Below are 57,671 nucleotides of genomic sequence, written 5' to 3'. Positions count from 1 at the left end.
CTTCACTAACTACAAACACTTGGATGTCGTTTTTAAAACCAATTTTTCTAATAAGAGCTTCGGTTTCTCTAGAAGCGGTTCCATTTCCAATGGCAATGGCTTCAATTTGATACGCTTCAGAAAGCGAACTTATTTTCTTCATCGCACCAATAGCATCGTTTTTTGGTGGGTGCGGATAAATGGTTTCGTTGTGTTTTAAATTCCCTTGGGCATCTAAACAAACCACTTTACAACCGGTTCTAAATCCAGGGTCGATGGCCAACACACGCTTTTCACCTAAAGGCGATCCTAATAACAATTGTTTTAAATTTTTCGCAAAAACATAAATAGCAGCTGCATCGGCTTTTTCCTTCGCATTTTGTAGCGCTTCATTTGATAATGATGGTAGTAGCAATCGCTTGTACGCATCTTGAATGGCTAGTTTTATTTCTTTACTACAAGCATTGTTAGAGCGAAGAATGCGATCTTCAATTTTAGCCAAGGCCTTTTCATCATCAATAGAAATTTTCGATCTAATAAAACCTTCTTTTTCAGCTCTTAAAATGGCTAATAATCTATGGGAAGGGATGCGTCCAAGAGATTCTTCCCATTCAAAATAGTCTCTAAATTTTTGCGCTTCTTCGCTGTCCTTTTTAGACTTTACCACTTTCGTGGAAATCATAGCAAAACGTTCTAACTGACGTCGAATATTGTTTCTAACATCGGTGCGTTCATTAACCCATTCAGAAATGATATGTCTAGCACCCTCTAAAGCATCTTCCACGGAAGTAACAACTCCTTTTATGTACTTATAGGCTATGGATTCTACATCTGAAGCATTTTGACTCATGATGATTTTAGCCAAAGGTTCTAAACCGTTTTTTCTAGCCGTTTCTGCTTTGGTTTTTCTGCTTTTTTTGAAGGGTAAATACAAATCCTCAAGGGTGGTTAAGTCTTGCGTAGCTTCAATTTTCTTCTTTAATTCATCAGTTAAAACTTCCTGTTCTTCTAAAGCTTTAAGAATGCTGATCTTGCGTTTTTCTAAAGCTTCAAATTGTTCTTTGTACTTAACAATTTCTCCAATTTGAACTTCGTCTAGGTTTCCTGTACGCTCTTTTCGGTAACGTGAAATAAAAGGAACGGTACAAGCTTCGTTTAATAATTCTATAGTATTTTTTACGGAAACATCCGGAAGTTGGGTTTGAGAAAGGATATAGGAAATCATCGACATGATTAATAGGTTCTAAAAGTTGAGCTACAAATATAGAAAGATAATCGAGCTATTAAATGGGATATTTTAAGTGAATAACATAAAAAAGAAACCCCTTCTCAATGAAAAGGGGTTTAGTGTTCTTTATAAAGTTTCTTTCAACCATTTAAAGAATTCTGTTTGCCAAACAATGGCGTTTTGCGGCTGAAGAATCCAGTGGTTTTCATCTGGGAAATAAAGTAATTTACTTTTAATATCTAATAGTTGTGCTGCTTGAAAAGCACTTAAACCTTGCTCAATTGGCACTCGGTAATCTTTTCCTCCTTGTATGATTAAAATAGGTGTATCCCATTTAGAAACCATATTTATCGGGTTGAATTCGTTATAAGCTTTTTGTGCAACGGTGTTATTAGTATCCCAATAGTTTCCTCCCCAATCGTTATTTACAAAGAATAATTCTTCGGTGGTTCCATACATGGTTCTCGTATCAAAAACCCCATCGTGAGAGATGAAAGTTTTAAAACGTTTTTCATGAATACCAGCTAAATAGAACACCGAATAACCACCAAAACTAGCACCAATAGCACCAAGTCTGTCGTTATCTACATAAGGTTCTTTAGCTAGTTCATCAATAGCACTTAGGTAATCGTCCATAACTTGTCCGCCCCAATCTTTGCTAATTTCTGCATTCCATTCCACACCGTGACCAGGCATTCCTCTTCGGTTTGGTGCAACGATGATATAATCTTGAGAAGCCATTAACGAGAAGTTCCAACGGAAAGAATAGAACTGCGATAGTGGCGATTGTGGTCCTCCTTGTGCATATAATAAGGTTGGATATTTTTTAGAAGCGTCAAAGTTTGGAGGTAAAATAACCCAAACTAACATTTGCTTATTGTCTGTAGTTGTTACATAGCGTTTTTCGATTTTTGGCATATCGATTTGGCTATAGAATTCTGTATTAACTTGGGTGATTTGTTGGAAGTCTTTTTTCTTTAAATCAAAACTATAAACTTCGTTCGCATGATTCATATCTGAGCGAGTAACCAATAGTTTTTTGTCTAATTCTGCAACAATGCTAGTAACATCAAAAGGTCCTTCAGACAGTTGCTTTACTATAGGAGCAATACGCTTTCTACCAGGATAATTCACTTCAAACAACTGAATGGTTCCATCTACAGGAGCAGTAAAGTAAATACCTTTTCCGTCCTTTTTCCATGTAAAACTTCTTACGGTACCATCCCATTGTGCTGTAAGATTTTGCTCAACACCGTTTTCTAAAACTACAATATCGTTTTTATCACTTTCGTTACCATCAGTTTTCATTTGGGTCCAAGCTAAAGCGCCTTGGCTAGAAAATGCCGGATTCATATCATAACCCTTATTGTTTTCGGTAATGTTAGTCGTGGTTTTTGTAGCTAAATCGTATTTGTAAATATCGGTGTTGGTGCTTGTAGCGTAAGCCTTTCCTTTTAGTTTTTTACTCACGTAGTAAATGCTTTTGCTGTCTGGCGACCAGATATAGTCTTCATCACCTCCAAAAGGACGTTGCGGACTGTAATACGGCTCGTTAGGCATAACATCTATAGCTTCAGAGTCGTCAGCGTTTACCTCTTTGTAAAATACGTGGCTATACCTTCCGTCGTTCCAAACATCCCAATGTCTGTTGTCTAAATCGGTAAAGATATAAGCATCTGACTTTTCTAAAGATTTATAAACATCTTTACTGTGAATGGCTTCAATAGCAACCGCTTTATCAAATAATTTATATTTTCCGTCAGGTGAAATGTTTTTATCTGCAACTTCAATAGCTTCTTTTGCTATTTCTTGAGCTTTACCACCCGTAACCGCTATTTTGTAATATTTAGAGTCAAATCCGTTTTCTTCCATATTAGGAGTGCTTACACGGTAGTACATTTGCTCTCCTTGACTATCTAGACCAATCACGCTAATGCGTTTAACTTGCCAAAGAAGTTCTGGAGTCATTTTTTGTTGCCCTTGGGCTACTAGGACGCTTAAGAAAAGTCCTAAAAATAATGCAATTTTTTTCATGGATTTTAATTTAAATGAAAGCTTGTTTTATAGTTTTCTGATTACAGAAAATCATTAACTCACAAATATAATCATATAAATTATTTTAGTCTTGAGAAGCTTTAAAAAAAGGGATTTCTTAACGTTTTGGAATTGGGAAAGGTTAATGAAATAAAAAACCCAAGCGCTAACTTGGGTTTAATTGGTGTTTTGTTTGAAAGAAACTTATTCAACTGCTTCAAAAGTAGCTAATGGAGCCATTTTAGCTTTGTTAAGTGTCATGGTATTTCCGTGTAACGAAAAATTATCTGCTGTGTTAAGCATTTCCATGAACTCTTTTTCAAGATCCATGTTTGCCTCTTCACAAGACTTTAAAGTTGTAGCAACTTCTGAAAGTTTTAATTGGCTTCCGTGTGCTACTTCAAAAGATCCATTAAAATTGTTACATCCAGAAAAACCAAAAACTTTATTTTCATCTGTAGCAAATGAGATAAAAACTTCAGAGTCTGAGATGTCTTTTCCCATCAGTTTTACTAAGCGCCATTTGGTGTCTGTAAACTCATAAGTACTATGGTCTTGTTTTTTTAGAACATAATGTTCTGCTAACTCACCTGTGTTCTTTTCTCCATTTTTGTCTAATAGGGTTAAGGTGTTTTCTCCTACAAAGTACATGGTTCCTTCTTCGTCTGATAATTGTATTTTACTACCATTATCCATCCATTTAAATTTCCCTTCACTGTCAAACTGTACGCCTTTTTCTCCTAAATAAACTGCTTTTGCACTATATGTTAAGTCGCTATTTAAGGTGATAGTGCTTTCAATACCTTCACAGTCGGCACACGGAAGTGTTCCTGTGTAAGTACCGTCCCAGTCTAGAGAGTTTTGGCTGTTATGCATATCTGCAACTTCTTCTTGTTGTGTTGCATCTGTTTCTGATTGTTTTTTGTTAGAGTTGCAACTCGTAATGAATAACATTGCGATTGCAGAAAGTCCTAATATTTTAATCTTCATATATTTTATTTTAGTGGTTTGATTCTTTTTTTGCGTCTTCAATCATTTTCTCATTTGGTAGAATAGCGATATTCACACGTCTGTTTTTTGCGCGTCCTTCCGCAGTAGTATTGTCATACTTTGGTTGTGATTCTCCAAACCAATTCGTGGTAAATCTTCCGCTATTTAAACCCGCTGAAATTAAGTAGTTAGTTACTGCATAGGCTCTGTTTTTAGAAAGCGTCATATTATAGGCTTCTGGTCCAGAGCTGTCTGTATGACCAACAACCAAAATGTTTGTGTCAGGATACTCTTTAAATACGTTTACTAATTTGTTTAGGGTTTGTTGTGAAGCAGCATTGATGTTATATTTTTCTGTGTCAAAATATACACCACTATTCTCATCGAAAGTAACAACAATTCCGTTGTCTACTCTTTCTACTTCCGCACCAGGAATTTCCTCTTCAATTTTTTGTGCTTGTTTGTCCATTTTGTTTCCAATCAGAACACCGGCACCACCACCAACAACACCACCAATAACAGCACCTAATTCGCCATTACCACCTTTACCAACATTGTTACCAATAATAGCACCTAATACAGCACCACCAGCAGCACCAATTACAGCACCTTTTTGTTTGTTGTTTGCGTTATCTACAGCTTTACAATTAGCAAAACTAACAAGAACGATTCCTGCTAAAGTAAAAATTTTTAATTTATTAATAAATGTATTCATGATTTTAAAGTTTTGTAAAGTTCATAATTATTGAAAAAGGTTTATTGTCTACCATAACTGTTTGTTGCCATTGCATGTTTGTGTCTGACAAAGCATTCAGTTTTAATCTAAACCCTTGGTTGGTTTCTGAGTTTCCTTTTTTATCTGTTGGTTTTAAAAGGAAGTTATAAAGACCTGTTGTTGCATCTATCTCTTGAATAGTAAATACAAAATAACGATCTCCTTCTGTACAACCTGCTTTAGAAACAGTGTATAAACCGGTATTGTTATTTGGAATAAATTGCCAGTTAGATCCTTCGAAGCAGGATTTAGAAACATCATTAAAGAGTGTTACGTTGTATGTCCCTGTTTCACTGTAGCTAATAGAATTTAGGGTCCAATCGCCTTTAATGACTTTTTTGGAATCCCGAATTGTTTTAGAACTTCCGCAGGACAGCATGAAGATGCTAAAAACAATAAGAATTACATTTCTCATAAGTTTATTAATTTTAAAATTGTTTAAAAATTGGTCTGATTTTAATGCTTCTATCAAGCAGCAAGTATATGCAATAGTATAGCATAGCTTGTTAATGCTTCTATCAAGCAGCAAGTATATGCAATAGTATAGCATAGCTTGTTGCTTGCGCATCTATATTAATCTACGAAAAAAAGTCGAGATTGGATGTTAAAATTATTATAAGAAAATTAATACAACTTTATGTTGGGGTATAAAGTGATTTAGAGTGCTGTATTAAGGTAAAACTTCAAAAGCGTCTTTTTTCTATATTTTTTGAAAGAGAGAATATACGTATGGGCGTTCTCCTCCAAAAGGATTTATAAAGGTGTAGTTGAAGGTGTTTACAAGTTTAAATCCTTCTCCTAATTTTTCTTGAAGCATCTCTACATTGTACCTTTTAAGGTCTAAACCACAACATTTTTCTGCTCCATCTAAAGCAAAAACAGCAATAAGTACAAAAGCCTTTTTAGCCAGGATGTTGTTTATAAGATTAAAATAAGCCCTTTGTTCTTCTTCCTTTAAAAAGAAATGAAGAACTGCCCTGTCAATCCATAAATCTATGTTTTGAAGATTTTGTAAGTCGGAAGGATTTGTTATATCGTCTGCAATAGTTTTTAAATCGTAGTTATGCGATTCTTTTATGCGAGATTGCAGTTTTTGTAAAGCAACTTCGCTTAAATCGTTTGCAATAAGCTTTGTATAACCAGCATCTAAAAGGGATTCTATTAGATTGGTGGTTCCTGCGCCTAGATTTAAAATAGTAGCGTCTTTTTTAAGTTGGCAAGCTTCAACAAGTTGCATCGTTTGGGTTGGCTTTTCTTCAAACCAACCCAATTGATTGTCTTCTTTGTTATATGCTTTGTCCCAATGGGATTTTAAATATTCCGAATTTGCCATCTTAACTTATTTGTAAACCATTGCTAGCAATTGCATCATCCGGATTAACAAAAACTAGTTTGCCATCTGGAGTTTCTGTCATTAAAATCATTCCTTGACTTTCTACACCACGTAAAGCTCTTGGTGCTAGATTTACTAAAACTGTAACTTTTTTACCAACAACTTCTTCTGCTGTAAAGCTTTCTGCAATTCCAGAAACAATGGTTCTTACATCTAATCCTGTATCTACTTTTAATACTAGAAGCTTTTTAGCTTTTGGCATTTTTTCAGCTTCTAAAATAGTTCCAACACGAAGGTCTAGTTTTGTAAAGTCTTCAAAAGTAATAGTGTCTTTTTGTGGCTCTACTGTTGCATTTGCTATTTCGTTTGCTTTTTTACTTGCTTCCAATTTATCTAATTGTTTTTGGATGGTTTCGTCTTCAATTTTAGAGAATAGTAATTCTGCTTTTCCTATTTGGTGTCCCGCTGGAACTAAAACATCGTTTGTGGCGATATCATTCCATAGGTTTTCTTTTTCACTATTAGAGAGTGAAAGAATTCCTTTTAATTTATTAGATGTAAACGGAAGGAATGGTTCGCTTAATGTTGCTAAAGCCGAAGCTATTTGTAAGGCTACATACATGATGGTTTTTGTACGTGCTTCGTCTTCTTTGATAACCTTCCAAGGTTCTTCGTCTGCTAAATACTTGTTTCCAAGTCTAGCAAGATTCATTAATTCTTGACTAGCTTCTCTAAATCTATATCTTTCAATAGAACTAGAAATTACATTTGGATATGCTTTTAGGGTAGCAAGTGTTTCTTTATCAACTTCAGATAATTCTGCTGGTTCCGGAACAATTCCGTCGTAATATTTATTGGTTAGTACAACCACACGATTGATGAAGTTTCCGAAGATTGCCACCAATTCGTTGTTGTTTCTTGCTTGAAAATCTTTCCAAGTAAAATCGTTGTCCTTTGTTTCTGGCGCGTTAGCAGTTAGTGCATAACGTAAAACATCTTGCTGGTTTGGGAAATCTTCTAAATATTCTGGTAACCAAACCGCCCAGTTTTTGGAAGTAGAAAGTTTGTTTCCTTCTAAATTTAAAAACTCGTTTGCAGGAACGTTGTCTGGTAAAATATAAGATCCTTCTGCTTTTAACATAGCAGGGAAAATGATACAGTGGAATACAATATTATCTTTTCCAATAAAGTGAACTAATTTGGTGTCTTCATTTTTCCAGTAAGGCTCCCAGTCTTTTCCTTCGCGTTCTGCCCATTCTTTGGTAGCAGAAATATATCCTATTGGAGCATCAAACCATACATAAAGTACTTTTCCTTCAGCGCCTTCTACAGGAACCGGAATTCCCCAATCTAAATCTCTTGTTACAGCTCTAGGACGTAAACCATCATCTATCCATGATTTTACTTGTCCGTATACATTTGGTTTCCAGTCTTTTTTATGTCCTTTTAAAATCCATTCTTTTAAAAAGTCTTCGTGTTTATTTAAAGGTAAAAACCAGTGTTTTGTTTCTTTTAATGTTGGAATGTTTCCGGTAATTGCCGATTTAGGGTTGATTAAATCTGTGGCATTATGGCTAGTTCCACAAGCTTCACATTGGTCTCCGTAACTTTCTTCATTTCCACATTTAGGGCAAGTTCCAACAACAAATCTATCTGCTAAAAATTGCTTAGCTTCTTCGTCATATAACTGTTCTGTGGTTTCTTCTATAAACTCGTTTTTATTATATAAAGTAGTAAAAAACTCGGAAGCAGTTTCGTGATGAATCTTTGCAGAAGTACGAGAATAATTATCGAAAGTAATCCCGAAATCTTCAAAAGATTTTTTAATTATAGCATGATATTTATCTACAATATCTTGTGGCGTAACCCCTTCTTTTTTTGCTTTAATAGTGATAGGAACTCCGTGTTCATCACTTCCACAAATAAAAGCAACATCGTTTCCTGTTAGCCTTTTGTAACGTGCATAAATATCTGCTGGAACATAAACACCTGCTAGGTGACCAATATGAATTGGGCCATTTGTGTAAGGAAGTGCTGCTGTAATTGTATATCTTTTATGTGGATTCATTTATGTAAATTTTTAATAGTTTTCTTTGCAAGAAGTAATACGATTTAGTAATGTATAAATGCTAACACTAAATAATTAAAAGCTTCGTTTATTTTGCAATGACTAACTGTTATTGAAGCTACAAAAGTACGCATTTTAACAAGGATTTAGAAAGGAGTAATTATAAATTTTAGATATAGTTTTATAAAAAAATGTACATTTACATTATGACTAGAAAACAAACCTTTTTGCATGTGTTTTGTGTGATTTTTTTCTACGGATTACTATCCGTTTCCGCACAAGATAAAAGCATTAAAAAACATACTACTTTGATTCAACCAGATTATTTAAAAGCAGGGGATACTGTTGCTATTGTTGCTCCTTCAGGAATATTAAAAGGCAGAACAGGCGAAATTGATCAAGCAAAAAGATTGCTTAAAAGTTGGGGGCTACATGTAGTTGTGGGTAAGCATGTGTTTAAGCAAAACAATCATTTTGCTGGAACCGATGAAGAGCGCTGTGAAGATTTTCAAAATGCATTAGATGATTCTACAATAAGTGCTATTTGGTGCGCAAGAGGAGGTTACGGAACGGTAAGAATTTTAGATAAATTAGATTATACGAAGTTTAGAGAAAAACCAAAATGGATTATTGGTTATAGTGATATTACTGCCTTACATAACCAAGTTCACAACGAAGGATTTGAGTCTTTACATGCCTTAATGTGTGTAAGCTTAACAAAGGATTTAAAAGGCTTGGGAGAAACCGTTGCTACTTTTAAAGATGCCATTTTTGGGAAACCAATTTCTTATACGCTAGCTGGCTCCAAATATAATAGAGCTGGAAAAGTTATTGCGCCTGTAGTTGGTGGGAATCTAACCTTATTGCATACCATGCTGGGTTCAGAAACAAGCATAGATACTTCTGGAAAGATTTTATTTATTGAAGAAATAGGAGAGTACAAATATCATATAGATAGAATGTTGCAGAGCTTAAAGCGAGCAGGTTATTTTAATAATTGTGCAGGTGTGATGGTTGGCGATATGAGTAAAATGCGAAGAAACACTACGGTTTGGGGGTCTTCTACAGAGCAACTTATTCTGGATGTTTTAGCGGAATATGATTTTCCAATTGTTTTTAATGTTCCTTCAGGGCATGAAGAAGATAATAGAGCTTTAATTTTAGGAAGAAATGTAGAAATGAATGTAGCTAAAGAACAAGCTACCTTACGCTTTTTAGAATAGTTTCTTCTGAAACCTATAGAATAGAAGTCCGCCTAAAAAGTACAAGCCAATATCTAAAATATCCCTTGTATATCTGCTGTTTACTTTTGGCATAAGCCATTCAAAATAAACAGCGAAATAACTTGTTAGTGCTAAAACCACAAATAGAGGTACGTATAAAGTTTCGGTTTTTTTAAAGATTCTTAACACAGCTAAGCATAGACTTAAAACTATAGGCATGCATAAAAAGTCATTCACATAAAAGTTAATCCAATTAGGAATAGGAACTTCTAATCTTTGAAGTATATATATGATTGTTGCTATTAAAACACTAAGGTAGAAAATGGGGTGTTTTAAAATTCTCATGCTACAACTGCCGAAATTAACCAAGCAACAAACATCCCAATTGCCATAAATGCCATCCAAATGGAATGGATGATTTTAACAAAAGCACGTACTAGAAAAAACCGATGATTTTTATATTTTTCGTACAAAGAAGGAGAGTTTTCTTTATTTATACGCTCTCTTTCCTTGCGTTCCTTTTCTTCTTTAGCAAAGGCTAATTCACGTTTTTTTTGGTAAGACAAAAGGGTATTGCAATTGGTACAATAATCTTTATCTGTGTTGTAAATACCACAATTCGGACACTTAATATGGCTTGCCATTTTGCTAATTTTAAACTAACTGCAAAGATAGGACTTCTTATAGGATTTATAAAGTTATACAAGGATTGTTGCTTGTGGCTTGCAGCTGATAGGAACTTAGGCTAAATGCTGCTAATTTATTATCTTGTTGTTATATATGGTTTCGCTTTCGCGGAAGAAACAAGAAGCAGTTTAAAAGGGTTTATAGAAAGTTGATATGGCACAACATAATGAACTTGGTAAAATAGGGGAAGACCTTGCAGTAGATTATTTATTGCAAAAAGGCTACTATATTTTAGAGCGTAATTATAGATTTCAAAAAGCAGAAGTAGATATTATAGCAAAGTTAAATGACGTGTTGGCTATTGTAGAAGTGAAAACTCGATCTACTATCGATTTTGGAAATCCGCAGGACTTTGTAAAGCCAAAACAAATTCAACGTTTAGTAAAAGCTGTAGATGAATATGTAATAGCAAACGAATTAGATGTTGAGGTTCGATTTGATATTATTGCCGTTGTTAAAACCGGAAAAACTTATGAAATAGAGCATTTAGAAAATGCCTTTTATCATTTTTAAGTTTCGAATGAATTTAACGAAAATTATAAAGTGAAAATCACTCTATAATTTCATAGTCTATGCTTAGTTTTCGCAAAGACCTTAACACCGAACCAGAATTTTTATCCGCTACTTCAATATCTACGGCATCTCCTTCTAAAAGAATATCAGTAAGTTCTTGGGCTAAAGAAGCACTCATGCTAGTTGCTACCTCTTCTATACATTTAGCAATTGCTCTTCTATCGGGTCTTATAGCATCGCAAGACAATAAGTTTAATTTCATAAGAATGAATTATATATGCAATATACTATAATTAAAAGAAGTCTTTTACTAAACAAAGGCGTATTAATGCTCGCTTTCGGCTTTCTTCTTTTCTAAAATAATAGGATGTTTTTTATAAAAAACTTCAATTGCAGGGAAATCATAAGGTTTTGCAATTACTTTTTTATCGGCATCTAGAATAAAATAGGTCGGAGTAGCAGTTACACCATAAGCATCACCAATTGGGTTCTCCCATTTTCCTTTTCCAAACACATGAATAAATTCTGGGAAGTCGTAAGTTCTGTCTTTCCATCTGTAAATATCATCTTCTAATGCAACTGCAATTACTTTTACTTTTTTGCTTTCTAAAGCTTCTATATACCTATGTACTTTAGGTAATTCGTTTAAGCAATGTGAACAAGTGCTGCTCCAAAAAACAATTATGTACTGTGCAGCCTCGTCGTATTTGTAAAGATCTGTTTTTACAAATTGCTCTCCTTTTTTAATTTCTATTGGGAAATTTGGAGCAAGAGCGCCAATAGATGTGTTTTTATAAACAGTAAGTCTTTCAATTAGTTCTTCATCCTTTTTTTCTTTCGCTATTGCTAGCAAATATTGCTCTGAAATATAGTTAGCAACTTCCTCGTTATTACTGTCTGCAAACTGATTAAAAAGCACTTCGGTAATAATTTCTTTTATAACAGGATTTTCTCCAATAGCTTCTATGACAATGTCAATGTTGTTTTTGAAAGCTTCATTTTTATTGTTATTATCGGTAAATGTAAATACAAAATTTAAAGCTGTTTCTATTAAGAAACTAGAGCTTTGTAGGGTTTTATTTCCGAAGTCTATATTAGTAAAATAATTTGCTTTTAAGTTTTTAGAAAAAGTCTGTGCATCTTCCTTTTTTGCTGGAATATATGGCTTACTTGCTTTAACGAAATTGGCTGCTAGAAGTCCTTGGGAAGCTGTTTCAAATTCTTTTTGTGTTTCTTTTAAAACATCAAAAACCTTATGAAATTCTTCTTCGCTTTGTGAAGCGCTTGAAAAATATGCATGTATGTTTTTGCTAATTAACTGCAGACTTTTGTTGTAAGCGTCAAGTAGCGTGTTTTCTTTAGAAGCTATATATTTTACTCCTTCTTCTAGGTTGAAGGTAAGTTCGATATCTTCTTTAGCATTATAGATGACATCAAAATTATATTCGTCTTGCGGTACGGCATAAACAATTCGGTACATTCCAGGAGCTACAGTTTCATCTAGAGGAAACTCAAAATTTCCGTTTTCATCTATTCCTGTATTAGCTACATACATAGATGTTGTTGGTGTAACTTTATAAAGAATGGCGAACTTAAACTCTTCTGCAGGGCTGAATGTTCCTTTTATTGTGTGTTGTGCCAAAAGAATACTAGGCAAAAAAGCTAATAAAAAAAATAATTTCTTAGTCATTATAATTGGTTTTCTTAACTAGTTCAAACGTTATGCCAAAAAAGGCTTTAAGGCGTTTAATGCCTTTTCTACCGAATTAATCTTATCAAAAGCAAGCAATAATCTTAAGCCGGTCCTAGTGTCTTTTTGTTTCATATTACATGCTCTCGGGTTTTGCTGCACATATTGTAATACTTTAGTGAAACCTGGGCTCTGATAAAATGCACTTTGTTGGTCGCTAATAAAATATCCAACCAATTTGCCTTTTTTCATGATTACCTTTTCTAAACCTATTTTGGATGCAATCCATTTGATTCTAACAGAATTTAGTAAGTCTACTACCTGTGTTGGAAGTTCTCCAAATCTATCTATAAGTTGCTCTTCAAAAGTAAGGAGCTCTTCTTCGGTTTTAAGATCGTTTAATTGGGTGTATAGGTTTAATCTTTCTGCGATATTATTAACGTAATCGTCTGGAAACAGTAGTGAGAAGTCACTATCAATAGTAATATCTTTTACGAATTCTTTTTCTTTTCCGTCGTCTGGATATAAATCTTTAAACTCGTTTTCTTTTAATTCTTCAATAGCTTCATTTAGAATTTTCTGATAAGTATCGAAACCTATATCACTAATAAATCCGCTTTGTTCACCACCTAAAAGATCTCCGGCTCCACGAATTTCTAAATCTTTCATAGCGATATTGAATCCGCTACCAAGTTCTGAAAACTGTTCTAAAGCAGTCATACGTTTTCTAGCGTCTTCGGTCATAGCAGAGTATTCTGGAGTAATAAAATAACAGAATGCTTTCTTATTACTTCTTCCAACACGACCACGCATTTGGTGTAAGTCGCTTAGTCCGAAATTATTGGCGTTATTAATAAAAATGGTGTTTGCGTTTGGTACATCTAAACCACTTTCTACAATGGTGGTACTAATTAAAACATCAAAGTCACCATTTATAAAGGAAAGCATGAGTTGCTCTAATTTCTTTCCTTCCATTTGTCCGTGACCAATACCAATTTTTGCATCTGGTACTAGGCGCTGAATCATTCCGGCAACTTCTTTAATATTTTCAATTCTGTTGTGGATAAAGAATATTTGTCCACCACGCTGAATTTCATAACTAATAGCATCACGAATGGCTTCTTCGCTAAAGCGAATCACATGACTTTCTATAGGATAACGATTTGGTGGAGGAGTGGTTATAACCGATAAATCTCTTGCTGCCATCAAGCTAAACTGAAGCGTTCTAGGAATTGGCGTTGCTGTAAGGGTTAAAACATCTACGTTTTCCTTAAGTGTTTTAAGTTTTTCTTTTACTGCAACTCCAAATTTCTGTTCTTCGTCTACAATCAGTAAGCCAAGGTCTTTAAATTTTACGTTTTTATTTACTAGTTGGTGTGTGCCAATAATAATATCTACATGTCCTTTTTCTAGCTTTTCTAGAGTCTCGCGTTTTTCTTTAGCTGTTCTAAAACGGTTTAGATAATCTACTGTTATTGGAAAATCTTTTAAACGCTCTTTAAAAGTTCTAGAGTGTTGATATGCCAAAATAGTTGTAGGTACTAGAACAGCAACTTGTTTTCCGTTATCTACAGCTTTAAAAGCAGCACGAATTGCAACTTCTGTTTTACCAAAACCAACATCACCACAAACCAATCTATCCATTGGTCTTTCACTTTCCATATCTGCTTTAATATCTGCAGTTGCAGAGCTTTGGTCTGGTGTGTCTTCATAAAGGAAAGACGCTTCTAACTCATGCTGTAAATAAGAATCAGGATTGTATTGATAGCCTTTTTCTAGTTTACGTTTTGCATATACTTGAATTAAGTTAAAGGCAATTTCTTTAACTCTAGATTTTGTTTTTTGCTTTAATGTTCTCCAAGCTTTGCTTCCAAGTTTATAAACCTTTGGTGCTTTTCCATCTTTTCCATTAAACTTGGTGATTTTATGAAGCGAGTGAATACTTAGATAAAGGATGTCGCGTTCTCCATAAATTAATTTGATTGCTTCTTGCTTTTTCCCTTCTACATTTATTTTCTGAAGTCCGCCAAACCTACCAATTCCATGGTCAATATGTGTAACATAATCCCCAATATCTAAATTAGTAAGCTCCTTCAAGGTTAGGGATTGCTTTTTTGCATAACCATTTTTAAGGTGAAATTTATGGTATCGTTCAAAGATTTGATGGTCGGTATAACAAACTATTTTGCTGTCGTTATCTACAAAACCTTGAAATAAAGAAAGTACAATGGTTTTATAATGTACATCCTGTTCTACATCGTCAAAAATATCATGAAAACGTTTTGCTTGTTGTTCGCTTACACAGGCGATATAATTAGTATAACCTTTGTTGTGATTGCTGTTTAGGTTATCTATAAGTAAGTTGAAATTTTTGTTGAAAGCCGGTTGTGGTGTTGTGTTGAATGGAATAACATTCTCGCTAGTTTTAAAAACCGATTGCGAACCAAATTCTACTACAGTAAAGTCTAGTAGTTGCTTTTTTAAAGTAGTAGAGTTACAGAATAACTCGTCAGGCTCCGCATGTTTTAATTCGGAGTTAAGACTTTTGAAGGCGTCTTCAGCTTTTTCAAAAAACTCGTCAATTCTTGAAAGCATTAAATCGGTGTTTTTAGAAAAGACTACCGTTTTTGCAGCCAAATAATCTAAGAAACTCTGTCTACTTTCTTCAATAAGTTTATTAGCAACATTTGGAATGATGCTTATTTTTTTAATCTGTTCGGTTGAGAGTTGTGTTTCCACATCAAAAGTTCGGATGCTATCCACTTCATCTCCAAAAAACTCTATTCGGTATGGCTCGTCGTGTGAAAAAGAAAACACATCTACAATTCCACCTCTAACCGAAAACTCCCCAGGTTCTGTAACAAAATCAACACGTTTAAACTTGTATTCGAATAAAACTTCGTTTACAAATTCAATGGATAAGTTATCATTTACTGAAACTTTTAAAGTATTTTTTTCTAATTCTTTACGGGTAACAACCTTTTCAAAAAGCGCATCCGGATAAGTAACAATTATTGCTGGTTTTCGGCGTGAGTTTATTCGGTTTAAAACTTCCGCTCTAAGCAATACGTTAGCATTGTCTGTTTCTTCAATTTGATAGGGTCTCCTGTAGCTTCCAGGGTAAAAAAGAACATCTTTATCATTAAGAAGTTGCTCTAAATCGTTTAGGTAAAAGGCAGCTTCTTCCTTGTCATTAAAAATGAGCAGGAATGGTCTTTCTGCTTGTTTAAAACATTCAGAAATAATGAAGGATACAGAAGAACCAACTAGGCCTTTTATATGTATTTTATTTTCGGGTTGGGCAATAGCAGTTTGCAGTTTTTGCGTTTGCAATAACTGTGCGTAATTTTGCGAGAGAAGTGTTTTACTCACCTAATTTAATTTTGTGCAAAGATAAAACATACAATGTTTTATGCCATTAATAGAGTGGTGTTTTTTTTAGTGATAGTTTCCTTCTAAGAGGATTGTTTTTGCATTAAAAAAAGCTAATAATAATGTTTTAAAAAGTGTTTTGTTTAATTATCTTTGTTGGGTATAAAAAAAGAAAATATATGTCAATTTCAGATTTATTTGATAGTGGATTTAAAAAACGTAATGAAGATCATTTCGCGTCAATTGTAAGAGTTGCAATGGCTGACGGTGTTATTACAGATGAAGAAAGAGCGTTTTTAGAAAGATTAGCTAGAAATTTAAATATTAGTGAGGATGATTTTAAAATAATCTTAAAAGATTATGCTTCTCATCCTATTAATCCTCCAACATCTTATGATAACCGTTTAGAGCGTTTATATGATTTAGTAAGAATGGTATATGTGGATCATATTGAAGGAGAATACGAAGGACTGCTTTTAAATAAGATAGCAGTTGGATTAGGATTCAATTCTTCAAATGTGAAGTATGTAACAGATAAAGCACTTACTTTAGTAAGACAGGGTGCGGATTTAGATACTTTTATAGATGAAATTAAAAACATGAATAGATAAGTTTATTCTATGTATATAAAAAAGGCGAATTCAACAGAATTCGCCTTTTTTATTTTAAGTGTTTATTGATGGCGTTTAGTAAACTTGCTTCATCAAATGGTTTGGAAACCACTTCGTTTATTTTTGCTTTTTTATAGCGTTTTAAGTCTTCTGGAAAAACCTTTCCTGTTAATGCTATAATTGGTGTCTTTTTAAGTGTTTTGTCTGAAAGTTGTCTTATTTGTTTCGCTAGTTCGTCACCAGATAACTTTGGCAGATTAATATCCATCAAAATAACATCTACATTTTGATTTTCTAAAATAGGAATAACATCTTCTGGATCTGAAACAATGTCTAAATAGAATTTGCGTTTTGCTGCTAAGATTTTAAGAACGGCAAGCTGTGTGATTTCAGAATGTTCTACTAAAAGAATATGATACTTTTCTTTTTTGCCTTTAATTTCTATGGTAGAATTTGTTTCTACTTTTTGGGGATTAGAATTATCAACCTTAAAGCTTAAGTTAGTTGAAAAAGTTGTGCCTTTATCCTTTATGCTAGTAACAGAAATAGTGCCTTCTTGTAATTCTATAAGACTCTTCGCTATTGCTAAGCCTAAGCCGTTTCCTTGTATGTGGTGTTCTTGATGAAGCTGCGTAAAACTGTCAAATATTTTTTCGAAATTTTCTTCTTCAATACCAATTCCTGTATCTGAAACTTTAAAATGTATACTTGCTTTATTCGCTCTTATTTGGTTGAGGGATACATGAAGTTTTATTTCCCCTTTATGGGTAAACTTTAATGCATTGTCTAGTAAATTATCTAGAATTTGTTTTAATCTGTATGGGTCTCCAAGTATGAATTCTGGTGTTTTGGAATCTAGTTCTAATTCAAAATCTAAGCTTTTTTGTTTTGCTTTAACTTGATGAGATAAAACTAGGGATTCAATAAACACTTTTAAATTAAAAGATTCTTCTACGAGGTTAAGCTTACCAACTTCTTTTTTTGCAATATCTAAAATGTCTTCAATCATATGTTTTAAATGATTGGATGAAGCATAAATAAGATTTACATAACCTTTCTGTTCTGCGTTTAGATTGGTTTTGTTTAAAATTTCAACAAAAGTGCTTATTCCGGAAAGTGGCTCTCTAATGTCGTGACTAAAATTAGCAATAAAGTTGTTTTTAAACTCTTCTTTCTCTTTTAAATACTTGTTTTTTAATTCTAGTATTTGTGAGTTAATTACAGACTCATTTCTTTTTTGAGCAGTTAATTGGTAATTTTTATAATGCGTAGATAAATCTTGTATTATAATTAAAGCATTATCGTCATCTAAAGTTTTTATGAGGATATCCGAAATGATATTGCCTTTATCGGTATTTAAATGAATACAAGAAAATATAAGTTCTTTCTTCGGGATACTAAGAGAGTAGCTGAAGCTTTCAAAAAAAGGATGTAAACTACTGATGTTTTTATTTATAATTTGTGAATAAAAAACACCATCAGAATCAATAATATTTCCTTTGTTGTCAAGAAGAATATATTGAGTGAAGTCTTTTTTGTGAGATTTTTTTAACTCTTGAAGCATTATTAAAGTATTAAATCTTTAGCTAAAGTTGAAAACATCTTGTCAACTTTAGTGTTTTTCTTAGCACTAGTAAAGAAATCGGTATAAGGCTGAAAAGCATCTTCGTTTTCTTTTAAAAAAACATTAGTAACTAAGTCTTTTTTGTTTCCTACAACTTTGATAGGGATGTTAGCATAATTGGTTTTAATAAAATCTAAATCTTTTTTTAGATCTTGGTAGGTAGTAGGTCTTGTTAGGTCGTATACATATATAATACCATTAGTTCCTAACATATAGGATGGTCTTGTATTAGCAATATCGTCATTACCTTCTAAGTCCCAAATAATTAAATTTACAATAGTTTTATCTGTAACTTCCACCTCTTTTTTTAAGATGTGAACTCCAATAGTTACTTTGTAATTGTCTGTAAAAGTATCTTCTACAAAACGTCTAATTAGTGAGGATTTACCAACGCCAAAATGGCCTAACAAAACAATTTTTTTAGATAAACTCATTTGAGAAATATGCTTTTAGTTTTTTTGTTAATGATTCTGTGTTTTTTAAGTCTGTTTTATTAATAACATTCTGAGCAAAATCTAATAGTTTGTCCTCTAATTTGCTTCTGTGTTCTGCTTGAAACACCCCGGAAATAGCAACGGCAATATAATAGGAAGAGAAGTTTTGAATATAAATACTATAAGTTTCATAGTTAATAAGTTCTAATTCTTGATTGTTAGATTTGAAAGCATCTTCTACAAAACTTTTTATAGCTGTAAGCATACCTGCAACCATTTCTTCATCTATATCATCTGTTTTGGAGTATTTTGAAATTAATAATCCTGAACCCTTTTCGATAACTAAAAATTGGTTCAATTTGGTTTGCTGAAGCTCATTGATGATTAAATCAGCTTCACTAACCCCAGACATTTTTGATTTTATTTTTCGCTTTAAATTTTTAAAGGAAAAGGTGTTGTTTAGTTGTTGGTTGATTTTTTCAGAAAGCACTTGGATTTCATTTTGAATGTACTTTTTAATCATTCTACCTAGAATAGGGTACATTGCTTCAACAACGGCGTCTTGAGAGTTCTTGATTTCTGACTTAAGTGTTTCGGTAATTGTTGGTCCTAGCGTTTTTGGTATTTCTTTAATAAACTCCTGTAATCTATCTTCAATAATAGGATCTACTTTTTCAGATAAATTATTCTTTTTATTTACTGTTTCTTCAAGAATTTTTATTTTTTTATGAATGGAAGAGGCATACTCCCGCTCATCTGTAAGCAAGATGTCCTTAAGTACTTTTAATTTATCTTCTTGATTCATAAGTGCTAGTAATTAAATTATTACTTACTTATTTTCTCACCAAGATTCATTAACAATTCGCCAAGTAGTTTTCTGTCTAATTTCTTTTCGTCAAGACTCTCTGCTTTGTCATTAAAAGAATTCTCAAGATTTGTAATTCTAATATTAATGTCTGTGCTAAGATTATCTATATTTTGAAGTAACTCTTTTCTAACTTCATCAATTAAGTCTTCTAACTCCTGCTTTTTAGTAAGGATATCGTTTTTTACAGCCTCAAACTCACTATCGTAAGCTTGGATGTTTTCTCCAAAAATGAGCTGTTTTATTGCATCAATTTTTGAAGCTGCCTCTGAGGTATTACCTATAGGCTCTTCGGTTTGGTTTTTTTTCATAATTATTGGTTAACAATCGCTTTTAACCAAAAACAATAAAAATAAAACCCTAAAGCTACTAATTATCTGCTTTTTGAATAAATTCTTCAGCTTTTTCGACCATGTTTTTACTTCCGCAGATAAATGGTACACGTTGATGAAGTTCTGTAGGTTCAATATCTAAAATTCTATTGAAACCATCGCTAGCTTTTCCGTTAGCTTGTTCTGCTATAAAAGCCATTGGGTTACACTCATACAATAAACGTAATTTACCGTTGGAGCTCTTGCTGCTCTTTGGGTACATATAAATACCACCTTTAATCATGTTTCTGTGGAAATCGGAAACTAAAGAACCAATATATCTACTAGTATATGGTCTGTCTCCTTCTTCCATTTGGCAGTATTTGATGTAGTTTTTTACACCTTGTGGGAAGTGAATATAATTACCTTCATTTACCGAGTATATTTTTCCGTCTAAAGGGAATTGCATATTAGGATGCGATAAATAGAAAGTTCCAATAGCAGGGTTTAGTGTAAAACCATTTACACCACATCCTGTTGTATAAACTATCATGGTTGAAGTGCCGTAAACAATATAACCAGCAGCTACTTGCTCGCTACCTTTTTGTAAAAAATCCTCTTTGGTTACTGGGGTTCCAAGTGGGGTAACACGTCTGTAAATAGAAAATATAGTTCCTACAGATACGTTTACATCAATATTTGAAGAACCATCTAAAGGATCGATTAAAACAACATATTTGTTTTGGTTGTTTTTGTCTTGACTGTTAATAGCAATAAAGTCATCTTCTTCTTCACTAGCAATTCCACAAACAATATTACGTTTTGTTAATGTTCTAATGAATTTTTCATTCGCATAAACGTCTAGTTTTTGTTGGTCTTCACCTTGTATGTTTGTGTCTCCTGCAGTTCCAATAATATCTACTAAACCAGCTTTGTTAACTTCGTGATTCACTACTTTTGCGGCTAACCTTATAGAGTTAATAAGTCTAGATAATTCACCAGAAGTATATTTAAATGACGATTGGTTTTCAATAATAAATTCTCCTAAAGTTTGATTCTTTTGAGGCATAATAGCTAAAAATGATTTTATGCAAATATCGTATTTTTTAGCAAACCAAATTGCTTTCCTTAGAGTTTAATGTTTAAAATTTGGCTTCATTAAACTATATTTGACCTAATAAAATGATGTAAATGAAGTTTTTTGTTAGAGAAGCGGTAAAAGAAGACGCAAAACAAATTTTAGATTTAATAGTAGAATTAGCAGTTTTTGAAAAAGAACCAAATGCTGTAGAACTCACTATAGAAGATTTAGAAAAAGATGGTTTTGGTGAGAATCCTGCTTTTACTTGTTTTATAGCCGCTACCGAAGCTAATGAAATTGCCGGAATAGCATTAATTTATTACAGATATTCTACCTGGAAAGGAAAAGTTATTCACTTGGAAGATTTAATTGTTAGCGAAAAACACAGAGGGAAGGGTATTGGAACCTTATTACTTGATAAAGTGGTTCTTTACGCTAGCGAACTTGGTGTAAAACGAGTAAATTGGGAGGTTTTAGATTGGAATGAGCCAGCAATTGCCTTTTACGAAAAAAAGGGTGCAAATGTGATGAGAGATTGGAATGTAGTGCAATTAGATGAACAAGGAATAAAAAACTATATAGCAAATATATGAGAGTTTTTAAGTTTGGAGGGGCATCTGTAAAAGATGCAAATGGTGTAAAAAACTTAGTGCAAGTACTAAAAAAAGTAGGTCATAAAAATACCTTGATTGTTGTTTCGGCAATGGGAAAAACGACCAATGCAATGGAGCAGGTTATTGCAAATTACTTTAATGACAAGCCAGCATTACAAAGCTCTATTCAAGATGTAAGAAAGTTTCATAATGAAATTTTATTAGATTTATTTGAAAATGAAAACCATGTAGTGTTTTCCAAAGTGAATGCTTTTTTTAACGAATTGAGCAGGTTTTTTGAAATAAACAAATCCCCAGACTATAACTACGTTTATGATCAAACTATTGGTTATGGCGAATTAGTTTCTACCACCATTATTAGTGAGTATTTAAACGAACTGCAGCTAAATAATACTTGGCTAGATGTAAGAGAGTTTATAAAAACAGACAACTACTACCGAAGCGCCAACGTAAATTGGGAAATTACTCAAGAGCAAATAAGTGCTAAGTGCAATACCAATACATTAAATATTACCCAAGGTTTTTTAGGAAGCGACGCCAATAATTTCACCACAACATTAGGAAGAGAGGGTAGTGATTATACCGCTGCTATTTTTGCCTATTGTTTAAATGCAGAAAGTGTCACTATCTGGAAAGATGTTCCTGGAGTAATGAATGCAGATCCTCGTTATTTTGAAAATGCACAGCAACTGTACCATATATCTTATCATGAAGCAATCGAACTTGCCTTTTATGGTGCTTCAGTGATGCATCCTAAAACCTTGCAGCCATTACAAAGTAAAGAGATTCCTTTGTATGTGAAGTCCTTTTTAAATCCTGAAGAAGTCGGTACAAAAGTATGCAGGGGAGTAGATATAGATCCAGAAGTTCCCTGTTTTATCGTTAAGAAAAATCAAGTTTTAATTTCACTATCTTCCTTAGACTTTTCTTATATAGTAGAAGAAAATATCAGCGAAATTTTCAGCTTATTACATCTTTATAAAATGAAGGTGCATGTTATACAGAATTCCGCTATTAGTTTTTCGGTTTGTGTAGATGATATGTATGGTAATTTAGAGAAATTGTTGCTGCATTTAAGGGCGAAATTTAGGGTGACTTATAACCAAAATGTATCCCTATATACCATAAGACATTATAATGATAACGCAATTAAGCAGTTAGAAAAAGAAAAAACAGTACTTTTAAAACAATTAACACAATCTACAGTACAGATAGTTTCTAAATAACATTTAGTACATTTGTAGACTTAAAAAACTTTAAAATATGAGTCTAGTAACGGCAAAGGAAGTAGCAAAAGCTATACATGCAGATAAGTATGGTTTTCTAGGTACATCTTTTGGATGGTTACTCATGAAAGTGCTTAAAATATCTACTCTCAATAAAATTTATAATAGAAATAAGCATCTAAGCGAATTAGAATTTTTAGAAGCTATTTTAGAAGAGTTTCAAATTAAATTCGAAATCCCTGAAGAAGATTTAAAGCGTTTGCCTAAAGATGGTGCATTCATTACAGTATCTAATCACCCGCTTGGTGGTATTGATGGTATTTTGCTTTTAAAATTGATGCTAGAGAAAAGAGAAGACTTCAAAATTATTGCAAACTTCTTGCTTCATCGTATAGAGCCAATGAAGCCTTATATTATGCCAGTTAATCCTTTTGAGGATAAAAAAGACATAAAATCTAGTGTGGTTGGCTTTAAAAATGCGATTACTCATTTAAGAGACGGGCACCCATTAGGGGTTTTTCCTGCAGGGGAAGTTTCTACCTATAGAGATGGAAAATTAGTGGTAGATAAACCTTGGGAAGAAACAGCAATCAAGTTTATTAAAAAAGCCGAAGTTCCTGTAGTTCCTATTTATTTTCATGCTAAAAACTCCAAGTTGTTTTATAAGCTATCCAAAATTAGCGATACGTTTAGAACTGCAAAACTACCTTCGGAACTGTTAACGCAAAAAAGAAGGGTTATTAAAGTAAGAATAGGAAAGCCAATTAGTGTTAATGATCAGAAGGAACATGAAACTATTGGAAGTCTTTCTGAGTTTTTAAGACGAAAGACTTATATGCTTTCGCATGCATTTGAAGATAAACCTAGGATTTTAGATAATATATCCAACACGCTAAAAGGAACCGTAAAACCACCAAAGTCTATTGCAACTCCAGGTAACGCTGAGAGCATGATTAAAGAGGTGGATGCTTTGCGTGAACAAGACTCAAGATTATTACAAAGTAAAAATTATGAGGTCTTTTTAACGGAGGCTAAAAATATTCCTAATCTATTATATGAAATAGGTAGGTTAAGAGAAATCACCTTTAGAGAAGTAGGAGAGGGAACCAATGAAGCTATAGATTTAGACGATTTCGATAATTATTATCACCATATGTTTTTATGGGATAATGAGGCTCAGAAATTAGTAGGAGCTTATAGAATGGGCTTAGGCTCTAAGATTTTCGAGAAATACGGGATTGATGGTTTCTATCTACAAGATTTATTTAGGTTCGAGCCGGAGTTACATAAAATGATGAGCCAGTCTATTGAAATGGGAAGGGCTTTCATTATCAAGAGCTATCAACAAAAACCAATGCCTCTTTTCTTACTTTGGAAAGGAATAGTGCATACTACCTTACGTTACCCTGAGCATAAATACTTAATTGGTGGTGTGAGTATTAGTAATCAGTTTTCAAATTTTTCAAAATCTTTAATGATTGAATTTATGAAATCACATTACTACGATCCGTATGTAGCCCAATATGTTCATCCTAAAAAGGAGTTTAAAGTAAAGCTGAAAGATGCAGATAAAGACTTTGTATTTGACGAAGCTGAAGCGGATTTAAACAAGTTTGATAAAATTATTGATGAGGTAGAGCCAGGAGCATTACGTCTTCCGGTTTTATTAAAGAAATATATTAAGCAGAATGCTAAACTAGTAGCGTTTAATGTAGATCCTTTGTTTAATAATGCGGTAGATGGCTTAATGTATATCAAGATTGCCGACTTGCCAGAAAGTACGGTTAGACCTGTTATGGAAGAGTTTCAAGCAGAATTAGAAAGTAAATTTTCTAATGGAGAGGCTAATGAAAATGACTAAGCATTTTCGTTTAAATACTCTTCAATAAAACCAATACAATAATCTTTTATTTCATTTCTAGCTTTTAAAAAAAGCAGCATGTTTTTCTTCTTCGGTTCTAATAACTTCTGAAGGATCAAAGAAATTATGATATAGCCTTTTAGCTTTTTTACTTGGGATATACGGACCGTTTTCATTTGCATGATCACATACTGTAAGGATGAAATTAAAGTCTATGTCTTTGTATTCGTCTACGTGGTTGGAAGTGTGCTTAGAAATGTCTAACCCGTCTTCTTAAGTATTGCAACAGCTCTAGGATTTAGTCCATGTGTTTCAATTCTAGCGCTATATAGGCTTACATTATAGTTTTTAGTAAATGTGTTTAAATAAGTATCTGCTATTTGACTTCTGCAAGAATTTCAGGTGCAGAGAACTAAGGTGTTTTTGTGTTTTTTCAAGGGGTTATTATTTATTGCAATTTACCTGAGTTTTAACAAAGAAGTCATTAATCAATCTTCTATATTCATTTAGCTTATCGATGTTAATAGAGTAGTTTAAGCTTTTTCCTGTTGCCGACTGATCAAACAATCCTATTTTCTTTATTTCGCTTAAATGTTGTGAGATAGTAGGTTGGGCTAAGCCAATTTCTTTTACAATATCGTTGCAATTACATGGGGTTTCACTTGTGCTTATATATTTAATAATAGCAATTCTTGCGGGATGACTAATCACTTTGGCAACCTTGGCTAGGTGATTAATGTCTGCGACGTGAATGTTTAGTTTTGTGCTTCCCATAGTTTTAAAAATAGAGTTTCATAAGTTTGTTATTGTAATATTACGATAATAAATATAATAATAAAGCCAAAACAATTGTTTTGGCTTTATTTATTTTAAAGAGATTTAAACCATTCTTGGAATTTTTCCCCAAGAATTGGTGTAGGTTTCTTTTCGTCACTTAATGCTCCAATTAAACTCAATATCCATAAAACGGTAAATATTATTGAGATTGCCCATCCAATTCCAGGGATTAAGCTAGAGAGTAAGGATAAAATACCTAAGCCAAGCACTTGTCTGATATAGAATGAGGCATATTCATTTTTCTTTTCTCCACTATTCATTACTAAAGCTATGATCCAACCAATAGGGGTGATGTGCGCGATGATAGCAACGTTTTTGCCGTCAGCTAATACTTTTTTAGCGTCTTCCGAAAACTCATTTGCAAATTCTTTTGCCTTTTCTTTAGCGCCTTCTGCAAAGTCGCCAGCTTTGTCTGCTGCTTTTTTAGCTCCTTCTTTTGCGTCACCTAGCATATCATCTAAGTCATCACTAAATTTTTTATTATCCGACATAATTATTTGTTTATTAAAGTATTGACTACTAATTTAATGAATTAAATCTATATCTGATTATAGAAATAGGTAAATTCCTTTTAGAAGTAAGCTGGCTTATTGAAAAGCTTTGTCCACCGGCTCCCAAAGTTCTATTTTGTTTCCATCGTTGTCAAGAATCCAACCAAATTTCCCATATTCGTATTCTTCTATTTCTCCAACAACAGTAACACCTTCTTCTTTTAATGCTGCAATTAATTCGTGTAAGTTTTCTACACGATAATTAAACATAAAATCTTTTTTCGAAGGTTCATAATATTTTGTGTCTTCCGCAAATGGGCTCCACTGTGTAGAGCAATCATTTCCATCTTTATCTTTCCACCAAAAAGTGCAACCGTAATCGTCGGTGTTAAAACCTAAGTGTTTTTTGTACCATTCTTTAGTTTCTTTAGGGTTTTTGGTTTTAAAGAATAACCCTCCAATTCCTGTAACTCTTTTTTTCATAGCTTGTGTTTCCTTAAAATAAATGACTATTTTTTTATTTGTGCTTCGTAAATATCAATCCATTCTTGAGTGGTGATTTTGCGGCATAATTCCGCAATTAAATCAAATGGAATTTCTTCAAACTTTTTAAATCGAATACAGCTTTTTCCCATATCAAGTTTTCTCTTGCAGTGCTTAGGGTATTCTGCTACAAACCAATCCTGAATTTCTTTTTTTGCATAAATACCACTATGGTAAAGATTTATAGAATTTTTTTGGGAAGCCAAACTCATAAAAGGTAGTGGGATTTTGGGGTTACAATGGTAACCATCAGGATATACCGAATGGGGTACGTAATAGCCTATCATACCAAATTGAATACCTTCTTCTAAGTCTTTAGGAAGGTTTTCTTTTATGGTGTTTCTAAGTTTTTTAAAAACCTCTTGTCTTTCTTCTGGAATCTGATTTATATAGTCTTCTGCAGAACTTGCTTCGTATTGCATGATTTTTTATTGATTTACTTTGTTTCTTTTTTTAATAATCTACCCATCAAATTTCCGCCAACCCAAGCCATTGGTATATAAGCAGCAACAATATCTAAAACTGTAAACCAAGCAGGACCCGTTAGCATATAGTTAACGGCAATTCCTCCTAGTAAAAAGAAACCTCCTATGCTTAAAGCGAATTTCATTTTATGATTATGTGCTATAACATAAGCGACCATAGCACCTACTAATGTTCCTAAAGCATGCGCTAAAAAAGGAAATATAAAATGTTGCGTATCTAATGTTGGCATAATTTCGGCTAAAGCCTGCATGTCGTTTGGATCTATACCTTTTATTGGATAAACACTGTTTCCTACTTGAACAAGGGACATGTTTATAAAGCTACCTACAACCCATCCAAGGATTACAGCGGAAATATTTTTAAGTATTATTTTCATTTATTGTAAGGTTGAATTAAGATTTTGTTTTTATTCTGTAAAGGTTTGGATTTTATCTACGATGGTTTGTGCTAGTTTTTCTTTACTTTCTTTGGTCCAGCCAGCTACATGCGGGGAAAGTATTACGTTTTCAGATTGAATTAGATATTGAAAAGCCTCTGGTATTTCTGAAGTAAATAAACTTTCAAAGGAAGATTTTTCATATTCTAAAACATCTAGTCCTGCGCCTAAAATTTTACCAGATTTTAATGCAGAAACCAAATCTGCTGTAACAACACTTTTGCCTCGTGCTGTATTGATAAGCCAAAAAGGTTTTACGAAATTATTGATGAATTCTTTATTAATCATATTTCTAGTTAATAAGGTTTCGGGCGTGTGTAGGCTTAATACATCTGCTTCTTGAAATAAGATTTCTAAGGGAACTTGCTCTGCATTTTTATCGCCAACATTTTCTTTAATATCATAGCATAAAACATCTACTTCAAAACCCTGAAGTTTTCTAGCAAAGGCTTTACCCATATTGCCGTAGCCTATAAGTCCAACGGTTTTTCCATCTAATTCCACTCCGCGATTTTCTTCGCGAAGCCATTTGCCTGCTCTTACTTCTTTATCGGCTTTATTTAGTTTGTTAAAAAGGGAAAGTAGCATGGCTAAACTATGTTCGCCAACTGCGTTTCTATTTCCTTCTGGAGCAGAAATTAAATGAATGTTTTTAGAAGCTGCATAATCGCAGTCTATATTTTCTAAACCAGCCCCAACACGAGCTATAAATTTTAGATTGCTAGCCGCATCTATAAAGCTTTTGTCTATGGTAAACCTACTTCTAATTACAATGCCATCGTACTTTGCAATTTTGGCTTCAATTTCTGTTTTAGAGGAGTTATAATCCTCCTCGTTTATATGTCCTAAATTATGTAATTGATTTATTAAAAGGGCATGATTGGTATCTAGGTGAAGTATTTTCATAAGAAACTCCCTTGGTGAAGGGAAGGATTTAGTTTGTTAAGTAAAAATACAAACTTTTTACTTCTCAATTGTTTTCTTAGAAAGAATAAAGTTTATTTTTAGTTCTGCGTTAGCGATTGAACGGTATGTTTGAGCTCTTTTTATCTGAAATAAAAAAGCGAGTAGTGAAAGCGCGGTACTACGAAGCGAAGTACGGAAGCTGAATCTGGTAATAAGCTTGAAAAGCGAAGTAGTAAACGCTCTAAATATTAAAACCCTAGTATAATTTTTGCAATTAGAAAGTAGGTTAGTATCCCAAAAACATCATTGCTTGTTGTGATAAAGGGACCTGTTGCAACTGCTGGATCTATGCCTCTTTTGTTTAAAAATATTGGAATAAATGTACCTATTAATGCGGCCATTACAATTACGGTAATTAGTGCAATTGCTATGGTGATGGATACGATATATGGTGTGCCAAAAACAAAATGAGTGATTAATAATCCTATAAGGGCAATGGCGAAACCGTTTACTAGGCCTAAAAGAAATTCTTTTAAGAGTTGTTTTAAGATGTTGCCATCTATGCTGTCGTTTGCTAATCCTTGTACGATAATTGCCGAAGATTGTACTCCAACGTTTCCTGCGGTTGCTTGTATAAGTGGAACAAAGCTTAAAAGAACAATGAATGCTCCCATGCTTTCATTGAAATATTCAATAATACTAGCGGCTCCTAAACCTCCAAACATCCCGATTAGTAACCATGGTAGGCGCGCGAGAGTTAGTTTCCAAATGCTATCATCTGCTTCTACATCTCGTGAAATACCGGCTGCTAATTGGTAATCTTTATCGGCCTCGTCTCTAATTACATCTACGATATCATCAATGGTAATGCGGCCAAGAAGTACCATATTTTCATCTACAACTGGAATAGCTTCCAAGTCATACTTTTGCATCACTCTAGCAACTTCTACTGCATCTTCATCTACTTTTACATAATCTACACTAGTGATGTAGATGTCTGCGATTTTTTGTTCGCTTTTGGCAACAATTAAATCTTTTAATGAAAGGCGACCAACCAATTTATTTTGTTTGTTAACCACATAAATGGAGTGCACCCTTCTTACATCTTTTGCTTGTGCTCTTATGCGACGTAAACATCCGGCAACCGTCCATGTTTCATAAACTTTCACCAACTCTTTAGCCATAAGTCCACCGGCGGTGTCCTCGTCGTATGCTAAAAGTTCGGTGATTTCTGCTTTGTGCTCTTCGTCTGCAATTTGCGAGATTACTTCTGCTTGACGTTCTTCAGGAAGTTCGGCAATAATATCTGCCGCATCATCGGTGTCTAGCTCTTGAATCTCATCTGCAATCTCTTTGTTGGAAAGATTTTTAAGAACTTTCTCACGATTGTCCTCGTCTAGCTCCATTAAAACCTCTGAAGTGGTTTCGGAATCTAGAAGTTTGATAACATACATGGCTTCTTCTAGATTTACTTCATCTAGAATTTCTGCAATATCCGCATAGTGAAACTCATTAAGCAATCGTTGTAGTTCCTTATCATCTTGAATAGCGATAAGGTCTTCAACTTGTTTTATAAGTTCGTCGGTAAGTTCAAATTGTATGTTTTCGTTTTCTTCAGACATGAGATTTATTAATCTTTTCACTCTATCGAAACGACAAAGATTTTATTCGTTAATATCATTTTCAATTAGCTGTGTAAGTTCTATAAACTGTTGCACACTTAATTGTTCTGGGCGTTTGCCAAAGATAACATCTTCTCTTAGATTATCGGATAAATTAAAGATTTTTAAGCTGTTTCGAAGCGTTTTTCTTCTTTGTTGAAAAGCTGCTTTTACTACTTTAAAAAGTAACTTGTCGTTACACGGTAAAGTGTAGTTTTCTTTTCTTGTAAGTCGAAGGACCCCAGATTCTACTTTTGGTGGCGGATTAAAAACTTCTGGAGGTACAGTAAATAAATATTCGGCATCATAAAATGCTTGTGCTAATACTGAAAGAATTCCGTAAACTTTAGAACCTTCTTTAGAGCAGATACGCTCTGCGACTTCCTTTTGAAACATTCCAGAAAACTCCGGAATTTGATCGCGCATTTCTAAGGTTTTAAAAACGATTTGAGTAGAAATATTATAAGGGAAGTTTCCTATAATGGCAAATGGTTCGCCTTTAAAAACTTCGTTTAAATCGTACTTTAAAAAGTCTTTTTCTATAATTCTAGAAGCTAAATTTAAGTAGTTGTTTTTTAAGTATTCTACAGATTCTGTGTCAATTTCAATGACATGGGTTGTAATATCTTTTTTTAGCAAATACTTGGTTAAAACTCCGGTTCCTGGGCCAATCTCTAAAACGGTTTTATAGTTTTTAAGGCTTAGGGTGTCTGCAATTCTTTTTGCGATAGATTCATCGTTTAAAAAATGCTGTCCTAAATGTTTTTTTGCTTTTACTTGGTGTTGATTGCCCACGAATTCACGATTTATTTTTATATGTAATTATACTTCGACCTGTTAGGATAGAATTATTTGAAAGTTACAGAAAATTCGTCTACTATTTCTAATTCTGTTCTAAAAGCTAACATTTTATCTGCAAACTTCAAAGATCCATCTGCTCTTAGTCTTTCGGCATCTTCTCTATAATATTTATCTAGATGCTCACGAGATTTTGCTCGGTATTGAATAGAGTAGGTGAGTCCGCCCATTTCTTCTTCAACTAAAACTCTTGTAAGTTTGGCTTCTGTGAAATTACCAGTTCCTAGTACTTGCGGAATATGTTCTTTTATCCAAAGCATCCAATCGTCATGAATACTCTCGTCTATATTAACGGTTACGTTGTATATTATCATCCTGCTACGTTTCTAATTTAAAAAGATACTACAAATAACAGAAGTTCTAGTGCAGCATCAAAGCGTTTTGTCTTTTTTTGCTGAATAATGTGGGAATTTTACTTTAGTTAATGGCGTCTCCGCGAAGCATTCTGTAGTTTTTTCTAGCTTCTATAAAATAAATACTGTCTTGGTGATTGAAAAGAATTTCCTCATATAGCTCCTTTGCCTTTTCGGGCTGGTCTAGGATGTCTTTATATAAGTTAGCTAGGTAGAAAAGCGCATCGTCTGCTAATATTTCTTCTTTATAATTAGCGATTATTTGTTTGTAATTTTCTTCGGCCTTTTCATAAAGTTTTTTTCTTTCAAAAAGGTATGCTTGTTTAAAAAGCGCTTGATCTACAATAGTTTCGGTTTTGTGTGCTTGTAAAATCTTATCTAAAACTATTATGGCTTCTTTAGTTTTATTTTGAAATTCTAACAAATCGGCTTTAGCATATAGTTTTAATGCTGTTTGTGTGGAATCTTCGAATTTATTATCTGAAATTAGTAGTTTCAAGTCTAAAGCATCATTTGCTATGAGTTGCGAAGTGGAAGTTTTTAATATATTTAGTTGCGACTCTGCCCATTTAAAATCGCCCTTATAATAACTAGTTTTTGCTACTTTAAAACGAGCTGTTTGCGATATGGTGCTGTTTTTTAGATTTCTTTGAATTTGGGTATAGTAAATTAATGCTTCGTTAAATTTTTCTTGTAAAACTAAAATGTCTCCTAATTCTAATTTCACCTTGGCTTCTTGGTGACTTGATAGGTTTAGTTTTAAGCTTTCTTTTAAAACATTGCTCGCTTGCTCTGTATCTCTTAAGTTAAAGGCTAAAAAGTGCGCGTAATCCACTTGTAGGTCTATTGTGCCAGGGAACCTTCCGTAGGTTTCTAATAGGTTTAGGTATTTCTTGTTTAAATCTGGATAATCTTTCTCTTGTGCGTTTTTAATTTCTATCTGAAGAATATTACTATGTGCCTTTAGGGTGATACCTGGATCTGAAGCAATTTCTATGATATACTCAAATATTTCTTTAGCAATATCGTCTTGCTTATCGCTTGCAGCTACCAATGCAACACTTTCTATTCGGTATAAACTTTCTGGGTTTCTTTTGAATATGGCTTTTTCCTGAAGAAATGCCTTATAATATTCTTTTTGTTGCATGTACAACCAACTCAATAAATCATTGAAAAGTAAGTCTGGTGTTTCTTGAATTTTCTTTAATAGAATCTTATTCAGGATTTTGTTATTTGGGTTGTTTTTGTCTTCACTAACAAACTCACTGAAGGAATTTTTTATAGTAGGAATATACTTTTCATTGCTTTGAATGAAGTTTATATAGCTAGAAAACATCTTTTCTACATTTCCTTGTTCTCCATATATTCTAGCTAATTGTATGTTGAAGTTGAAGTCTGGTTTTAGCTCCATTGCTTTCTCATAGGTTGCTATGGCTTGTTCTAAAAGGGAGTGATCTTCAAACGAACGACCAACGGAATATGCATACGAAACATTGGAATTAATAGTTTCTATAGCTTTGTTGTAGTTGCTATTTGCTTCTTCTAGGTTATTTTGAAGTTGGAAGTTATAACCTAACTCTACAAATAGCGCAGGATAGTTTCTTCTTGAAATTTGTAGTTCTAGTAGCTCTTGAGCCTTATCTAATTGTTCTAACTGTTGGTGTGTTTTAACTAATTGGGTAAGGTAGTTATAGTTATAAGGATCTTTTTGGATAAGCTTTTTATATAGAATTTGCGCTTTTTCAAACTCTCCATTTTTAAAATACTCTTTTGCCACAATAACATCTTGGTCTTGTGCTATTGCTTGAAAACAAAAAACAAAAAAGATTATAAATAAAAACCGCATTTTTTAAAACTACTTTGGGTAAATATAAGAAATGTAAGTTGTAGATGTTGTGAATAAGAATATAAAAAAATGCCTGAAATATTATTTCAGGCATTTACCAATCTAAATTATTGTGCTATTAATCGATGTCAATTTAACATGATTCAAAAACTAGACTGGGACTTTTTTCAAATATCCTTAATAATTCGCCGCTATTGCAGAATTATTCATAGGAATAATCAACCAAAACCCTAGAATAAAACTTTAATAGCAACAAAAATCAAAATAACTAGAAGAAAAACACGAAGGATATTCTTCATTCATAAATAGGTTTTTAGAGTTTGGTTTTATAAACATCATAAAAAAAAATCAAAAAACCATAAAAAACGCTAAAAATTCGACGAATGGCACGAACTTTTAGCGCTTTACTTGTAAAATATTAAAAATATTGTAGGTTTTTCTGTGAAATATCTATAATTAGTTAATGATTTTGAATCCTGTATAAGGAACTAATACATCAGGTATTACAATTCCTTCTTCTGTTTGGTAATTTTCAAGGATTCCTGCTAAAACTCTTGGTAAAGCTAAAGAGCTTCCGTTTAAAGTATGGGCAAGTTCATTTTTACCTTCGCTATTTTTAAAACGTAGTTTTAATCTGTTTGCTTGAAAAGTTTCAAAGTTTGAAACACTTGAGATTTCTAACCATCTATCTTGAGCAGTAGAGAATAATTCAAAATCATAGGTTAACGCAGATGTAAAACCTAAATCTCCACCACAAAGTCTTAAAATTCTGTATGGTAATTTTAATTCTTTTAAGATAGATTTAATGTGTTCTACCATTTCGTCTAAAGCAACATAAGAACGCTCAGGGTGTTCTACTCGTAAGATCTCTACTTTATCAAATTGGTGTAGTCTGTTTAGTCCTCTAACGTGTGCACCGTAGCTTCCGGCTTCTCTTCTAAAGCACGGAGTATAACCTGTAATGCCTATAGGAAGATCTGCCTCGTTAAGTAAAACATCTCTAAAAATATTTGTTCCAGGAACTTCTGCTGTAGGGATTAGGTATAAATTATCTTCTGTAACATGATACATTTGTCCTTCTTTGTCTGGTAGTTGCCCTGTTCCAAAACCTGAGGCTTCATTTACTAAGTGTGGAAGTTGGTATTCTGTATAACCTGCTTCGGTGTTTTTATCTAAGAAATAAGTGATTAATGCACGTTGTAGTCTAGCACCTTTTCCTTTGTAAACAGGAAATCCTGCTCCAGTAATTTTATTACCTAGCTCAAAGTCGATGATATCATATTTCTTTGCAAGCTCCCAGTGTGGTAAAGCTTTGCTGTGTAATGTAGGAACGTCTCCCTCTTTGTAAACTTCCTCGTTGTCCTCTTCTGAATTTCCTGCAGGTACAGAAGGATGTGGTACGTTTGGAATTTTATATAATAAGTCCTGTAAAGTTTCTAAAGTACTGTTTAGCTTTTCGTTTAACTCTTTAGAAGTTTCTTTTAAAGCTGAGGTTTTAGTTTTTAAAACATTTGCTTTTTCCGCTTCACCAGATTTAAAAAGGATACCAATTTCTTTGGAGATCGCATTAGATTCTGCAAGGGTATTATCTAATGTTGTTTGAATTTGTTTTCTCTCTTCATCAAGAGTAATTACTTCATCAATAATTTTTGAAGCATCGAAATTACGTTTTTCTAAACTCTTAATTACTAAATATTTGTTCTCTCTAATAAATGGTACCTGTAACATGTTTTGTGTTTTTAAGCTGATAAATTTCAGTGGAATGTGCAAAAATAAGAAATAGTTTAGATTGCAGCCGCTTTTAATCTAGTTTTGAAGGTAAAATCCAATCGCTATGTTTAAAAGCGCTCCATGAAACGGATGCAATGTCTATTTCAGAATCAATATAGTCTTGGTGTTTTCTTCCGTTTATGCTTATGCTGCTGTGTATATATACTTCAATATCTCTTCCTTTTTCGGCGTATTCTTCTTTGAGGCGCTGGGCAAATTGCCACATGGCATCTGGGTGGGTGCTAACCAATCTTACTTGTTTTTGCGTTAGGTAATCATCCAATTTTATGATTTCTTGTTGACTATTTCCCTTGTCATTAATTTTAAAAGTAATGAATCCAGATTTTGCTCTAAGCATCATGCGCCAAGACAATCTATGTCCTTCTTCTGTCCAAAGTACATTGTCTTTTATAAAGTGGTGACGGATTGGTAATGCAATCTGTATGATAAAATAAATAGAAAAAAATGTAATAAGTGCTTTGTTGTAATTAGGAACAATAATTTCGTCTTTATCGTAAAACTCCTTTTTCTTAAAGAAGATATTTTTAATGGTTTTAGGCGGAAAAAAGAAAAGACTGAAAGCTAATGCTAAGTATGGGAAAATTCCAACCTGAAACACTGCAGAATTAAATAAATGAAAGAAAATAGAACCGAAGAAAGCAAGTTTTCTAGTTGGTTTGTAAAGCAGAAGAATAACTACTAGGCCATCGTAAAGAATACCTCCATAGGCTAGAAAGTAATGTATCCAGTTTTGCTGAAGAAACTCACCAATAATAGGAAGGTCTCTTTTTCCTTGCATGAAAATCTTCATGGTAGTTGTATCTAGCCAATCTGGATATATTTTAGCAATAGAACCGTAGGTGTAAACAATAAACATTTGTAAAATAAACACCCAAGCACACCATTGCGGCATAGAATTACTTTTTATTTCGGGATTAATTTTAGCATCGACCGAATGATATTTATTTGCAGGTAGAAATATCATGATAAAGCTTAGTAAAACCAATAAGTAATAATGGTTGTTGTAAGATGCTTTTTGCATTAAATAAGTGGCTGTCCACATAAGTGCAAAAGCAATGCTGCTTAATCGGTATTTATATCCAATCATGATCAGGAAGCCAAATATCCCCATGACCAAATAGTAAATATACATGCCGTTTCCCGGAAGCGGTTGTAACCATCCAAAACCAATAAAAGTGAAAGTGAATTTTGGGTCTACAAAAGCTCTGCTAACCCAGCCTGTGAAAATAGCCCCAACGGATTCTAAAAAACATAATAAGCCAAAAAGGATTCTAAATACAATTAGAGCACTATTGTCTATATGTTTAAATAGAAAGTTATTTAGCATGATGTTGTTTCAAGAACTCTAAGGCTTCAATTTTATCTTGGTTGATTTGGTTTTTCAATTCTTCAACCGAATCAAATTTTTGTTCGTCTCTTATTCTAGTTAAAAATTCTATAGATACTTCTTCTCCATAAATATCCTGGTTGAAATCAAAGAAATGAACTTCTATTGTTTCTTTGCTTTTATTACTAACAGTTGGAGTAGTGCCAATATTCATCATACCGAATAGCTTTTGCTCTTTGTGTGTAGCACTAACTATATAAACACCTTGTTTTGGTATCAGTTTATAATCTTCATCTACTTGAATATTTGCCGTTGGAAAACCTAAGGTTCCTCCTAAGCCTTTTCCTTTTACAACAGTACCTTTTAACATGAAGTTATAACCTAAAAAGGAATTTGCTGTTAGTATATCTCCTGCATCTAAGGCAGCTCTAATTTTTGTAGAACTTACAGAAACATCGTTAATGTCTTGTGCTGAAATTTCTTCTACTTCAAAATTATATAATTCTCCAAATTTCTTTAGGTCGTCAATATTTGCCGCTCTATTTCTTCCAAAATGATGGTCGTAACCAATGATTATTTTTTTTATATGCAGTTGGTTAACTAGAATGTTTACTACAAATTCTTCGGCAGTAAGACGGGAAAACTCCTGGGTAAATGTTTTGATGAATAAACTGTCTAGACCTAGGTTTTTTAGTATTTCAGAACGCTCATCGATGGTGTTAATAAGCTTGATGTTAGCGTCTTTTTGTAAGACCATTCTTGGATGTGGGAAAAAGGTTAAAACAACCGATTTTAAACCGTCTTTTTTGGCAGTATTAACTAGTCTTTCGATTATTTTTTGATGTCCGATATGAACCCCATCAAAAGTACCAATTGTTGCAACAGAGTTTTTGCAAAGAGAATTATTAAAGTTTTTAATTTTCAACATACAAAAGAATAAAGCTATCTAAATTAAAGCAATAATAACAATATATGATTAAAATAGGTTTTTGTTGCTTTATAAAATGGAATAACAAAAGTACGATTTTGCTATACTATTTAAGTAACAAAAAATCTATAATTTATTTTCTAGACAATCTTTATAGAATGCTCTTTATGTTTATTTCAAATGAAGTAGAAATATCACAGAAACTTAGGAGTTTTATTTCCCGTTAAAAGTATTCATAGTATTGTTTACACCAGCTGTACCAAAAGATTTTATAAGTTCTGTAGCTTTATCTAATCTTTCAGGAAGTTTAGCATTTTCTTCCTCTGTCCATTCTCCTAAAACGTAATCTACCTGACTTCCTTTGCTAAAAGCATCGCTAATTCCAAAACGGAATCTGTTGTACTTTGTAGTGTTTAGCTTTTCTTGTGTGTCTTTAAGTCCGTTATGACCACCATCGCTTCCTTTCGTTTTTAAACGAATGCTCCCGAAAGGTAAATTCAAATCGTCTGTAATTACTAGTAAGTTTTCTAGTGGAATTTTTTCTTTGGTTAACCAGTACAGAATTGCTTTTCCACTTAAATTCATATAGGTACTTGGTTTCAAGAAAATGAAAGTTCTTCCTTTAAATCTATAGCTAGTAATTTCGCCAAGTTTTTGCGTTTCAAAAGTAAGATCTTCTTTTTTCGCAAAATGGTCTAATATTTTAAAGCCAATATTGTGTCTAGTGTTAGTGTATTTATCACCAATATTTCCAAGTCCAACAATAAGATATTTTTTCATAGTATCTATTTCTTCTATTTTATGTAGTGTTTCTTTTTGTTTGAAAAAGTGTTTTAGAAATGTACACATAGAAGGTTTTCGTTTTTTGTAAAAATAAAAAAAGCATTCTGTTTCCCGATAGTATCGAGACAGAATGCTTTAATGTTTTAAAATAAAGAAATTTATTCTTGAGTAGCTTCAGCTGCTTCTTCAGCACCTTCTTCTTCATCCTCATCAATATCAACAACCGCAGTTCTTGAAGTTTTGATTTGACAAACAACTGTGTTGTCAGAATGTAATAAAGTATATTTTTCTTGATTTAAGTCTCTTACAGAAACCTTATCTCCAATTTTTAATGGAGTAATGTCGATTTCGATAAAGTCTGGTAAGTTAGCTGGTAAAGCTTTAACACGAAGTTTTCTGTTGTTTTTTCTTAAAACACCACCATTTTTAACTCCACGAGAATTACCTACTAAGTTTACAGGAACGAATAATGCGATTTCTTTATCATCAAATAACTGGTAGAAATCTACGTGTAGAATTCTGTCTGTTACAGGGTGAAATTGAATGTCTTGTAAAACTGCATTAAACGTAGACCCGTCAGCAAGCTCAATCACAACTGTATGCGCATTTGGCGTGTATACTAGTTTAGAGAAGGCTAATTCAGGTGCAGAGAAATGCACTGGTTTGTCTCCTCCGTATAATACGCAAGGAACCTGACCAGCATTACGTAAGGCTTTTGTTGCTTTCTTGCCCACGCTTTCTCTTTGAGATCCGTTGATTGTAATTGATTTCATTTTTATTTATATTTAATTATTAATTTTAAATCTTCTTTCAAGTATCTGTAGCTCTTCGGTTAGAAGAAAAACAGACTACATTAAAAATTTTGAGCTAATAGATTTGTTGTGGTGTACATTTTGCATCACCTCGGCAAATAAATTAGCAGCACTTAATACTCTAATTTTAGGGCTTTCTTGTTGAAGAGGAATAGAGTCTGTAACTATTAATTCTTCAAGCTTAGAGTTCTTAATTTTCTCGTAAGCACCACCAGATAAAATAGGGTGTGTGCAAATTGCACGAACGCTAAGAGCACCTCTTTCCATCATTAAATCTGCTGCCTTTGTTAAAGTGCCAGCTGTGTCTACCATATCATCTACTAAAACTACATTCTTCCCTGTAACATCACCAATAAGTTCCATGTGTGAAATCACATTTGCTTTAGCACGTTGCTTATAACAAATAACAACATCACTTTCTAAAGCCTTAGAATATGCGTAAGCTCTTTTAGAACCACCCATATCTGGTGAAGCAATTGTTAAGTTAGGTAGGTTTAAACTTTTTAAATATGGTAAAAATATGGTGGATGCAAACAGGTGATCTACAGGTTTTTCAAAAAATCCTTGTATTTGATCTGCGTGCAAATCCATAGTAATTATTCTAGTAGCTCCAGCTGCTTCCAGCATTTTTGCAACCAATTTAGCTGCAATAGGAACTCTAGGTTTGTCTTTTCTGTCTTGTCTTGCCCAACCGAAATAAGGCATAACTGCTGTTATATGTCTTGCCGATGCACGTTTTGCAGCATCAATCATTAACAACATTTCCATTAAATTTTCAGGGCCAGGATTTGTTGATCCTATAATAAACACACGTGCTCCACGAATAGATTCTTCATAAGATGGTTGAAACTCACCATCACTATAAGTAGATGTGATTACATTTCCTAGTTGTGTTCCATAAGCGTCAGCAATTTTTTGTGCAAGTACTTTACTTTGCATGCAAGAAAAAATCTTAGCTTCGGTAATGGTGTTTAACATGATTAACCTATTGTTTTGTAGCGGTTTAAACTGCCTATTTTTTAATGAGGTGCAAATTTAGAGTTTTTTTTTGTTCTATAAAGGATTTAAGTGCTCTTTTTCATAGTTTGTTGGAAAAATAAATTATTTTTGCAGCACTTTAATGCTCAAGTGGCGGAATTGGTAGACGCGTCGGATTCAAAATCCGATTCTTAGGAGTGTGGGTTCGAGCCCCACCTTGAGTACTTTGAATTTCTTAAAACGTACTATTCATGGTTAATATTTGGATAGTACGTTTTTATTTTCCCCACATATTCCCCACAATTCAAAAAAACCTTAATTGTATAGAACTTAATAGAACCAGTTTCTTTTAATGTTGCATAAATACCAAAAACAGAAAATCATTATTTATGGTTAGTTGTTTTAACTCCTTAAATAATGACTTAATATACTGTTATTCAATACTATACCCCCCTATGTAGTATTTTCAAGTGAGTAAAATTCCGACTAACAGGCGATGTACACTAGGTTAAGACCTTATAGATGTTTACCCATACCCCTTTATTTTTGTGGTAAAATCTTATAAAAGTATTCGCCTTTATGTTATTTTAAAGGTAAATGCCCCCAACCATTTTCAATAGGTTGCTGTTGTTGTTCTCTTTGGGTTGAGTTTGTGTTTGCTACCCAGCTAATAACAAAACTCTTAAAACTTTCAATAGTTCCGTTGTTCTTTGGTTTGAGTTTAAATTTTTCAATACACAAACTCCATTGTTCGCTAGTTAACTTGTATTTGTTTTTAATCTCTTTAATCTCTTTATTATTAGAGTTTAAAAAATCAAAGTGAGAGCCCTCTCTCTTATATTTAATATTCTTATTATTTATATACTTATTATGCTGTTTTGTTTCGGATAGGGTTGTCGGTTTATTCCCGATAGGGTTGTCGGTTTGTTTCCGATAGGTTGCCAGTTTATTTCCGATAGGTGTTAACTTAAAGTAAACGATATTTCCCGCCTCTTTATTTATATGTTTACTTATTAGTTTTTCTTTTAACAAACCAGTTGTTAACCTTTCAGCAATACCACTATTAGGCCTTTTAACTTTTTGGTTGTTCTTTTTTATGCCGTAATTTAAATGAGGTAATTGTGATCGTAATTTGTCATAAGATATATTATAGTAAGTTTCATTATTAATCTCAATTGTATTTATGTTTTGCCAATTCTCAATTAGTGAGTGAATTTCGTTAAGTAGAATTGCGTCAATAAAATCTAATTTAGAGGTTGGGTTATTGTCTAGATAATTTTTGAGGCCTAGAGCGTTGTATTTAGGTGTGAAATTCATTACATTTACTTTGTATTAGCGTTGCCCGTTATTACGAACATTTGAACAAATTAAAGAGCTGTCTAACGGCTCTTTTTTTATTATGTTATGTTTCTTAATGTGATCAACTATAAAGTGTTTGAGTATTTCTTTTTTGCATATATAAAAGTCTTTAAAAATATCAATCGTTAAGCTCTTACAAATGTTAGTACTTTGTATAATTACTAAATGTTGAGGGGTTTCAAAGTTTCGGCCTTTATGGTTTTTAGTGGTTAGGTTTAATTCTCTTGTTATGTTTCCCTCGAAAACATTTTTAATGTTAGTATTGGCCAGTCCAGTTTTTGCACTATTATACCATTTGTCATATTTGAAATATAGCCAGTAATCAAAATAACGGCTCCTATCGTGGAACCCGTTGTCAAGTTCTAGCCTTATAGTTTTAGAAAACAAAGGATCGTTATTGAACTTCGTTTCGTAGTCTATTGTTGTTCTCTTTTGATTTGTGCCAGTCTGTAAATAAGTGGCTCTTTTGAATTGTATGTTGCCCGTATTCATTGTATTACTTGTTTGAGTTATACAATGTTTCTATTACTTCTTTACGACTGAAATAGGTTTTATTCCCCATTTTGTAGGGTTTTAAAATACCTTTGTTTACCCAGTCATGTAATGCAGTAAGACTAATTTTTAAAAGGTCGGCCGTTTCGTTTCTTGTTAAAAACTCGTCTGGCTCTTTAGGTTGGAAGTTTTGTTTTAGTTCGTCTAATTGTGCCTTAATTTTTTCATCAATTAGGTTTGCTAGTGCTGTTGGCGTTGTACTTAAAAACTGAATTGTTTCCATAACTTATAATGTTTTGATTAATAATGTTATGGCAAATATTAGAAGTCGTTAATTCAACTTTATATCAATTTAATTCAATCTTATTGAGTTTTTGAAAATAGGTTGTAAAGTTCAGTTAATTCCCGTTCGAATTTCTTGTATCTTTTGTCGTGTTTATGTTCGAAATTCAATCGGCTAAACTTTGGTTTAATTTCTTTGTATTGTTTCACGAACATTAAATAACCTTGTGCGGTTGTTTTGATTAATTTCTGTTCGTTAAGAAAAATATATAAAAGAGTGTATTTAGCTGTTGGGAACTTGTCTTTATCTGTAAAGTTTTCGTCAAGGTAATCAAATGCCTCAAGGCCGTTTTTGTAGAAAAACTCTTGAAAAGGTTTTTTCTTTTTTACGATTTGTATGTTTTCTGAAATATGTTTTTCTAGTCTTAAATAGTCATTATAATTAAAAAAACCTACTCTTATTGTATTTGCCCAGTAATCAAATTCTTTGTTTGGTAAATACTCTTTAGGGTATGGGTAATCTGTTGCAGTAATTAATAAAGAGTTAATCTTATTAAGTAATCTAAAACTTTCGTTTTCGATATGTATTAATAAGTCTTTTTTTAATGCAGTGCTACATTTGTTTATGCGTTCGGGGTTTTCGTTTATTTCTTTTAGGTAGTCTGTTAATTTGTAGGAACTTGTTTTTAGTGTTTGTTTATCCATTTGAACAATGTTTTTTTATTAGCCCGCTATTTTGTTTCTAAATTCCTTATAATTTTTATAAGGTTGTTTACTAGTTATGTTTTTAACTTGTTCGTTTAAATAGTTAAATGCCTCTTTTCTTGTTTTGTATAAGGGTAATAATTCAAAATAGGTATTATAAAAACCTATCGGCGTTGTTATGTCTAAATGATTTTTCATGCTGTTTCTGTTTTAACGATTTTTAGTTTTGTTTTCTGTTGTTTCTTTTGTTCTTGAACTTGCCAAAAGTTATTTAATACGTTTGCGCTATCCTTTGCAGTTTTACCAATATAGTTTAAAAACATTTTTTCGGTTTGGTGTCCAGTAACGGCCATTAGTACAGGGGTTGGAAGTTGGCCGTAATGATTTGTTGCAAATGATCTCCTACATATATGAGAGGTAACAAGTTCGTATTTGTTGTATTCTCCTTTTACTTTACGCCAAACGCCTTTTTTTAGTTTAGTTTGTTTAGCGCCTTTAACGACCTCGTTTATTTTAGCCAATTCACATACTTTTTTAATATAATCGTTAAACCTTTGATTTGTTATTTTTCGAGGGAACTCGCCGTTGTTGTTATCTAGTATCTCTTTAACTTGTGGGTGTAGTGGTAAGATTATTTTTTGATTTGTTTTTTTTGCCGTGTATTCAATAAACCCATTATGTATATTCTCTTTAGTGAAATTTAATAAGTCGCTAACTCTGGCGCCAGTCCAAACGCCGATAATTAACCAGTTTCTAGCGTTGTTTAAATATGGTTTCTCTTTAAAGTCGTGTTTGTAGATATTTTCTATTTCGGTTTCGTTAAGTGTTATAAAACTAACTTTTTCTTTTGTTGCTCTAAATTCCCCGTTTAAAACTATCGGGTTTATTTTAATGCCGTATTTTTTTGCATCAATACAAAGTGTCTTAATGTAATTAATGTAACGGCCAGTAGTGTTTAAATTTAGTTTCTCGGTGTTAAGTAGATAGTTTTTAAAGTCTTTGTAAAACTTTAAATCAATCATTTCAAAAGTGTATCGTTTCTTTTTGTGACTTTCAAAAGATGTGAGTTTGTTAATTATGGTAACATATCGTTTTAGAGTGTTATTAGTAACGCCAGTAATACCAGTATTTAAAACTTTAGATTTTGAATTCTCTTTGTAGTGTTTTGCGTAGTCTAACAAATAGTTTAAATCTGTTTTGCTGTCTTGGTTGAAGTATTGTTTAATTGTATGGTTTAACCAATCTGAATTTATTATTCCACCTTTAGAGTAATGATCGTTAAAGCTGTTTAAGATTAAAGTCTTAAGGTTGTTAAGATCGTTTTGTAAATTCTTTTTGTCTGCAAATTCTGAAATTTGTTTTACGGCTCCTTTTTGGTTGTTCCAATATTTAGGGTTTATAAGTAGTGATGTTGATTTGCTAAAATCATATTTTCTCCCATGTTTAAACCTTAAATAAATTGTGCTAGGGTTGTTGTTTCCTTTTAATATAAATTTAATAGTTGCCATAATACATTACATTGTTGAACACTCAAATATAATTAAAGTTAAATACTTTCCCCACATATTCCCCACATTTTGCGTATTTGTTCTAATTTATCCTTACTTAAATGTATTTGTAATATTATAAATAAAACCTTTGAGTAGTAATAAAATAAGGGTGTTGGGGTTGTTTTTAGAGGGTTTAGTAAACTATCTAAATAAAGGGTGGTTCATTCCCACCTTGAGTACAAATAAACAAGCTGTAAGTGTTTCTTAATGAAATATTTTCGGCTTTTTTTTATGCCTTTTATTCAAATGAAATTCAATGAAATTAGCACTTGATTAACTCTATGTTAGAAGATTTTATCTGAATATTTAGCTCCTTTCCTTAAAAAAACTATATTTGTCGGTCGTTGATTTTATGGGTTTCGTAGCCCATGATTTCAACCTTTTTTATATATTAAAAACAAACAAAAAAATTATGAAAAAATTAGGTGTATTATTAGCAGCATTTATTGTTAGTACAGTGTCTTATTCACAACTACAAGTTTCAGTAGGATCAGGATATGCAATTGGAAGTGCTGAAATGAAATTAGGAGAAACTGTAACTAGTACAAGTGTAGAAAACGAATACGGTAGTTATGGTGAAGGTGTAAACTTTCAAGTAAGAGGAACTTATTTCTTAAATGAAACTTTTGGTATTGATCTTGGAGTAGGTTACTTACAAGGTACAGATCAAACGATTGCAGATGTTTATGTTCCTGGTTATAGAGAGACAGATGCAATTGCTAGAGCACGAGCTTTTGGAGGATCTCTTTCTGCAGTATATAAATTCACTAATAACATATATGGTCGTTTTGGAGCATTAATTAAAGTAGGGGGTAAAACAGAAGCGGTAGTTTCTGATAAAAATTATTATGTTGAGGAGCCTAATGCTTCTAACCCTCAAGGAACAACAGTAGCTCAAGCATTTGGTCTTCCTGATGGATCTTATTCTCAAACTAATTATAAAGAAGATTTCCACGGAAAATTCCCTTTAGGTTTTACAGGAGCTTTAGGATATGAGTATGACTTAGGCTCTAACTTTAGCCTTTTTGTGGAAGCAGAATACTACGGGATTAGCTTAAAGAGAAAAGATTCTGAATTATCAGAATTTAATACAGATATCGTTCTTCCTGATGGTACAGTAGCTGTTCAAAGCTTTTATTCTCTTGACAACTTACCTGAAGGATATAACAAGGAAACAACTTATGTAGATGAGTTAGACCAATCGAATACAGATTCTTCTAAAAAATTATCTCAAAAAGTACCATATTCTTCTTTCGGATTAAACGTTGGTATTACTTACAAATTTAACCGTTCTGCTAAAAAAGAATAGTTTACTATTAGCTCTTTGACGAGTTAATTAGAAATAATAAACCCTATTGAAACAAATGTTTTAATAGGGTTTTGTTTTGTTAGGGAGTTTCGGTTTTAGTTTAGCTCCTTCATAATTTCAGAAAACAATTCATAAGATCTAATCTTGTCTTTTATGTCATAAATATTTGTGACAGCAATAAGTTCATCTACTTTAGATTTTTCTATAAATTCTGCAATCTGGGATTTCACGCTTGCCTTGCTTCCTATAAAGGAATACTTCAGCATCTGATTTATTTGTGGGTGTTGTATGATCTCTTTGAATTCTTCGTTCATTTCTGTTGGAGGCTGTACAAAATCCCGTTTTCCAGTAAGAATACCAACAATCATACGGATTAAAGAGGTGAATAAACGCTGTGCTTCTTCATCTGTATCGGCAACAATAATATTAACACCAGCCATCACGTAAGGTTTTTCTAAAACTTTTGAAGGCTGAAACTCTTTACGGTAAATTTCTATAGCTTCCCATAAATGTCTTGTGGCAAAGTGACTAGCAAAAGCATAAGGCAATCCTTTTTTTGCTGCTAAATGTGCGCTATCTGTGCTAGAGCCTAAGATATAAAGAGGAACGTCAACACCTTCTGCAACTGTAGCACGGACTTTAGCATTCGCATTTTCTTTAGAAAAATATCTTTCAATTTTTTCTATTTCATTAGGAAAAGAATGAGCAGCTTGCATGAAGTCGGATCGAATTGCTTGTGCTGTTTCTCTATCGGTTCCAGGTGCTCTCCCTAAACCTAAGTCAATTCGGTTTGGATATAAGGAGCCAAGTGTTCCAAATTGTTCGGCAATAATTAAAGGGGAATGGTTGGGTAGCATTACACCGCCAGAACCCACTCTAATGGTTTTTGTTCCTTGGGCAACATAACCTATTAAAACCGAAGTTGCACTACTTCCAATATTTGGCGAATTATGATGTTCTGCCAACCAGTATCTTGTGTAGCCAAAGTTTTCGGCGTTTTGCGCTAATTCAAGGGTGTTATTAAAAGTTTGTTTCAGACTATGTCCTTCAGAAACTAAGGCTAAATCTAAAACAGAATAGTATGTATGTTTTTTGTTCATAAATGAAATCGATATTTTATAAGATAGAAATCTAAATCTTCTATATTAAAACGATAAAAGAAATTTTTTTACTACCATGTAGAAGTAGAGAAATATACAATAAAAGGGATTGTAGTCCTAATTCTTGTTTGCTAATTCTGTTTGTGGTAGGAGAGAGCAAAATTACTTATAATTTTAAACTCCGTGTTTTGGGAAATCTTATATTTTTTTGAGCTTAAATGCTAAGTACAATAAATTATTTTACGAATAGATTAAGAAAATCTTTAGTGATTTTAATATGTGTAAGTTTTATCTTTGACCTTAGGAATAATATCGTGCATCTTGTTTTTGTATAATCTAAAGCTGATAAACCAATTAATATCTAAAATTAAATCCATTATATTGTTCCTATGAAACTCTAATAAAATTTTATGGATCACTCTAAGTTGATAAGTGCAATAAATAAACAAAAGGAAGAAATTAATGTCTCGATGACCTTGAAATTAGAGTCACAGCGTTTTACCCAGTTACTTTTTAGAGCTTTATTTGATCGTACCACAGATACCGAAAAAGCAATAGAAGAATTAGAATCTTTGTTTATTGTTATTCGTGATTTAGCTTGTCCGCATATTGCCGATAAACCCTGTAAAAGATGGGGGGACTTTTGTTTGAGTATTCCGTATTTGTTTTCAAGTTTAAAAAAGGATGCGGCTACTATCTACGAAAATGACCCAGCGGCAGCTTCTATTGAAGAAGTATATTTAGCATACCCTGGATTTTATGCGATTGCTATTTACAGAATGGCGCGTGAGTTTTATAAGCTAAATTTACCTTTAATACCGCGACTTATGACGGAGTATGCCCACCAACTTACGGGTATTGATATTCACCCAGGTGCGCAAATAGGGGAGTCATTTTTTATAGATCATGGAACCGGAGTTGTAATTGGTGAAACAGCGGAAATACACGAGAATGTTAAGATTTATCAAGGGGTAACTCTTGGTGCGCTTAAGGTTAAAAAACAACTGAAAAATGTAAAACGTCATCCTACTATAGAGAAAAATGTAGTGATATATGCCAATGCTTCTATTCTTGGAGGCGATACTATTATTGGTGAAAATAGCATTATAGGAGGAAGTACTTGGCTTACGGCCTCTGTAGATAAAAATTCTATTGTTTTACATACGCCAACCGTGGAAGTAATTAGCAAAACAGAAAAAAAATGAAGAACACAAGTATATTAGATCAAATAGGAAATACACCACTAGTAAAATCCCGCGTATTAAATACCAACCCAAATGTGAGTTTGTATTTTAAACTAGAAGGGAATAATCCTGGTGGTAGCGTTAAGGATAGAGCAGCTTATTTTATGATTAAAGATGCTTTAGACAAAGGAGAAATCAATTCTTCTTCAAAATTAATTGAAGCTACAAGCGGAAACACAGGTATTGCTTTAGCAATGATAGCAGGTATATTTAAATTAGATCTAGAATTGGTGATGCCTGAAACTGCAACCAAAGAGCGAGTACAAACGATGGAGGCTTATGGGGCAAAGGTAACGCTTCATCCAGATGGAATTGAGGGAGCACGAGATTATGCTATTGCTAAAGTAGAAAATGAAAACTATTACTCGTTTAACCAATTTGCGAATGATAATAATTGGAAAGCACATTATAATACTACGGGGCCAGAAATATGGCGTGATACAGAAGGCGAAATCACACATTTTGTGTCTTCTATGGGAACTACGGGTACTATTATGGGTACCTCCACTTACTTGAAAGAACAAAATAAAAACATACAAATTGTTGGTGTACAGCCAACCGACGATTCTAATATTCCGGGGATTCGTAAATGGCCAAAGGCTTATTTACCAAAAATATTTAATGCAGATAAAGTAGATAGCACTCTTGAGGTGAGTCGTGAGGAAGCAGTAGAAATGACAAGGCGCTTAGCAAAAGAAGAAGGAATATTTGCGGGTATGAGTAGTGGTGGAGCAACAGCTGCGGCACTAAGATTGGCAAGCACTTTAGAAAGTGGAATTATTGTGAGTATTATCTGCGATCGTGGAGATAGATATTTGTCTTCCGATTTGTTTCAGTAAAAGAGTTTTGGGTATTTCTTAGTTTTTTAACAATTTTTCTTAAATTAGGGTTTTAATAAACTAATTTTTATGAAGAATATACTTGTTGCTGTAGATAAACCGAAAAATGCAGAATTATTAACCTCTCATGCTGTGGAGCTAGCAAAGCTTACAGGTGGAAAAATATGGATAACTCAGGTTGCAGCAGCAAACCCAACAGATTTGTTAAGTAGGGAATCTGGACCACAATATATTTACGATAAAAGAACCGAAGACAATAAAAAAGCATCTCTTTTTCTTAAGGAATTTGCTGAGGAGGTTGAAGAGAAACATAAAGTTCCTACGGTAGGTTTTTTAATTGAAGGATCGGTTATTAAGTCGATTAAGAAAATTGTTGAAGAAAATAATATAGACCTTGTAATAGCTGGGCACAGAAAGAAAAATATCATCTACGGATTGTTTACAGAAAATAAGAAGAAGGATTTAATTGATGAATTAAGTATTCCGCTATTAGCTATTCCTCTAGGATAGTTTCAAGAAAAAATAATAAAAACAAAAAGGTCTTCGATGCATAGAATCGAAGACCTTTTTTAATTATTACAAGTTGGTTTTATTTGGTGATTTTCCAAATAGAACCATTCTTGGTTGCGTATGTTTTTAATTTTCCTGCAGAAACCAAGTCGTTTAATTGCTTTTCACTATCTGCTCTCGGTGTTCCTGATAATTCAGAAAACTCTTTAGCTGTGAGCGTCGGGTAGATAGCGAATAGATGCTCCCATGTTTTGCTGTATTCGCTTTTTTCGGCATTCGGATTTAATTTCAGAATAGCCATTTCGTAAAAAGCATAAGGTCTGGTACCGTAAACGGTTTCTTGATTGCCTGCCTCATCAACAAAGAACATGGTTGGAAATCCTCTCACACCTAATTCTTGACCTAATTTTAAATCCTCTTTAAATAAGTCCTGCGCTTTTCCTTCAAAATCCGTTTTTAATTGCTTTAGGTCTAGTCCAACTTTTTCAGCTGCAATGGCCAAATTTTCCCATTTAGCCATATTTTTCTTTTCTAAAAACATCATTTCTCTCATTTCACGCATATACAAAATAGCTTTCTGCTTATCTTGTAGTTGAGCGGCTTTAAAAGCAATAGAGGACGGGTAAGATGAATCCATTGGGTCTTCTAACCAAAGGTCACCATCTATTGGCATGTCGTAGTGAACACTCACTTCATCCCAATGACTAGCAACATCTGCAGGAGAACTTATTCCGCCGCTATTATAACTCCAGTCCGGTAATAAACCACCCATTCTATAGTCTATTTCCACAGCATCTCCATACTCTAATTTGAGTTTGCGTAGTTGCGGTTCGATTCCCCAACATGACGAACAGATAGGATCTGTATAATAAATGATTTTAATGGATTTTTTATCCGAAGAAACTTTGTTTGTAGAAGTACTTTCAGAGGTTGTATCTGTAGTTTCACACATGCCAGTTTCTATATCGCATATCAGCGGATTGTTTTTTGATGTTTCGTTATTCATATTATTACTTAATTAAGTATTCGTTTTTGTTTAATTTAAAGCCTTTTTGGCAAAAAATGAAATTATCATACCTGGAATTGAAAGAGCAATAGCTAAATAAACCAAGCTCATTGGAGAACATATTCCGAGTAATATTCCGGCAAAAGAAGATGCAATCATAATCGATAAGTTGAATACGGAAGATTGCACCGATGTAGCAACGTCTTTGGCGGTTTCTACCTGTCTGCTTACCGCTGCTTGTAACAAAGTTACTAAAGGCCCAAATGAAACACCCCATAAAAAGAAGGCGAAATGCCCGATGCCCGTTGTTCCGCTGAATAGGAGAAAAATAACCATGGAAATAATAATCAATCCAAACATAGCTATGGTCAATAATCTCAAGTATTTGTCGGTATATTTAATGGCTATTAAGACCGAAATTAAAGAGCCTATTCCGAAAAACAATAAGGCACTTTCTACACCTCCAGCAAGCTGAATCTCTTCAACAAGACTGGTGATATATACATAAACCCCATAATGCGCAACAACACCAAGTAGGGTAAGCAGAAGAATAATTAAAACTTCAGGGATTTTTAATAAGGCGAAGGGTGAAGAGTTTTTGGTCAGCTTTTCTCCTGGTGAGGAAGGCAAAGCAAAGAAACTAACTAAGGCGATAAGGATAATAAAAACTCCAAGTCCTATAAACTCTGTTCGCCATCCATAATCATTTCCAATAGTCGTCATGATAGGCATTCCAACACTAATGCCCAGGGTGGTTCCGGCCATAATTACAGCAATGGCTTTACCGTGATGTTCTTCACTTACTAATCGCATACCATAGGCTGCAATCATTGGCCACATCACCCCAGCGCAGATTCCTCCAATGACCCTTAAACCAATTATTATGGTGTAGTTATGAACAAGTCCAGCGACAATATTAGAAACGGCGAAGCCACCCAATAAGAGTAGTAAAAGATACTTCCGGTTGAATTGCATGGTTAATGAAATCAGTGGAATAGCAAATATTGCCGAAGCTATGGCGTAGTAACCTACTAGGTTTCCGGTTTGTACTTCACTAATGTTTAGGTCGTCCATCATTAACGGTAAAACCCCAGACGGCATAAGCTCAGAGAGTATTCCAACAAAAGTCACTGATGACATCAATATCATAATCAACCACGGAAAACTACTTTTAACTTGTTCCGTAATATTCTTTTTACTCATAGTTATTTATTGTTAATGTTTGTAAGGCTTCAATTTGTTGCTTGATTCAGAATTAAAACTCCGTTTCTCGGCCCACTAATTTCCATCCGGCATGTGTGACTTCCAATTTCATGATTAGATTAGTCACTAAATTTTCTAAAAGATTCTCCTGCTCACCAATAGTAGCGACTTCAACTTGGATTTGAACCTCTTTCGGATTGTTTTCCGACAGATCTCTATTAATAGAACGTAGTAATAACTGATCATTCGTTTTGATATGGTTTAATAACCAAAATCGAACGTTGGACTCTGTATTCAAAGCACACTCAATAGAGACTTGATAGTAGGTTTCTTTAACTTCAGTTTTACGATAGGCTGAAAGTTTTGATAGTCGTAAACTTATAGGTCGAAGAATGATATGCGACAAGACTACGGCTGCTGTAGTAACGCTTGCTTCAATAAGAAAGCCCATGCCAACTAATGTTCCAACCGCTGCAGAACACCAAATTGTCGCTGCAGTATTTAGCCCTCTCACATCGAAGCCATCTTTCATAATCACACCAGCGCCAATAAAACCAATACCTGTCACAATCTGTGCCGTTACCCTGCTCGGATCACCGCCAGTTAGGCTGTGCAGATCTATAGATAATAATACAAATGAGGCTGCGCCAATAGCAACTAAAGTATTGGTTCGGAGTCCAGCATTCTTTTGTCGCCACTGTCTCTCAAAACCTATGATACCGCCTAAGAAAAATGCGATACCAATACGTAAAATATATTCTGTTATTTCTACAAATCCATCCATAAAAATAATACGATTAAAGTCTTATTGTTGCAACCTCAATTGTTAGTTTATTTACAAGTTTAAAGGAATATCATAAGCTGGTTCTTTACGACGGAATAGGAAATCCCCATTACGTACAGAGGCTAACACATCCACTCTTTTACGAATGGCTTCATAAACGGAAGACTCGTTAAGAACAATGAAGTTAGCAGCTTTTCCAACCTCTAAGCCGTAGCTGTCTTGTATATTCAAACAACGTGCGCCATTGTAGGTAATTAAATCGAAATTGGTTTTTACATCTTCCGAAGACATAATCTGCGCTAAGTGGATACCATTATCCAAAATATTCATCATATTTCCATTCCCCATTGGGTACCATGGGTCGTTAATAGAATCTTGTGCAAAAGCCACATTAATGCCGTACTCTAAAAATTCTTTCACTCTCGTTAATCCACGACGTTTTGGATAGGTGTCTTGTCGACCTTGTAAATAAGCATTCTCTGTTGGACAAGCAATAAAGTTCATCTTAGTCTTTTGGAAGATATCTAGCATTCTAAAGGCGTAAGAGTCGTCTGCTGAACCAAAGGAGCAGGTGTGACTCGCTGTGGTTCTAGTCCCATAATCTTCCATATACACAAGCGCATTTAATAGCTCTACAAATCGTGAATGCGGATCATCGGTTTCATCACAGTGCACATCAATCATTTTATCGTATTTTAAAGCCAACTTTACGATATCGTGAATTGATTTTTCTCCAAATTCTCTTGCTGGCTCGTAATGCGGTATTCCACCTACAACATCGGCTCCCATTTTAAGTGCTTCCTCTACGAGTTCTAGTCCGCCTTTATACATATACATGCCCTCTTGTGGGAAAGCTACAATTTGAATATCAACAGTGTCCTTTAGGTCCTCTTTCATCTCCAACATCGCTTTTAGGGCTGTAAATTTTGGGTCTGTAACATCTACATGCGTACGAATATGCTGTACACCTTGAGATACTTCGTCTTTAATACCTTTCATAGCCAATCGTTTTACACTTTCCACCGTTAGTGTTTCTTTGAATTTGGGCCATAATTCGATAGCTTCAAACAGGGTTCCGGAGCCAGCACCCTCTTGCCCTAATTCTGATAAAGTATATACGTAATCTAAATGTAGATGTGGATCGACATAAGGTGGCAGAACTAACTTTCCGCCAAGATCGATTTCTTCATCACATTTAGGTAAATTCGTTCCAATTTGTGTGATTTTCCCATTTTCAACAATCATTTCTGTTGCTGCATCATTGCGATAAATTTTCGCATTAAAAAACTTCTTCTTCATATGAGATAAATTTTAAGTGAATATTAGACATAACCATACTTATAGCTATTCGATTTTTGTTCGAAATAGCTGTTTGTAAAACAATAAGTAGATGTGAATAGTTTGAAACCTGATTTTTCAAGGCCAATTTCAAACATAAGACTTTATTATGACATTTGTGTTAGTATTGTGAATAGTTTAACTTATTGGCTTTCAGTATATTATTTGTTTTTGTGTGATTTCATTAGAAGTTTTGTGGTAAAAGCAAAAAACAAAGCCATAAATTATCTTAAATCGAATATTTATGGCTTTTGTTTATTTGTTATTTAATTATCTAAAAACTATCTATTACTAGGTCTTGGAGCCCATCTGTCATAAGGAGTCATGTCGAAGTTATTCACTTCATCCATTGTTAATCCTAATGCTTTTGCAACACCTTCTCCGTATTCCGGATTGGCTTTATAACAGTTTCTTATATGGCGTATTTGAATAAACTTTTCTGCACCACCAACTTGAGCTGCCGTGTTCTTGAATAATACATCGGCTTTTCCATCGGCTTTAATGATGCGGAATAAATCACCAGGTTGTGTGAAATAGTCCTCATCATCATCTCTAAAGTTATGAGCATAAGCGCTACCATCTAATTCTAATGGCGGTTCTTTTCCGTCTGGCTGTTCTTGCCATTCGCCATAACTATTAGGATTGTAATGTAAAGTGCCTCCATGGTTGCCATCTACACGCATGCTTCCATCTCTATGATTAGAGTGATACGGACAAGTTGGTTTGTTTACAGGAATCTGATAATGGTTCACCCCTAAACGATAACGTTGTGCATCACCATAAGAAAATAATCTACCTTGAAGCATTTTGTCTGGAGAGAATCCAATGCCAGGAACAATATTGGTTGGATTAAAAGCAGCTTGCTCTACATCTTGAAAATAGTTCTCAGGATTTTTATTCAATTCGAACTCTCCAACAGGAATTAAAGGAAAGTCTTTTTTAGACCATACTTTTGTTAAGTCGAAAGGGTGGAAGCGATAGGTTTTTGCCTGTTCTTCCGTCATGACTTGAATGTACATTTTCCACTTAGGGAAATCTTTTCTTTCGATAGCATCAAACAAGTCACGTTGCGATGATTCTCTGTCCATTCCCACAACTTTCATTGCTTCTTCATCCGTTAAGTTTTCAATTCCTTGTTGTGTCACGAAGTGAAACTTTACCCAATGCCTTACATTGTCTTTATTAATAAGGCTGTAGGTATGACTACCAAATCCGTGCATGTGACGGTAACCTTTTGGAATACCGCGATCACTCATTGTTATAGTTACTTGGTGTAAGGATTCAGGAAGTAAGGTCCAGAAATCCCAGTTGTTATTTGCGCTACGTAAATTTGTTTTCGGATCGCGTTTAACAGCACGGTTTAAATCCGGGAATTTCATCGGGTCACGGAAGAAAAATACTGGTGTGTTATTTCCAACTAAATCCCAAATACCTTCATCGGTGTAAAATTTTAGTGCAAATCCGCGAATGTCTCTTTCCGCATCTGCGGCACCACGCTCTCCGGCCACCGTAGAAAATCGGCTAAACATTTTAGTTTGTTTTCCGACTTCACTAAAGATATCGGCTTTAGAGTATTTTGTTATATCGTGAGTTACTGTAAAAGTTCCGAAAGCTCCAGAGCCTTTCGCGTGCATTCGTCTTTCAGGAATAACCTCTCTATCAAAGTTTGCCATTTTTTCAAGAAACCAAGCATCCTGCATTAATAGTGGTCCACGAGGCCCTGCCGTTTGTACGTTTTGATTATCTCCAACCGGAGCACCGGTCTGTCTAGTTAGTTTTGGCTTTTTATCCTCCATTTTTAGTTGTTTTAAAAGTGCATAATTAAGCGAATGAAGTTACAATATTTTTAATAGATTTAAAAATGATAAGAATCAGAAATAGAAGAAAATAGCGTTTAATGTAGCTGCTCTGCTATATAGCTAAATTTATTAATTGAGGAAGAAGAAAACGTCTTTGAAAAAGGCAAAATAACATAGTGTTCATGCTCGTTTCATTTAAAATTGTATATTTGAAAACACCCAAAAACCTCTATAATATGTTAGATGATTTCATGTTTAATGTGCAATACGGTATCAATCATGTGTTGGATATTAATGGCTATGACCACGTTTTGTTTTTAATTGTATTAACAGTTCCTTATCTGTTTAAAGATTGGAAACGTGTATTGCTTTTAGTTACTGTTTTTACTCTTGGTCATACCTTGTCTTTAATTTTAGCAGCATATAACGTGGTAAGTGTAAACGGAAGCCTTGTAGAATTTCTAATTCCCATAACCATTTTTATTGTTGCGCTATTTAACGTATTTACGGCTGGGAAAACTGCTAAAAAAGAGAAAATAGGTGTTCTGTTTTTCTCTACTCTATTCTTTGGGTTGATTCACGGACTAGGATTTGCTAGAGAATTTAAAATGATGGTTGGAAGGTCTGATAATAAATTCCTTACCCTTATAGAATTTGCATTAGGTATAGAAATTGCACAAATAATTATTGTATTTGTTGTTCTATTCTTAGGCTTTTTAATGCAAACCATTTTTAGGTTTTCAAAAAGAGATTGGATTATGGTAGTTTCTGCTATTGTAGTGGGGCTTGTAATTCCTATGATAATGAATAGCGATTTTATAGTTTAAGCCTAAAAGTTTTATAAAACTTTAACCTTCAAGTGTTGTAATTAAAATACGAAGCGAGTATATTCGTTATACTACTTTGTGAAGAGAGTTTGTACAACAAAAACACTGCTCAAAAAACGAAATAATATATGCTAGAAAAGAAAAAGCTTAAGTATGATAAAGCATATTTAAGAATAGCACAAGAATGGGGGAAGCTATCTGCCTGCGAGCGAAAAAAAGTTGGAGCCTTAATAGTAAAAGGTAGAATGATAATTTCTGATGGTTTTAACGGAACCCCAACTGGTTTTGAGAATTACTGTGAAGATGATGAAGGTTATACAAAATGGTATGTATTACATGCGGAAGCAAATGCCATTTTAAAAGTTGCCTCTTCAACACAATCTTGTAAAGGAGCTACTTTGTACATAACCTTATCGCCATGTAAGGAGTGTAGTAAACTAATTCACCAAGCAGGAATTGTAAGAGTGGTTTACCACAAACCCTATAAAGATGATGCTGGATTGCGTTTTCTTGAAAAAGCAGGGATAGAATTAGAACTAATAGAAGATTTAACAGCCTAATGAACAAAACAAAAAAATACTTACCATTACTACTAGGAGTTTCCATTGCGGTTGGTATTTTTATTGGAGGAAAGTTAAATTTTTCAGACTCTTCAGATAAATTATTTACTACAAATAGTAAAAAAGATAAACTCAACCGACTCATAGATTTTATAGACTATGAGTACGTAGATGCAGTAAATACAGATAGCATTGTAGATGTTACCGTTAATGCAATCCTAGAAAATTTAGACCCTCATTCTGTATACATCCCAAAAGAAGATATGCAGCGTGTTAGCGAAAATATGAAGGGAGATTTTGTGGGAATTGGAGTAAGTTTTTATACTTATAAAGACACCATTGCGGTTATAAGACCTGTTAGTGGTGGGCCAAGTGAAAAGATTGGAATAAAAGGCGGTGATAGAATTCTTTATGCAGATGAAGATACGTTATTCGGTAAAAACTTTTCAAACGAATTTGTTGTTAGTAAGCTGAAAGGAAAAATAAACGAAGAAGTAAATCTGAAGGTTTACAGAAAGAGTGAAGATACATTACTAGATTTTAAAGTAAAGCGTAATCATGTGCCTATTAAAAGTATTGATGCCGCTTATATGCTAACAGATGATTTAGCATATGTAAAAATCAACCGTTTTGCGGAATCTACTTATAAAGAATTCAAACAAGAACTAACAAAACTAAGAAGGCAGGGAGCTACACAAATTGCTTTAGATTTAAGAGGAAATCCAGGAGGGTTTTTAAATATTGCTGAAAAGATTGTAGATGAGTTTTTAGAAGCGGACAAGCTTATTTTGTTCACAAAAAACAAACGGGGAAATATAGATAGAAGCTTTGCAACTAAAAGAGGTGATTTTGAAGATGCTCATGTTTTTGTTTTAATAGATGAAAACTCTGCTTCTGCAAGTGAAATTATTGCCGGAGCTTTACAAGATAACGATAAAGGAACCATTGTAGGAAGAAGATCCTACGGAAAAGGTCTCGTGCAACGCGAAATGCAACTAGGTGACGGAAGTGCTGTTCGTCTTACCGTTTCTAGGTACTATACGCCAACAGGGCGCTCTATACAGCGTTCTTATGAAAATGGAAATAAAGACTATTATGATGAGTACTTTTCGCGATTAGAAAGTGGCGAATTGGTAGACCCTGAAAAAATGGAAATAGCAGACTCCTTAAAATTTGTTACCCCTAAAGGAAAAGTAGTATATGGTGGTG

57 protein-coding genes and 1 tRNA gene (2 of these 58 running past the window's edge) are annotated in these 57,671 nt (G+C 33.5%); 14 read left to right on the top strand and 44 right to left on the bottom strand.

The features are described from left to right. From DU428_RS02020 to metG, 7 genes are all read right to left on the bottom strand, one after another. Nucleotides 1–1,204: the 5' portion of a Tex family protein gene (locus DU428_RS02020; RefSeq protein WP_113965688.1), read on the bottom strand. 914 nt of this gene lie to the left of the window's left edge; 1,204 of the gene's 2,118 nt are visible here — the first part of the coding sequence; its start codon is at nt 1,202–1,204; the stop codon falls past the left edge of the window. A 129-nt stretch (nt 1,205–1,333) separates the two neighbouring features. Beyond that, nucleotides 1,334–3,241 (bottom strand): S9 family peptidase, encoded by a 1,908-nt coding sequence (locus DU428_RS02015; protein ID WP_072348127.1) that lies wholly within the window; start codon nt 3,239–3,241, stop codon nt 1,334–1,336. 204 nt (nt 3,242–3,445) lie between these two features. Next, nucleotides 3,446–4,231 (bottom strand): copper resistance protein NlpE N-terminal domain-containing protein, encoded by a 786-nt coding sequence (locus tag DU428_RS02010; protein WP_072348890.1) that lies wholly within the window; start codon nt 4,229–4,231, stop codon nt 3,446–3,448. Nucleotides 4,232–4,241: 10 nt separating this feature from the next. Beyond that, a complete protein-coding gene (locus DU428_RS02005; protein ID WP_113965687.1) occupies nt 4,242–4,946 on the bottom strand; it encodes an OmpA family protein in 705 nt (234 codons plus the stop codon). 4 nt (nt 4,947–4,950) lie between these two features. After that, complete coding sequence (locus tag DU428_RS02000; protein ID WP_072348892.1) at nt 4,951–5,421, bottom strand: lipocalin family protein; 471 nt, start codon at nt 5,419–5,421, stop codon at nt 4,951–4,953. Between the two features lie 285 nt (nt 5,422–5,706). Next, the gene (locus tag DU428_RS01995; RefSeq protein WP_113965686.1) at nt 5,707–6,339 is read right to left on the bottom strand and encodes a class I SAM-dependent methyltransferase; all 633 of its coding nucleotides are present in this window, start codon (nt 6,337–6,339) and stop codon (nt 5,707–5,709) included. A 1-nt stretch (nt 6,340) separates the two neighbouring features. After that, nucleotides 6,341–8,407 carry a methionine--tRNA ligase gene (gene metG / locus DU428_RS01990; RefSeq protein WP_113965685.1) on the bottom strand — a complete coding sequence of 689 codons (2,067 nt, stop codon included), beginning with the start codon at nt 8,405–8,407 and terminating at the stop codon, nt 6,341–6,343. 206 nt (nt 8,408–8,613) lie between these two features. On the opposite strand from metG, the gene DU428_RS01985 reads away from it, so the two are divergent. Further along, a complete protein-coding gene (locus DU428_RS01985) occupies nt 8,614–9,630 on the top strand; it encodes a S66 peptidase family protein (protein WP_113965684.1) in 1,017 nt (338 codons plus the stop codon). On the opposite strand, the gene DU428_RS01980 is transcribed toward DU428_RS01985, so the two are convergent. Both DU428_RS01980 and DU428_RS01975 read right to left on the bottom strand, forming a co-directional pair. Further along, a complete protein-coding gene (locus DU428_RS01980; RefSeq protein ID WP_072348135.1) occupies nt 9,622–9,975 on the bottom strand; it encodes a hypothetical protein in 354 nt (117 codons plus the stop codon). The two genes, DU428_RS01985 and DU428_RS01980, sit on opposite strands and share 9 nt — an antisense overlap. Further along, nucleotides 9,972–10,274 carry a hypothetical protein gene (locus DU428_RS01975; protein WP_083584962.1) on the bottom strand — a complete coding sequence of 101 codons (303 nt, stop codon included), beginning with the start codon at nt 10,272–10,274 and terminating at the stop codon, nt 9,972–9,974. The genes DU428_RS01980 and DU428_RS01975 overlap by 4 nt, the downstream gene beginning before the upstream one ends. Before the next feature lie 196 nt (nt 10,275–10,470). On the opposite strand from DU428_RS01975, the gene DU428_RS01970 reads away from it, so the two are divergent. After that, nucleotides 10,471–10,830, top strand: coding sequence for a YraN family protein (locus DU428_RS01970; protein ID WP_072348139.1), 360 nt, complete (start codon nt 10,471–10,473; stop codon nt 10,828–10,830). Nucleotides 10,831–10,867: 37 nt separating this feature from the next. On the opposite strand, the gene DU428_RS01965 is transcribed toward DU428_RS01970, so the two are convergent. The 3 genes from DU428_RS01965 to mfd all read right to left on the bottom strand — a co-directional run bounded on the left by DU428_RS01965 (nt 10,868) and on the right by mfd (nt 15,892). Beyond that, complete coding sequence (locus DU428_RS01965; protein ID WP_072348141.1) at nt 10,868–11,092, bottom strand: hypothetical protein; 225 nt, start codon at nt 11,090–11,092, stop codon at nt 10,868–10,870. A 63-nt stretch (nt 11,093–11,155) separates the two neighbouring features. Then, on the bottom strand, nt 11,156–12,520 hold the full coding sequence (locus tag DU428_RS01960) for a TlpA family protein disulfide reductase (protein WP_113965683.1): 1,365 nt from the start codon (nt 12,518–12,520) through the stop codon (nt 11,156–11,158). Nucleotides 12,521–12,550: 30 nt separating this feature from the next. Then, on the bottom strand, nt 12,551–15,892 hold the full coding sequence (gene mfd / locus DU428_RS01955) for a transcription-repair coupling factor (RefSeq protein WP_113965682.1): 3,342 nt from the start codon (nt 15,890–15,892) through the stop codon (nt 12,551–12,553). 179 nt (nt 15,893–16,071) lie between these two features. On the opposite strand from mfd, the gene DU428_RS01950 reads away from it, so the two are divergent. Next, nucleotides 16,072–16,503, top strand: coding sequence for a tellurite resistance TerB family protein (locus tag DU428_RS01950; protein ID WP_072348147.1), 432 nt, complete (start codon nt 16,072–16,074; stop codon nt 16,501–16,503). 49 nt (nt 16,504–16,552) lie between these two features. Here the strand turns inward: DU428_RS01950 and DU428_RS01945 are convergent, their stop codons facing one another. From DU428_RS01945 to fbp, 5 genes are read right to left on the bottom strand one after another with little or no spacing between them, the layout of a single operon-like run. Next, a complete protein-coding gene (locus DU428_RS01945; RefSeq protein WP_113965681.1) occupies nt 16,553–18,067 on the bottom strand; it encodes an ATP-binding response regulator in 1,515 nt (504 codons plus the stop codon). A gap of 2 nt (nt 18,068–18,069) precedes the next feature. Further along, nucleotides 18,070–18,561, bottom strand: coding sequence for a Rab family GTPase (locus DU428_RS01940; protein ID WP_113965680.1), 492 nt, complete (start codon nt 18,559–18,561; stop codon nt 18,070–18,072). Further along, nucleotides 18,548–19,366: a cell envelope biogenesis protein OmpA gene (locus tag DU428_RS01935; protein WP_113965679.1), complete on the bottom strand. Its 819-nt coding sequence runs from the start codon at nt 19,364–19,366 to the stop codon at nt 18,548–18,550. Before DU428_RS01935 ends, DU428_RS01940 begins: the two co-directional genes overlap by 14 nt. 20 nt (nt 19,367–19,386) lie before the next feature. Continuing rightward, on the bottom strand, nt 19,387–19,737 hold the full coding sequence (locus tag DU428_RS01930; protein ID WP_113965678.1) for a fructose 1,6-bisphosphatase: 351 nt from the start codon (nt 19,735–19,737) through the stop codon (nt 19,387–19,389). A gap of 58 nt (nt 19,738–19,795) precedes the next feature. Further along, entirely contained in the window at nt 19,796–20,806 is a 1,011-nt protein-coding gene (gene fbp / locus DU428_RS01925; RefSeq protein ID WP_072348155.1) for a class 1 fructose-bisphosphatase, read from the bottom strand. Nucleotides 20,807–20,928: 122 nt separating this feature from the next. Here fbp and DU428_RS01920 point away from each other — a divergent pair, with 122 nt between their 5' ends. The 3 genes from DU428_RS01920 to DU428_RS01910 are packed head-to-tail and all read left to right on the top strand — an operon-like array spanning nt 20,929 to nt 24,519. Continuing rightward, nucleotides 20,929–21,411: a GNAT family N-acetyltransferase gene (locus tag DU428_RS01920; RefSeq protein WP_072348157.1), complete on the top strand. Its 483-nt coding sequence runs from the start codon at nt 20,929–20,931 to the stop codon at nt 21,409–21,411. Next, nucleotides 21,408–22,658 (top strand): aspartate kinase, encoded by a 1,251-nt coding sequence (locus DU428_RS01915; protein ID WP_113965677.1) that lies wholly within the window; start codon nt 21,408–21,410, stop codon nt 22,656–22,658. Before DU428_RS01920 ends, DU428_RS01915 begins: the two co-directional genes overlap by 4 nt. A gap of 37 nt (nt 22,659–22,695) precedes the next feature. Next, nucleotides 22,696–24,519 carry a GNAT family N-acyltransferase gene (locus DU428_RS01910; protein WP_072348161.1) on the top strand — a complete coding sequence of 608 codons (1,824 nt, stop codon included), beginning with the start codon at nt 22,696–22,698 and terminating at the stop codon, nt 24,517–24,519. A 444-nt stretch (nt 24,520–24,963) separates the two neighbouring features. Here DU428_RS01910 and DU428_RS01900 read toward each other — a convergent pair whose 3' ends face one another. From DU428_RS01900 to DU428_RS01825, 16 genes are all read right to left on the bottom strand, one after another. Further along, complete coding sequence (locus DU428_RS01900; protein ID WP_072348163.1) at nt 24,964–25,293, bottom strand: ArsR/SmtB family transcription factor; 330 nt, start codon at nt 25,291–25,293, stop codon at nt 24,964–24,966. A gap of 95 nt (nt 25,294–25,388) precedes the next feature. Continuing rightward, entirely contained in the window at nt 25,389–25,847 is a 459-nt protein-coding gene (locus DU428_RS01895) for a YtxH domain-containing protein (RefSeq protein ID WP_083584963.1), read from the bottom strand. 96 nt (nt 25,848–25,943) lie between these two features. Continuing rightward, entirely contained in the window at nt 25,944–26,330 is a 387-nt protein-coding gene (locus DU428_RS01890; RefSeq protein ID WP_072348166.1) for a VOC family protein, read from the bottom strand. Between the two features lie 26 nt (nt 26,331–26,356). Beyond that, nucleotides 26,357–26,812 (bottom strand): DUF1801 domain-containing protein, encoded by a 456-nt coding sequence (locus tag DU428_RS01885; protein ID WP_113965675.1) that lies wholly within the window; start codon nt 26,810–26,812, stop codon nt 26,357–26,359. Between the two features lie 14 nt (nt 26,813–26,826). After that, nucleotides 26,827–27,252, bottom strand: coding sequence for a hypothetical protein (locus DU428_RS01880; RefSeq protein WP_113965674.1), 426 nt, complete (start codon nt 27,250–27,252; stop codon nt 26,827–26,829). Nucleotides 27,253–27,282: 30 nt separating this feature from the next. Further along, nucleotides 27,283–28,218, bottom strand: a complete 936-nt coding sequence (locus tag DU428_RS01875; RefSeq protein WP_072348171.1) for a 2-hydroxyacid dehydrogenase — start codon at nt 28,216–28,218, stop codon at nt 27,283–27,285. Between the two features lie 248 nt (nt 28,219–28,466). Beyond that, nucleotides 28,467–29,840 (bottom strand): magnesium transporter, encoded by a 1,374-nt coding sequence (gene mgtE / locus DU428_RS01870; protein WP_072348173.1) that lies wholly within the window; start codon nt 29,838–29,840, stop codon nt 28,467–28,469. Nucleotides 29,841–29,882: 42 nt separating this feature from the next. Next, nucleotides 29,883–30,674 (bottom strand): 16S rRNA (adenine(1518)-N(6)/adenine(1519)-N(6))-dimethyltransferase RsmA, encoded by a 792-nt coding sequence (gene rsmA / locus DU428_RS01865; RefSeq protein ID WP_072348175.1) that lies wholly within the window; start codon nt 30,672–30,674, stop codon nt 29,883–29,885. A 53-nt stretch (nt 30,675–30,727) separates the two neighbouring features. Then, the gene (locus DU428_RS01860) at nt 30,728–31,051 is read right to left on the bottom strand and encodes a DUF4286 family protein (RefSeq protein WP_072348177.1); all 324 of its coding nucleotides are present in this window, start codon (nt 31,049–31,051) and stop codon (nt 30,728–30,730) included. A gap of 103 nt (nt 31,052–31,154) precedes the next feature. Beyond that, a complete protein-coding gene (locus DU428_RS01855) occupies nt 31,155–32,936 on the bottom strand; it encodes a tetratricopeptide repeat protein (protein ID WP_113965673.1) in 1,782 nt (593 codons plus the stop codon). Between the two features lie 456 nt (nt 32,937–33,392). Continuing rightward, nucleotides 33,393–34,664, bottom strand: coding sequence for a serine--tRNA ligase (gene serS / locus DU428_RS01850; RefSeq protein ID WP_113965672.1), 1,272 nt, complete (start codon nt 34,662–34,664; stop codon nt 33,393–33,395). A gap of 73 nt (nt 34,665–34,737) precedes the next feature. Beyond that, entirely contained in the window at nt 34,738–36,054 is a 1,317-nt protein-coding gene (locus DU428_RS01845; protein ID WP_072348183.1) for an HTTM domain-containing protein, read from the bottom strand. Then, nucleotides 36,044–36,982 carry a bifunctional riboflavin kinase/FAD synthetase gene (locus tag DU428_RS01840; RefSeq protein WP_113965671.1) on the bottom strand — a complete coding sequence of 313 codons (939 nt, stop codon included), beginning with the start codon at nt 36,980–36,982 and terminating at the stop codon, nt 36,044–36,046. The genes DU428_RS01845 and DU428_RS01840 overlap by 11 nt, the downstream gene beginning before the upstream one ends. 213 nt (nt 36,983–37,195) lie before the next feature. Beyond that, a complete protein-coding gene (pth, locus tag DU428_RS01835) occupies nt 37,196–37,831 on the bottom strand; it encodes an aminoacyl-tRNA hydrolase (RefSeq protein ID WP_072348186.1) in 636 nt (211 codons plus the stop codon). Nucleotides 37,832–37,923: 92 nt separating this feature from the next. Next, a complete protein-coding gene (locus tag DU428_RS01830; protein WP_072348188.1) occupies nt 37,924–38,538 on the bottom strand; it encodes a 50S ribosomal protein L25/general stress protein Ctc in 615 nt (204 codons plus the stop codon). 75 nt (nt 38,539–38,613) lie between these two features. Further along, nucleotides 38,614–39,555: a ribose-phosphate pyrophosphokinase gene (locus DU428_RS01825; protein WP_072348190.1), complete on the bottom strand. Its 942-nt coding sequence runs from the start codon at nt 39,553–39,555 to the stop codon at nt 38,614–38,616. A gap of 144 nt (nt 39,556–39,699) precedes the next feature. Between DU428_RS01825 and DU428_RS01820 the strand changes: the two genes are divergently transcribed. Continuing rightward, nucleotides 39,700–39,779 (top strand) — tRNA-Leu (locus tag DU428_RS01820). Nucleotides 39,780–40,137: 358 nt separating this feature from the next. Here DU428_RS01820 and DU428_RS01815 read toward each other — a convergent pair. The 5 genes from DU428_RS01815 to DU428_RS01790 form a co-directional block, all read right to left on the bottom strand. Then, complete coding sequence (locus DU428_RS01815) at nt 40,138–40,872, bottom strand: hypothetical protein (RefSeq protein WP_113965670.1); 735 nt, start codon at nt 40,870–40,872, stop codon at nt 40,138–40,140. Nucleotides 40,873–41,410: 538 nt separating this feature from the next. Further along, nucleotides 41,411–41,689 (bottom strand): helix-turn-helix domain-containing protein, encoded by a 279-nt coding sequence (locus tag DU428_RS01805; RefSeq protein WP_113965668.1) that lies wholly within the window; start codon nt 41,687–41,689, stop codon nt 41,411–41,413. Nucleotides 41,690–41,769: 80 nt separating this feature from the next. Beyond that, nucleotides 41,770–42,393, bottom strand: a complete 624-nt coding sequence (locus DU428_RS01800) for a hypothetical protein (protein WP_113965667.1) — start codon at nt 42,391–42,393, stop codon at nt 41,770–41,772. 18 nt (nt 42,394–42,411) lie between these two features. Beyond that, nucleotides 42,412–42,591: a hypothetical protein gene (locus DU428_RS01795; RefSeq protein ID WP_113965666.1), complete on the bottom strand. Its 180-nt coding sequence runs from the start codon at nt 42,589–42,591 to the stop codon at nt 42,412–42,414. Beyond that, nucleotides 42,588–43,901, bottom strand: a complete 1,314-nt coding sequence (locus DU428_RS01790) for a phage integrase SAM-like domain-containing protein (protein ID WP_113965665.1) — start codon at nt 43,899–43,901, stop codon at nt 42,588–42,590. The genes DU428_RS01795 and DU428_RS01790 overlap by 4 nt, the downstream gene beginning before the upstream one ends. A gap of 454 nt (nt 43,902–44,355) precedes the next feature. Here DU428_RS01790 and DU428_RS01785 point away from each other — a divergent pair, with 454 nt between their 5' ends. Further along, nucleotides 44,356–45,252, top strand: coding sequence for an outer membrane beta-barrel protein (locus tag DU428_RS01785; protein WP_072348901.1), 897 nt, complete (start codon nt 44,356–44,358; stop codon nt 45,250–45,252). Nucleotides 45,253–45,347: 95 nt separating this feature from the next. Here DU428_RS01785 and DU428_RS01780 read toward each other — a convergent pair whose 3' ends face one another. Then, nucleotides 45,348–46,352 carry an LLM class flavin-dependent oxidoreductase gene (locus DU428_RS01780; RefSeq protein WP_113965664.1) on the bottom strand — a complete coding sequence of 335 codons (1,005 nt, stop codon included), beginning with the start codon at nt 46,350–46,352 and terminating at the stop codon, nt 45,348–45,350. 470 nt (nt 46,353–46,822) lie between these two features. Here DU428_RS01780 and epsC point away from each other — a divergent pair, with 470 nt between their 5' ends. The 3 genes from epsC (at nt 46,823) to DU428_RS01765 (ending at nt 48,945) form a co-directional block, all read left to right on the top strand. Further along, entirely contained in the window at nt 46,823–47,557 is a 735-nt protein-coding gene (gene epsC / locus DU428_RS01775; protein WP_243633434.1) for a serine O-acetyltransferase EpsC, read from the top strand. After that, nucleotides 47,554–48,435 (top strand): cysteine synthase CysM, encoded by an 882-nt coding sequence (cysM, locus tag DU428_RS01770; protein ID WP_113965662.1) that lies wholly within the window; start codon nt 47,554–47,556, stop codon nt 48,433–48,435. Before epsC ends, cysM begins: the two co-directional genes overlap by 4 nt. A 69-nt stretch (nt 48,436–48,504) precedes the next feature. Beyond that, nucleotides 48,505–48,945, top strand: a complete 441-nt coding sequence (locus DU428_RS01765; protein WP_113965661.1) for a universal stress protein — start codon at nt 48,505–48,507, stop codon at nt 48,943–48,945. 79 nt (nt 48,946–49,024) lie between these two features. On the opposite strand, the gene DU428_RS01760 is transcribed toward DU428_RS01765, so the two are convergent. The 5 genes from DU428_RS01760 to DU428_RS01740 all read right to left on the bottom strand — a co-directional run bounded on the left by DU428_RS01760 (nt 49,025) and on the right by DU428_RS01740 (nt 55,072). Beyond that, nucleotides 49,025–49,951 (bottom strand): DsbA family protein, encoded by a 927-nt coding sequence (locus tag DU428_RS01760; RefSeq protein ID WP_113965660.1) that lies wholly within the window; start codon nt 49,949–49,951, stop codon nt 49,025–49,027. Between the two features lie 30 nt (nt 49,952–49,981). Beyond that, on the bottom strand, nt 49,982–51,154 hold the full coding sequence (locus tag DU428_RS01755) for an MFS transporter (RefSeq protein ID WP_113965659.1): 1,173 nt from the start codon (nt 51,152–51,154) through the stop codon (nt 49,982–49,984). 52 nt (nt 51,155–51,206) lie between these two features. Next, complete coding sequence (locus DU428_RS01750; protein WP_113965658.1) at nt 51,207–51,938, bottom strand: MgtC/SapB family protein; 732 nt, start codon at nt 51,936–51,938, stop codon at nt 51,207–51,209. A 51-nt stretch (nt 51,939–51,989) separates the two neighbouring features. Beyond that, a complete protein-coding gene (locus tag DU428_RS01745; RefSeq protein WP_113965657.1) occupies nt 51,990–53,237 on the bottom strand; it encodes an amidohydrolase family protein in 1,248 nt (415 codons plus the stop codon). Nucleotides 53,238–53,557: 320 nt separating this feature from the next. Beyond that, nucleotides 53,558–55,072 (bottom strand): catalase, encoded by a 1,515-nt coding sequence (locus tag DU428_RS01740; protein ID WP_113965656.1) that lies wholly within the window; start codon nt 55,070–55,072, stop codon nt 53,558–53,560. A 239-nt stretch (nt 55,073–55,311) separates the two neighbouring features. Here DU428_RS01740 and DU428_RS01735 point away from each other — a divergent pair, with 239 nt between their 5' ends. From DU428_RS01735 to DU428_RS01725, 3 genes are all read left to right on the top strand, one after another. Continuing rightward, nucleotides 55,312–55,902, top strand: a complete 591-nt coding sequence (locus DU428_RS01735) for a HupE/UreJ family protein (RefSeq protein WP_072348904.1) — start codon at nt 55,312–55,314, stop codon at nt 55,900–55,902. Between the two features lie 128 nt (nt 55,903–56,030). Continuing rightward, nucleotides 56,031–56,462 carry a deoxycytidylate deaminase gene (locus DU428_RS01730; RefSeq protein ID WP_072348211.1) on the top strand — a complete coding sequence of 144 codons (432 nt, stop codon included), beginning with the start codon at nt 56,031–56,033 and terminating at the stop codon, nt 56,460–56,462. Continuing rightward, a protein-coding gene (locus DU428_RS01725) for a S41 family peptidase (RefSeq protein WP_113965655.1) crosses the window boundary here: on the top strand, nt 56,462–57,671 show its 5' portion. It continues 371 nt past the right edge of the window; the window shows 1,210 of its 1,581 coding nt (coding positions 1–1,210); the start codon lies at nt 56,462–56,464; its stop codon lies off the right edge, out of view. The genes DU428_RS01730 and DU428_RS01725 overlap by 1 nt, the downstream gene beginning before the upstream one ends.

Source organism: Oceanihabitans sediminis (genome assembly GCF_003337215.1).
GTDB classification, from domain to species: Bacteria; Bacteroidota; Bacteroidia; order Flavobacteriales; family Flavobacteriaceae; genus Oceanihabitans; species Oceanihabitans sediminis.
The sequence above is the reverse complement of the archived record's forward strand: the minus strand, read 5'-3'. Positions and strand labels throughout refer to the sequence as shown.

What these genes read in the sequence shown, in the direction of transcription:
- DU428_RS02015 (WP_072348127.1), bottom strand. Translation starts at nt 3,241, where the DNA reads ATGAAAAAAATTGCATTATTTTTAGGACTTTTCTTAAGCGTCCTAGTA.
- DU428_RS02010 (WP_072348890.1), bottom strand. Translation starts at nt 4,231, where the DNA reads ATGAAGATTAAAATATTAGGACTTTCTGCAATCGCAATGTTATTCATT.
- DU428_RS02005 (WP_113965687.1), bottom strand. Translation starts at nt 4,946, where the DNA reads ATGAATACATTTATTAATAAATTAAAAATTTTTACTTTAGCAGGAATC.
- DU428_RS02000 (WP_072348892.1), bottom strand. Translation starts at nt 5,421, where the DNA reads ATGAGAAATGTAATTCTTATTGTTTTTAGCATCTTCATGCTGTCCTGC.
- DU428_RS01995 (WP_113965686.1), bottom strand. Translation starts at nt 6,339, where the DNA reads ATGGCAAATTCGGAATATTTAAAATCCCATTGGGACAAAGCATATAAC.
- metG (WP_113965685.1), bottom strand. Translation starts at nt 8,407, where the DNA reads ATGAATCCACATAAAAGATATACAATTACAGCAGCACTTCCTTACACA.
- DU428_RS01985 (WP_113965684.1), top strand. Translation starts at nt 8,614, where the DNA reads ATGACTAGAAAACAAACCTTTTTGCATGTGTTTTGTGTGATTTTTTTC.
- DU428_RS01980 (WP_072348135.1), bottom strand. Translation starts at nt 9,975, where the DNA reads ATGAGAATTTTAAAACACCCCATTTTCTACCTTAGTGTTTTAATAGCA.
- DU428_RS01975 (WP_083584962.1), bottom strand. Translation starts at nt 10,274, where the DNA reads ATGGCAAGCCATATTAAGTGTCCGAATTGTGGTATTTACAACACAGAT.
- DU428_RS01970 (WP_072348139.1), top strand. Translation starts at nt 10,471, where the DNA reads ATGGCACAACATAATGAACTTGGTAAAATAGGGGAAGACCTTGCAGTA.
- DU428_RS01965 (WP_072348141.1), bottom strand. Translation starts at nt 11,092, where the DNA reads ATGAAATTAAACTTATTGTCTTGCGATGCTATAAGACCCGATAGAAGA.
- DU428_RS01960 (WP_113965683.1), bottom strand. Translation starts at nt 12,520, where the DNA reads ATGACTAAGAAATTATTTTTTTTATTAGCTTTTTTGCCTAGTATTCTT.
- DU428_RS01950 (WP_072348147.1), top strand. Translation starts at nt 16,072, where the DNA reads ATGTCAATTTCAGATTTATTTGATAGTGGATTTAAAAAACGTAATGAA.
- DU428_RS01945 (WP_113965681.1), bottom strand. Translation starts at nt 18,067, where the DNA reads ATGCTTCAAGAGTTAAAAAAATCTCACAAAAAAGACTTCACTCAATAT.
- DU428_RS01940 (WP_113965680.1), bottom strand. Translation starts at nt 18,561, where the DNA reads ATGAGTTTATCTAAAAAAATTGTTTTGTTAGGCCATTTTGGCGTTGGT.
- DU428_RS01935 (WP_113965679.1), bottom strand. Translation starts at nt 19,366, where the DNA reads ATGAATCAAGAAGATAAATTAAAAGTACTTAAGGACATCTTGCTTACA.
- DU428_RS01930 (WP_113965678.1), bottom strand. Translation starts at nt 19,737, where the DNA reads ATGAAAAAAAACCAAACCGAAGAGCCTATAGGTAATACCTCAGAGGCA.
- fbp (WP_072348155.1), bottom strand. Translation starts at nt 20,806, where the DNA reads ATGCCTCAAAAGAATCAAACTTTAGGAGAATTTATTATTGAAAACCAA.
- DU428_RS01920 (WP_072348157.1), top strand. Translation starts at nt 20,929, where the DNA reads ATGAAGTTTTTTGTTAGAGAAGCGGTAAAAGAAGACGCAAAACAAATT.
- DU428_RS01915 (WP_113965677.1), top strand. Translation starts at nt 21,408, where the DNA reads ATGAGAGTTTTTAAGTTTGGAGGGGCATCTGTAAAAGATGCAAATGGT.
- DU428_RS01910 (WP_072348161.1), top strand. Translation starts at nt 22,696, where the DNA reads ATGAGTCTAGTAACGGCAAAGGAAGTAGCAAAAGCTATACATGCAGAT.
- DU428_RS01900 (WP_072348163.1), bottom strand. Translation starts at nt 25,293, where the DNA reads ATGGGAAGCACAAAACTAAACATTCACGTCGCAGACATTAATCACCTA.
- DU428_RS01895 (WP_083584963.1), bottom strand. Translation starts at nt 25,847, where the DNA reads ATGTCGGATAATAAAAAATTTAGTGATGACTTAGATGATATGCTAGGT.
- DU428_RS01890 (WP_072348166.1), bottom strand. Translation starts at nt 26,330, where the DNA reads ATGAAAAAAAGAGTTACAGGAATTGGAGGGTTATTCTTTAAAACCAAA.
- DU428_RS01885 (WP_113965675.1), bottom strand. Translation starts at nt 26,812, where the DNA reads ATGCAATACGAAGCAAGTTCTGCAGAAGACTATATAAATCAGATTCCA.
- DU428_RS01880 (WP_113965674.1), bottom strand. Translation starts at nt 27,252, where the DNA reads ATGAAAATAATACTTAAAAATATTTCCGCTGTAATCCTTGGATGGGTT.
- DU428_RS01875 (WP_072348171.1), bottom strand. Translation starts at nt 28,218, where the DNA reads ATGAAAATACTTCACCTAGATACCAATCATGCCCTTTTAATAAATCAA.
- mgtE (WP_072348173.1), bottom strand. Translation starts at nt 29,840, where the DNA reads ATGTCTGAAGAAAACGAAAACATACAATTTGAACTTACCGACGAACTT.
- DU428_RS01860 (WP_072348177.1), bottom strand. Translation starts at nt 31,051, where the DNA reads ATGATAATATACAACGTAACCGTTAATATAGACGAGAGTATTCATGAC.
- DU428_RS01855 (WP_113965673.1), bottom strand. Translation starts at nt 32,936, where the DNA reads ATGCGGTTTTTATTTATAATCTTTTTTGTTTTTTGTTTTCAAGCAATA.
- serS (WP_113965672.1), bottom strand. Translation starts at nt 34,664, where the DNA reads ATGTTACAGGTACCATTTATTAGAGAGAACAAATATTTAGTAATTAAG.
- DU428_RS01845 (WP_072348183.1), bottom strand. Translation starts at nt 36,054, where the DNA reads ATGCTAAATAACTTTCTATTTAAACATATAGACAATAGTGCTCTAATT.
- DU428_RS01840 (WP_113965671.1), bottom strand. Translation starts at nt 36,982, where the DNA reads ATGTTGAAAATTAAAAACTTTAATAATTCTCTTTGCAAAAACTCTGTT.
- pth (WP_072348186.1), bottom strand. Translation starts at nt 37,831, where the DNA reads ATGTGTACATTTCTAAAACACTTTTTCAAACAAAAAGAAACACTACAT.
- DU428_RS01830 (WP_072348188.1), bottom strand. Translation starts at nt 38,538, where the DNA reads ATGAAATCAATTACAATCAACGGATCTCAAAGAGAAAGCGTGGGCAAG.
- DU428_RS01825 (WP_072348190.1), bottom strand. Translation starts at nt 39,555, where the DNA reads ATGTTAAACACCATTACCGAAGCTAAGATTTTTTCTTGCATGCAAAGT.
- DU428_RS01815 (WP_113965670.1), bottom strand. Translation starts at nt 40,872, where the DNA reads ATGAATTTCACACCTAAATACAACGCTCTAGGCCTCAAAAATTATCTA.
- DU428_RS01805 (WP_113965668.1), bottom strand. Translation starts at nt 41,689, where the DNA reads ATGGAAACAATTCAGTTTTTAAGTACAACGCCAACAGCACTAGCAAAC.
- DU428_RS01800 (WP_113965667.1), bottom strand. Translation starts at nt 42,393, where the DNA reads ATGGATAAACAAACACTAAAAACAAGTTCCTACAAATTAACAGACTAC.
- DU428_RS01795 (WP_113965666.1), bottom strand. Translation starts at nt 42,591, where the DNA reads ATGAAAAATCATTTAGACATAACAACGCCGATAGGTTTTTATAATACC.
- DU428_RS01790 (WP_113965665.1), bottom strand. Translation starts at nt 43,901, where the DNA reads ATGGCAACTATTAAATTTATATTAAAAGGAAACAACAACCCTAGCACA.
- DU428_RS01785 (WP_072348901.1), top strand. Translation starts at nt 44,356, where the DNA reads ATGAAAAAATTAGGTGTATTATTAGCAGCATTTATTGTTAGTACAGTG.
- DU428_RS01780 (WP_113965664.1), bottom strand. Translation starts at nt 46,352, where the DNA reads ATGAACAAAAAACATACATACTATTCTGTTTTAGATTTAGCCTTAGTT.
- epsC (WP_243633434.1), top strand. Translation starts at nt 46,823, where the DNA reads ATGACCTTGAAATTAGAGTCACAGCGTTTTACCCAGTTACTTTTTAGA.
- cysM (WP_113965662.1), top strand. Translation starts at nt 47,554, where the DNA reads ATGAAGAACACAAGTATATTAGATCAAATAGGAAATACACCACTAGTA.
- DU428_RS01765 (WP_113965661.1), top strand. Translation starts at nt 48,505, where the DNA reads ATGAAGAATATACTTGTTGCTGTAGATAAACCGAAAAATGCAGAATTA.
- DU428_RS01760 (WP_113965660.1), bottom strand. Translation starts at nt 49,951, where the DNA reads ATGAATAACGAAACATCAAAAAACAATCCGCTGATATGCGATATAGAA.
- DU428_RS01755 (WP_113965659.1), bottom strand. Translation starts at nt 51,154, where the DNA reads ATGAGTAAAAAGAATATTACGGAACAAGTTAAAAGTAGTTTTCCGTGG.
- DU428_RS01750 (WP_113965658.1), bottom strand. Translation starts at nt 51,938, where the DNA reads ATGGATGGATTTGTAGAAATAACAGAATATATTTTACGTATTGGTATC.
- DU428_RS01745 (WP_113965657.1), bottom strand. Translation starts at nt 53,237, where the DNA reads ATGAAGAAGAAGTTTTTTAATGCGAAAATTTATCGCAATGATGCAGCA.
- DU428_RS01740 (WP_113965656.1), bottom strand. Translation starts at nt 55,072, where the DNA reads ATGGAGGATAAAAAGCCAAAACTAACTAGACAGACCGGTGCTCCGGTT.
- DU428_RS01735 (WP_072348904.1), top strand. Translation starts at nt 55,312, where the DNA reads ATGTTAGATGATTTCATGTTTAATGTGCAATACGGTATCAATCATGTG.
- DU428_RS01730 (WP_072348211.1), top strand. Translation starts at nt 56,031, where the DNA reads ATGCTAGAAAAGAAAAAGCTTAAGTATGATAAAGCATATTTAAGAATA.